We start from the raw sequence: 57671 nt of genomic DNA, 5'->3' as shown, positions 1-57671 counted from the left end.
GCACGAGGAAGGCGTCGGAGCGCTCGTCCATGATGGCCTTGCGCTCACGCATGCCGGTGGTGACGATCAGCTCGTCCGAGTCGGTGTCGGCGATCTCGATGTCGACCAGGACCTGCGGGATCACGCCGATGGTCCGGCCGCCGGAGGCGCGGGTGGCCGTGGTGACGGCGCCCATGCACGAGACGGTCGCGCCGCCACTCACCAGCGTGTGCCCACGCTGGGCGAGCTCGGCGCCGACCTCTGTGGCGAGTTCGAGGTATTTCTCGTCAATTTTCAGACTTGAGGCGCAAAAGACGCAGATATTCACGCATGTGAGCCTATTGGGGCTCGGCGAGCTGGGCGGCTGCGGCCTCCCGCTCCTCCTGGAGCTGCTTGGACCGCGCGAGGTCCGCGTCCGCGATGATGCGCACGGCCTCGTCCACATCGTCGGTCACGGTGATGAGGTCGAGATCCTGCTCGGCGATCTTGCCGGTGCCGAGCAGCGCGTTCTTGATCCAGTCGAGCATCCCGCCCCAGAACTCCGAGCCCATCAGCACGACGGGGAAGGACGTGACCTTCTGCGTCTGCACCAGGGTGAGCGCCTCGAACAGTTCGTCGAGCGTGCCGAACCCGCCGGGCAGCGCGATGAACCCGCACGAGTATTTGACGAACATCGTCTTGCGCACGAAGAAGTAGCGGAACTCGATGCCGAGGTCCACGTAGTCGTTCATCTTCTGCTCGAAGGGCAGCTCGATGCCGAGCCCCACCGACACGGCGCCGTCGACGTCCGAGGCCCCCCGGTTGGCCGCCTCCATGATCCCGGGGCCGCCACCGGTGATCACCGCGTAGCCGGCGCGGGCCAGCGCCCGGCCGAGCTCGCGGCCCATGCCGTAGTCCGGGGAGTCTTCGCGGGTGCGCGCCGAGCCGAAGACGGTGACCGCCCGGGGCAGCTCGGCCAGCTGCCCGAACCCCTCCACGAACTCCGCCTGGATGCGCAGCACCCGCCACGGGTCCATGTGCACCCAGTCGGCGGGGCCCTGGCGGTCGAGCAGCCGCTGATCATGGGTGGTGCTGGGTGCGAGCCTGCCGCGGACCACAGCCTGTCCCTGACGGCGTTCCGGACGTTTCTGTTTCATGCCGGTCACGCTAGCCCAACGCCCCCCGGACCCGCGCACAACGAGAGCTGACCATCCGCCAAACGGTCTGCGCGGCAAATGCCCTGGTAGATGGCCCGAAGAAGCCGAGTAAAAAATCTTGTAAGAAGCAGGAACCAGATTTCGACTCGCCTGCGTCTAACTGCCGAGGGTGCTGCTCGGGACTGAAAGTGGCTTTCCCCGCCAAATGGCCGGCGAGGAAAGCCACTTTCACTTTGTCAGCCAGTCCAGCAGGGCCCGCTCGCTCTGCACGATCTTCGTGAGCGACACGTACTCTCCCTGCTGATGCGCCAGGTTCGGGTCACCGGGACCGTAGTTCACGGCCGGCACCCCCAGTGTGGAGAAGCGCGCGACATCCGTCCAGCCCAGCTTGGCCCGCGGCGTGCCACCGACCGCGGCGGTGAAGGCCGCCGCCACCGGATGGGTGAGGCCGGGCCGCGCGGCCGGGGCGCCGTCGGTGAACTCGACCTCGAACCCGTCGAACACCTCGCGTACGTGCTCCTGCGCCTCCTCGATCGACAGGTCGGGCGCGAACCGGTAGTTGACCGTGACCACGCACTCGTCCGGGATGACGTTCCCGGCCACGCCGCCGCGCACGCCGACCGCGTTGAGCCCCTCGTGGTAGGCGAGGCCGTCGACCACCGGCTGCCGGGCCTCGTAGGCGTTGAGCCTGGCAAGGACCGGCTCGATGCCGTGGATGGCGTTGACCCCGAACCACGACCTGGCACTGTGCGCGCGCTTGCCGGCCACCGTGATCTCGGCCCGCAGGGTGCCCTGGCAGCCACCCTCGATCACGCCGTCGGTGGGCTCCATGAGCACCGCGAAGTCGGCCGCCAGCCAGTCGGGGTGCTCGCGCGCCACCCTGGTCAGCCCGTTGCGCTCGGCCTCGATCTCCTCGCAGTCGTAGAAGACGTAGGTGACGTCGCGGTTCGGGGCGGGCACGGTCGCGGCCAGCTTGAGCGCGACCGCCACCCCCGCCTTCATGTCGGTGGTGCCGCAGCCGTAGAGCAGGTCGCCCTCGACGCGGCTGGGCAGGTTGGCGGCGACCGGCACCGTGTCGAGGTGCCCGGCGATCAGCACCCGCTCGCCGCGCCCCAGCTCCGTACGCGCGACGAGCGTCTCGCCGGATCTGTCGACCTTGAGGTACGGCAACGCCCCCAGCGCCTGCTCGACCAGGTCGGCCAGCGCCTTCTCGTTCCCGCTCACCGACTCGATGTCCACGATGGCGGCGGTCAGCGTCCGCACGTCCTGTGTCAGGTCCAGCATCAGGTGTTCACTCCGTGTTCGCGCAGCACCTCGTTGAGCGCTGCCTTGTCATGGCGCTGCCCCGGCTCCAGACGCTTGATCACCAGCACGCAGGGCAGCCCGAACGTGCCGCCGGGGAACTCCTTCTGGCGGGTGCCGCCGACGGCGACGCACCAGTCGGGGACGCGGCCGCGGGCCAGCTCCTCGCCGGTCAGCACGTCGATCACCGGGATGGAGGCCGACAGGATCGTGCCCGCCCCGACGACGGCGCCGCGCCCCACCCGGGCGCCTTCCACGAGCATCGCACGGCTGCCGATGAGCGCGTCGTCCTCCACCACCACCGGCACGGCGTTGGGCGGCTCCAGCACGCCGCCGATGCCCACGCCGCCCGACAGATGGACGTTCCGCCCGATCTGGGCGCAGGAGCCGACCGTGGCCCAGGTGTCGACCATGGTCCCTTCGTCGACGTACGCGCCGACGTTCGTGAACGACGGCATCAACACCACGCCAGGCGCCAGGTAGGAGCCCCAGCGCGCGATCGCTCCCGGAACCACTCGCACCCCGTCGAAGGTGGTCTTGAGCGGATGCCGGTCGTGGTGCTGGAAGTCGCCCACCTGCGACCTGGCCATGCCGAGCACCTGGAAGCTGAGCAGGATCGCCCGCTTGGCCCGCTCGTCCACCACCACCTCGCCGTCCGACAACCGGGCGGCCCGCGCCTGCCCCCTGTCGAGCAGGTCGATCGCGCTCACCACCACCTTGCGCGCGTCGAGGTCACGGGGGGACAACTCCCCGCGCCGCTCCCACAGCTCATCCACCGCGGAGTCGATCGGTGACAGACTGCTCACGTGCCTCATGGCCACGGAGCTTATCTGGCCGGGTAGGTTTTTCAGCGTGCGCCTGCGCTTCTCTCGCGGAGTCATCACCATCGTGGTCATAGTTCTTCTCCTCGCGGTGGCAATCTCCGTAGGTCTCTACCAATTGCTGAAAAAGACGCAGCCGCTGGCCGTCCCCGAGGCCAACTGCAGCGTCAAGACCCCCGAAGGAGAGCTGGCTCTCGACATCGAGCAGGCCCAGATATCAGCCACCATCGCGGCCGTCGCGGAGCGCCGCAAGCTGCCCGAACGGGCGGTGGTGATCGCCTACGGGACCGCATTGCAGGAGTCGAAGCTGTCCAATCTCGCCTACGGCGACCGCGACTCCGTCGGCGTGTTCCAGCAGCGCCCGTCGCAGGGGTGGGGCAAGCGCAAGCAGCTCCTCGACCCCGTCTACGCGACCAACAGGTTCTTCGCCGCACTGGTCAAGGTGAAGAACTACCGGAAGATCCCGCTGGCGGACGCCGCCCAGGCCGTCCAGCGCTCGGCGGGCGGCTACGCCTACGCCCAGCACGAGTCGGACGCCAAGCTGCTGGCGTCGGCGTTCACCGGGCGGGTCCCGAAGTCCGTGCACTGCTGGTACCCGCCGCCCAAGGCGAGCACGCCCGCGCCCCAGGCCAAGACCGCCGAGGCGCGGCGCCAGCTCACGCGGGCGCTCGGCAACCCGGCCATCTCGACGCGGAAGCGCGGCTGGCTGGTCGCCGCCTGGTCGGTCGCCTACGCGCAGAAGTACGGCCTGAAGCGCGTCGGGTTCAACGGCGCCACCTGGACCAACGAGTGGCGGGTGGAGGGCTGGCAGTCGGGCGGCAAAGCGTCCGACAGCGCAGTGGACATCTCCTGAGCGGGGCTAAGGCGTGGCCCGGCTGACGATGCTGATCGAGCCGGGTGGCAATGGCCTCGCGTAGCTGGCCGTCCACCTGCTGCCCTGGACCCGCTCGAAGGAGAGCAGCCGCCCGTCGGAGGCGCGGTAGTCGGCGAAGTCGAGCAGGCCCCGCTCGGGGTAGCCGGTGTTGCCTTCCGACCGGAAGGCGGCCGTGCCCCGCTCCAGCGGGTGGAACTCGACGCCCTCCATGATCAGCATGCTCTTGGCCGGGATCATGCCCTCGGTGGGCACCTCGGTCCAGACGAGCACCTCCAGGTGCGACGGCTCGCCCTCGGCCGTGCCCTGGAGCACCTCCACCGACAGCCACTGCGTGCGGCGGGAGCCGTCGCGCAGCCGGTATTCGGTCCACTGCGTGCCCTGCCACGAGACGTACATGGCGCCGAGCACCCGCGCGGGCGATCCGTGCACCTCTATCCGGTCACCAACCTTGATGGTGCGGGGATCGGCGTAGTCGGATCCGGCGTACCCAGGCATGCTCACCGGTGCCGGCAGTGGGGCCTCGACGGACGCGACTTCGACCGGCGGCGCGGTCGTGCGGCCCTTCCGGTCCTGGCGCATGGTCGCCAGGAAGGCACCCAGCAGCAGGAGGACGGTGGCGACGCTCAGCCCGAGTACGACCACGGAGGTCATGCTCATCGATCAGCTCGCTCCACTCGCGGTCTGCCTCAGCAAACGCCGTTATCAACTTATGCGTGCCCTGCTTCGCGGGGGATCCTACTGGAGGCGGCGCACCGCCGCACTGATGCGTTCATCAGTGGCGGTCACGGCGATACGGATATACCGCCCACCAGCCGATCCGTAGAATTCCCCGGGGGCCACCAAAATACCGATTTCGGAGAGTTTACTGACCTGTTCCCAGGAACTTGTCCCATCTGTCGCCCAGAAATACAGGCCCGCGGTCGAGTGCTCGATGCGCCAGCCCGCCTTCTCCAGCACCGGCCGCAGCTCGGCACGCCGCGCGGCATAGCGTTCGCGCTGCTCGTCGGCGTGCGCGTCGTCGCCCAGCGCGGCCGTCATCGCGGCCTGTACGGGAGCCGGCATGAGCATCCCCGCGTGCTTGCGGATCTCCAGGAGCCGCTTGACCAGAGCCTGATCGCCGGTCACGAACCCGGCACGGTAACCGGCCAGGTTGGAACGCTTGGACAGCGAGTGGACCGCGAGCAGCCCTTCGTGGGAGCCCCCGCAGACGTCGGGATGCAGGATGGAGACGGGTCGCTCCTCCCAGCCCAGTTCGATGTAGCACTCGTCGGAGGCGACGACCGTGCCGCGCTCGCGCGCCCAGGCCACCACCTTGCGCAGGTGCTCGACGGGCAGCACCCGGCCCGTGGGATTGCCCGGCGAGTTGACCCAGACGAGGTCCACCTGCTGGGGCCCCAGCGCGAGCAGGCCGTCGGAGGCCGTCGCCGCCGCGCCGGCCAGCCGGGCGCCCACGTCGTAGGTGGGATAGGCCAGCTCGGGGAAGACGACCGTCTTGGCACCCAGGTAGGTGGGCAGCCAGGCGACGAACTCCTTCGAACCGATCAGCGGCAGCACGTCACGCGGATCGACGGTGACCTCGTGCCTGCGGCGCAGCCAGCCGGCCGCGGCCTCGCGCAGCGCCTTCGTCCCGTGGGTGAGCGGGTAGCCGGGGCTGTTGGCGGCCTCGACGAGCGCGCTCTGGACGAGTGACGGCACCGGGTCGACGGGCGTGCCGACCGAGAGGTCGACGATGCCGTCGGGGTGTGCCATCGCACGCGCCTTGTACGGCTCCAGCCGGTCCCAGGGGAAGTCGGGCAGGTTGTTCACGGTTCTCCCGAGGTATCGGTTCTCTAGGTAGCGGTCGGGCGCGCCGTACACCCGGCAGCGGGGCACGCCGATCGGGCGCCCCCACTGCGGGATGCGACCTAGTGTTCCTCGGCCTGGGGCGGCAGCGCGGCGATGAGGGGGTGATCCTTATCGATCTTGCCCACCTTCGAGGCGCCACCTGGCGAGCCCAGGTCCTCGAAGAAGTCGACGTTCGCCTTGTAGTAGTCCTTCCACTGCTCCGGAAGGTCGTCCTCATAGAAAATCGCTTCGACGGGGCACACTGGCTCGCACGCGCCGCAGTCCACGCACTCGTCGGGGTGGATGTAAAGCATGCGCTCGCCCTCGTAGATGCAATCAACGGGGCACTCCTCGATGCACGCCTTGTCCAGGACGTCCACGCAAGGCTGCGCGATGACGTAGGTCACCTCGAGCTCCTTCTTCTCCGCACCATGGCATGACTCTCTGACCGCGGTCTGCTAGCCCTAGTATTGCCGTGCTTGCCAACTGGCCGAAACGGAGGGTGGCAAACTCGTGGCGGCTCGCCTGGTTATCGCGATCACAACCGCGGACATCGGCGCCCGGATCACCACCCGCAGACGAGACCCGGAGGGCTTCCGGGACGCCGTCGGGATCCTCGAATCCTGGGCGGACGGCGTGCTGCGGGTCCGCAAGAGGGACGGCACCCTGGTGGAGATCGCCGAAGAGATGCTGGTGGCGGCCAAGGTCGTTCCGGCCGCGCCTCCTCGACCTGGACGGAAGTAACGGTAAGTATTCGTTCTGTGACCGTACGTACCTGCGCCGCCGCAGCCGTCCTTCTCGCCAGCGCCGGATGCGGCGCGTCGCCGCCTCCGGCCGCCAAGCCGCTTTCGCCGGTGAACGTCAAGGCGACCTCCATGAAACAGGGCTTCACGACCCTGGACCACCTCGTCGAGTCCGCCAAGGGGGAAGGCGAGCTCACCGTGATCGCGCTCCCCCGGGACTGGGTGAACTACGGCGAGATCATCGACACCTTCACCGACAAGTACGACATCAAGGTCAACGAGCTCGAACCCGGCGCCAGCAGCCGCCGCGAGATCGACACGGCCGCCCAGCTCAAACCCGACGTGTTCGACCTCACCCTCGACGTGGCGGTGGCCCAGGCGGGCAAGTTCGCGCCGTACAAGGTGCAGGGCTGGCAGGACCTGCCCGATCACATCAAGGACCCCACCGGCGCCTGGTACGGCGCCTACGGCGGCTACATGTCGATCGGGTACGACCCGCGCAAGGTCCCCGCCCCCGCCTCCTTCGCCGATCTGGCCGCCAAACCCGGCTACCTGGTCGCGCTCGACGGCGATCCGCTGCACTCGGCGGCGGCCTTCGGCGGCGTCATGGCCGCCTCGCTGGTGTCGGGCACACCACAGCCGAAGCGCGGTGTCGAGTTGTTCGCCAAACTCAAGCAGGCGGGCCGGCTCACCGATCCCGCCAAGGCCAACACGATCGTGGACTGGGACCACCTCAACGCCGCCCGTGGCGCCCGCGACGGGGAGGCGTGGAAGGTGACGATCCCGCGCGACGCGCCGCTCGGCGACTACCACGTACAGGCGATCAGCAAGGACGCGCCGCATCCGGCTGCGGCCCGCCTCTGGGAGGAGTTCCTGTTCTCCGACGAGGGCCAGAACCTGCTGCAGAAGGGCTGGGCCCGCCCCGCCCGCGAGGAGGCGATGCTGATGCGGGGCACCCTCGACAAGGAGCAGGCCGCCAAGCTCCCGGTTGCGCCAGGACCGCCGGTATTGCTCACGATTCCGCAGACAGACGCAGCAAAGTCCTATCTGAAGAAGCGATGGACGCAAAGTGTCCGATGAGACCATTGTGACTTGATATGTCGCGGAGACATTCAGCCTCTAAAGTGAACAGACAGCACGGCCGCTGGGGGCCCGATGTCTGACGAATGAGAGCTGATCGTCTTGCGATACGACACACCGAGCTTGGAACGGTGGAGCAGTCGCGCCTACGACGGCAGTTTCGGCTACGTCTCGACGCAGGGCGCGCCTCTGGTGGACCTGCTCGATCCGCGGCCGGGAGAGCGCGTGCTCGACCTCGGCTGCGGCACCGGAGTGCTGACCGCCCAGATCGCCTCGCGGGGCGCCGACGTCCTCGGGATCGACGGCTCATCCGCGATGATCGAGAAGGCCCTCGCCCAGTATCCGGGCGTCGACTTCATCGTGGGCGACGGGCACGACTTCAGCGTGGCGCTGGCCTATGACGCCGTCTTCTCCAACGCCGCGCTGCACTGGATGAGCCGCGACCCCGTCTCCGTCATCGCCAACGTGCACGAGGCGCTCGCGCCCGGTGGCCGGTTCGTGGCCGAGATGGGCGGCGCGGGCAACTGCGCGGAGCTCACCGCCGCCATGCTGACCGCCTGGCGGGAGTACGGCCTGCGCGAGCCCGAGCTGCCCTGGTACTTCCCCACCCCGGCCGAGTACGCCCGGCGACTGGAGCAGGAGGGCTTCGTGGTCCGGCTGCTCGAATACTTCGACCGGCCGACCCCCCTCGCCGAGTGCCCCCAGGGGGCCGCCGACTGGGTACGCATGTTCGCGTCCTCGGTGGTCGAAGGATTGCCGCCGGACATCGTCAAGCCGCTGCTCCAGCGGGTCAACGAGCTCGCCGCGCCCGCTCTGCGCAGGGAGACCGGGTGGATGGCCGACTATGTCCGTCTACGCTTTGCCGCTGTCCGGCGCTGATCCGTAGGGGATGATGCGTAGGGGAGTTTTGCCGGACTATGGTCTGTTCCGTGGGGGCGGATAAGGCTGCACCGCTGACGAAGTTGAGGAGCCTTGCGACGATACGGCGGCGTGAGGGGCTGGTGAACGGAACGGGATGAATTTCTGCCTGAGCGACCTCGTACCACCGTTGAGGTGGAGCGACGCGTCCACGATCACGCTGCTCACCGGGCAGCCGGAGCTTCCGGACGCCTGGTGGCGCAGCCTGCCCATGCCGCGCGTGCTCGCGGCCATCGGCCCCGAGTCGCTCGGGGAGCTGCTCACGGAGATCGCGCTTGAGCACTGGCCGGCCGCCGCCGTGGGCGACGTGCTGCCGGCGCTGCACGTGCTCGACCCGGACGAGGCCGACGAGCCGCAAGTGGCGATCGCGCTCGACCGGGCCGGGTCGTGGACGGGGCTGCTGGCGCTGACCGGCCGGGAGCTGGTGGACCAGCCGTTCATCCAGGCGCGTCCGGTGCTCAACACGCTGTTCTCCGCGGTCCTGGTACGGCTCGCGCCCCAGCTCCACCAACGCCCGGCCCCGTTCGCCGAGCAGCCCCTGTTCGCCGCGGAAGCGCCGTTCGCCGCAGAGGCGCCATTCGCCGCCGAGGCCCCGGTTGCCGAGCAGGCCCCGGTCGCCGCCGAGGCCCAGGCCGCCGAGCAGGCTCCGTTCGCCGGGCAGGGCTCGCCGGTGGAGGCGTCGGCGGCCGGGGAGGCTCCGCCCGCCGAGGACGTGCCGGAGCCTGAGGAGGCGGCGGAGGAGGTTGCCGAGGCCGAGGAGGCCGCGGCGGCCGAGGAGCCGGTGCTGGACGCCGACGCCGAGCCGGTCGTCGAGGAGGCCGCCGAGCCGGAGTCCGAGCCCGTCCTGGACGCCGCCGACGAGCCCGCGCCGGAGCCCGCCGCCGAAGAGGCCGCCGCCTTCGAAGCCGAGGGCGCGGAGTCGGACGCGGCGCCCGAACCGGAGGCCATCGAAGCTGAGGCCGTCGAAGCTGAGCCTGTCGCCGAGGACGCGAAGCCCAGATACGACACACCGGCGGACTTCGAGGCAGCCGAATCCGAAAGCCAGGAGTCCGGGGCCGAGCCGGGGCAGCAGCCGGAGCCGGAGCCGGACGAGCGTGGTGGCCATGAGCTGCCGGAGCTCATCGAGGCCGCGTTCGCCGGTCTGGACGACAAGAGCTGGGCCGTCGCCCAGAACCGGGTCTTCACCGACCAGCCGTCCGCCGTGGACCAGCTCGCCAAGCTGTTCGCCGTGCCGGCCGCCGAGATCTCCGCCACCGAGACCGAGTTCCGGGCCCGCCTCGGCCAGTGGCTGGCCAGCGAGGAGGCCGCCCCGTACCGGGCGCATCTCGACGAACTCCGCCGGACGATAGGCCCGGCCGCCCCCAAGGAGCGGCTGATCGGCGCGGCCGACTGGCACGCCCTGGAGATCCGCGCGCTGGAGGTCCCCGCCTGGCAGTTCGTGCTGGCCACGCTGCCGTCGGAGGCACAGGCCGCGGCGCAGCCCGCCCCGGAGCCGGTCGTGGAGGCCGTCGAGCGGCCCGCGTCCGCGTTCGCCCAGGTGCCGCCGATCCCGTCGCCGCCGCCCGGGACGCCGCAGTTCCAGGCGTTCGCCCCGGCCGTCGTGGCGGGCGAGGGCAACGGGGCGTCGGGCGAGCCCCCCAAGCCGTACCAGCCGCTGAAGGACGTCTCACAGACCAGGCGCTGCTTCCGCCAGCCGGACGGCCGGTGGTGGCTGCGGATCGACGTGACGGCCGAGCAGCTCACCGGAGGCGAGTGCGCGCTGCCCACGGGGTTCGCCACGTACCTGGGCCTGTCGCCCGGGGAGAGCAGAACCGTGCGGAGCGCGGCCGGCGAGCTGACCATGACCTGGCACGGCCGGCCGGTGCTCGAATCCGTCGAACGGCTGCTGGCGGACGTCGGCGCCAAGGAGGGCGGGCACCTGTTCCTCACGCTGTCGGACGAGGGCGTGTTGCGGGCCAGGCACCTGCCGGTGGCCGCGCAGGGGGCCGAGAAGATCACCAAGGCGCTCCGCCTGGTCGGCTACACCGCCCCCGGCGGGACCCGCGACCAGGCCGCCAGGGTGATCGCCACCAGGATCGGGATGACCGGACCTGTCGGACTGCCCGACCTGCTCACCAGGCTCCGCGAACGCGGGGACCGCGATCTGCTGCAACTCCTGGACTGAGCCGTGCCGCGGCTCGCGATCGCCCCTGACTTCCCCAGGGACCTCAGCGCACTGGCACAGCCGGTGCGCAGGGACGCCGTGGTCGCGCTCCGCCGCCTGCTGCTGAACGTCTCCGGCGCGCCGCACCCCGAGCGGGTCAGAGGCGCCAGGGACAACCGCGTCGCGACGCTCCGCCTCACTCCGGGCCACCGGGGCGTGGTGGTGCGTCAGCGGGACGTGTACTGGCTGCGTACCGTGCTCCCCGATCCCGAGGCGTGGTCGTACGCGCAGCGGTACCGGTACGGCATCAACCCGGTGATCGGCGTCATCGAGGAGTGGGACGCCGAGGCCCTCGAACGGGTCGAGCCCGCGTTACGCCGATCGGCGGGCGCCACGGGGCTGTTCGACCCGGTGTGCGACGGCGATCTGCTCGCGCTGGGCATCGACGTGCGCGCCCTGCCGCTGGTGCGGCTCATCACCAACGAGGCCGACGTGGAGGCGCTCGAACCCCTGCTCCCCCCGACCCAGCACATGCCGCTCGCGGTGCTGGCCCGGGGCGGCTCGCTGTCCGAGGCCTGGCGAGAAGTGGACGCGTGCCGCGCCACCGACGAGGCCATCGACCGGATCGACGTGGACGACCTCCACGCGGCGCTGCGGCGCAGCCCGGACCGGGCGGTGTTCGCCGCCGACAAGGTGGAGCTGGAACGGGTGCTGGCGGCGCCGGAATGGTGCGCGTTCCCGCGTCCGGAACAGCACCGGCTGGCCCACGCCACGCGCTACGAGCACCCGGTGCTGCTGATCGGCGGGGCGGGCACCGGCAAGACGATCATCGCGCTGCACCGGGCGGCTCATCTGGCCGCGCACGGGAGCGGCCCGGTGCTGCTGGTGACGTACTCGCAGGGGCTGGGCGACGACCTGTCCGCCCGGCTCGACCAGCTGATCGACGACGGGGTGACGCGCAAGCGGGTCGACGTGGACAACGCCGAGCGGCTGGCCATGCGCATCGTGACCGATGCGGAGGGCCGGCGCCCCGCGCTGGTGGGCCCCGGCGCGCGCACCCTGGCCGAGCTGACCGACGAGGCGCTCCGGCTGCTGTCGAGGAGCACGGGCGACCTGCTCGACGACATCGAGCCGGGGCGCAAGCCGTACCGGCACGTCGTGGTGGACGAGGCGCAGGACATCAGCTCGGCGCAGTGGCGGCTGCTGCGCGCGGTGGCGCCGCGGGCGCACGACGACATGTTCATCGTCGGCGACCCGCACCAGCGGATCACCGACACGCGCGTGACGCTCAGCTCGGTGGGCATCCCGGCCCTGCAGCACACGCTCAAGGTGTCCTACCGGCTGCCGCAGGAGGTGCTGTCGTTCGCGGTCCGGCTGCGCGGCGGCGGGCCCATCGACGGACTGGTCAAGGGCATGTCCCCGCTGTACGGGTTGCGCGCGACGCACAACGGCGAGCGGCCGATCGTCAGGATGTACGACTCATTGGAGGCGGAGCTGGCCGGGCTGGTGGCCACGATCGCCGCCTGGCTGGACGACGGTGTCCCGGCCGGCGAGATCGCCGTCGGCGCGCGTACCACGAAACTGGTCCGTGAGGCACGAAAGGCGCTCGGGCGGGCAGATGTACGGGTGACGGCATTCCAGAATCTGAAAGGGCTGGAGTTCGAGCGGGTCGCGCTCATCGGCGTGGCGGAGGGCGTGGTACCCCAACCGCCGCCCGACGATCCGGGCGCTCGGGCGAGAGCTCTCCAGCGGGAGCGGAGCATGCTGTTCGTGGCTTGCACGCGGGCCCGATCCATGCTCTATATCTCCCATTCCGGAAGAGGTAGCCCCTTTCTGTCGCTCTGATCACATAGTCTGAACTGCGGATATCTTCCCTTTGCCGGTTGGACCCCAATGAACCTCAGCCTGAGCGACCTAGCGCCACCGCTGCGCTGGACTTCTCCTGTGCAGATCGCGCCGATCTTGGAGGAGTCCCAGCTGCCCGAGGCGTGGTGGCAGGCGATCCCTCTTGACCGCGCATGCGCCGTGATCACCACGCAGACCGTGGCCGGCCATCTCGCCGATCTCGCCGTGACCTGCTGGGGTCACCTGCTGGTCGGCGACATCCTGCCGCTGCTGCGCTTCTCCGACCCGGCCGAAGCCGAGCGGACCCCGGAGATGCTCGGCAAGGACGTGGTGCAGAAGCTGTTCGGCGGCGTGTTCGAGCGGCTGCTCGAACCTCCGTCCGAAACGCTCCCCGCGCCCGCCGCGCGACCGGACAAGCCATTGCCCGAATTGATCGACGGCCTGTTCGCGGCGCTGGACGAGCGGCAGCGGGCGATCGCCCGTGACCGGCTCTACGCCTCGCAGCGGGCCACGCTCGACGAACTGGCGCAGCGCTTCTCGGTCACGCGGGAGCGGATCCGGCAGATCGAGCGCGATCTGCGCGACCATGTGGAAGCCTGGCTGGGCGGTCCGGAGGCGGTCGCGCTCGTCGCGCACGTCACCTGGCTGCGCGGCCGGTTGGGCTCGGCCGTACCCGCCGACGATCTGGCCGCGGCGGTGCCGTGGCACCGCGGCGAGCTGCGGACGCTGGGCATCCCCGCCTGGCGGTTCGTACGCACGCTGCTGACCGGCTACGAGCAGGCCGACGACTGGCTGATCGCGGGCGGCGCGGAGGAGCTGAGGGAGAAGACGCGCCAGCTGTTCACCGACGGGCCGCGGCCGCTCGCCGAGGCTGTCGGCATGGTCACGCAGCTCGGCATCCGCGAGGACGTGGCCGAGCGGTGGATCCTGGCCGTGCCGCAGTTGCGCGTGCTGGACCAGCACGTGGTGCCGTGGCCGCGCAGCATCAACGAGAAGGCGGAGGCGGTCCTGGCGGTGGCCGAGCGGCCGTTGACGCCGGAGGAGATCCAGGAGCGCATCGGCGAGGACTACAGCCTGGTCGGCATCCGCAACCAGCTGACCGCCGACGAGCGGTTCCGCCGCGTGGACCGGAACAAGTACGGGCTGACCAGATGGGGCGGCGACGAGTACCTGGGGATCAGGGAGATGATCGCCAGGGAGATCGAACGGGCCGGCGGCGAGGCGTCGGTCAGCACGATCGTCACGAGCCTCACCTCCCGCTACGACGTCAGCGAGAGCTCGGTGCGCGCCTACTCGGGCGGTCCCGGGTTCGAGCGGACGCAGCGGGGCTGGATCCGGGTGGCGGGCACCTCGCCGACCGGGGAGGCCGAGCCGTACCAGCCGCGCAAGGACGTGTCGGAGACCCGGCGCAGCTTCCGCAGCCGCGACGGCCGGTGGTGGCACCGCGTCGACGTCAACGCCGAGCACCTGCGCGGGTCGGGGTCGCCGCTGCCGACGGGCTTCGCGGCCTACCTGGGGATGGCGCCCGGCGGGCAGCTCACGGCCTCGACGCCGTCCGGAGACGTGGTGGTCAGCTGGCACAACCAGCCGACGATGGGGTCGATCAGGAACGTGCTGGCCGACTTCAAGGCCGGCGAGGGCGACCACGTCTTCCTCACCGTGTCCGACGGGGGCGAGCTGCTGACCCGCTACCTGCCCGCGGCCGCGCCGGGGATGCCGCCGCTGAACCGGGCGCTGTACCTGATCGGGTACACCGCGCCGGTCACTTCGGAGATCGAGGGGCTGCGGTTGATCGGGGCGCGCATCGGGCTGCCGGACACGGCGATCCGCGAAGAGGTGCTGGCGCGGCTGCGGGAGCGCGGCGACCGGGACATCATCGGCTTCCTGGGCGGCTGACCGTTTCCTTTTTCGGGCTTCCCGGAGTCCGGGGGCTAGGCTCGGGGGATGTTGCGGATCTACGACACGCGCGCCAGGCAGGTCGAGGAGATCGCCCCCGCCCGCGCGATGCGCATGTACTCCTGCGGGCCGACGGTCTATCGTCACGCGCACGTCGGCAACCTGCGCTCACAGCTCCTGTCCGACCTGATCCGGCGGGTGCTGGAGCGGCAGCGGGTCCGCATGGTGGTCTGCCAGAACATCACCGACGTGGGCCACCTGGCCGACGACACGGATTCCGGCGAGTCCGGCGAGTCCGGCGAGGACAAGGTGCTCATGGGGGCGCGGGCCGAGGGGCGCTCGGCGCGGGACCTGGCCCGCTACTACGAGGACTCCTTCAAGCGGGACACCGCCGCCCTGAACCTGCGCCCGCCGGAGCACATGCCCCGCGCGAGCGAGTCGATCGAGCTGATGATCGAGCTGATCGCCAAGCTGATCGAGCGGGGACACGCGTACGCGCTGCCGGACGGGGCGGTCTACTTCGACGCCCCCTCTTTCCCAACTTATGGCGAAGTTTCCGGCAACAGGCTCGATGCCCTTCGCCCCGACACCATCGACCCCCGCAAGCGCTTCCACGCCGACTGGGCCCTCTGGAAGCCCTCCGACGGCGAACTGTCCTGGGACGCCCCCTGGGGCCGCGGCTTCCCCGGCTGGCACATCGAGTGCTCGGCCATGTCGCTGCACCACCTCGGCGACCGCATCGACCTCCACACCGCCGGCATCGACCTGCGCTTCCCCCACCACGAGGACGAACGAGCCCAGTCCGACGCGGCGGTCGGCCACGAGGTGGTGCGCCACTGGGTGCATGGGGAGCACCTGCTGTTCGACGGGCGGAAGATGGCCAAGTCCACGGGGAACGTGGTCCTGCTGTCGGACGTGACCGAGGCGGGCCTCGATCCGCTGGCCGTACGGCTGGCGTTCCTGGAACATCGCTACCGGCAGCAGCTCAACCTCACCTGGGACACCCTGCGCGCCGCCGACAGGACCGTACGGCGGTGGCGGGCCCGGGTGGCGGAGTGGTCGGAGTCGCCCAGCGCGCCGATGGCGGCCGAGCACGTACGGCGGGTGGAGTCGGCCTTCGACGACGACCTCGACACGCCGGCCGCGCTACGGGTGCTGCGCGAACTGGAGCGGGACGAGTCGGTGGCGCCGGGGGCGAAGTTCGAGTCGTTCCTGCATCTGGATCAGGTGCTGGGACTGGACCTGGCCATCGAGATCGGGCGGCCTCGGGAGACGGTGCTGCCGCCGGGGGCGGCGGAGTTGCTGTCCGAGCGGGAGCGGGCTCGCGAGGCCGGGGACTGGGCGGAGTCGGATCGGCTGCGCGATTCACTCGCCACCATGGGGGTCCGGGTGTCCGACTCGCCTTTCGGGCAGGTCTGGGAGTAAACGCTTTCTTTTCCCCGTCGGCGACCGTCTCCTGGCGTGCTGGAATGCCGTGGGCGGCGGGGTTTCGGGTGAGGTCGGTGGGACGGGAGTAGTGATCGTTGCTGTCAGACTTGAGGGGCTGCGCGAGAGAAGGAGGTATTTGTGAGGTTGCGGCCCTATGCCTGGCTGCCTTGGCCGTTTCGGTGGGTGGCTCGGATACTGACCGTGGTCCTCGTGCTCGCGCTGGTGCTGGCCGGTGTACTCGTCTACACCGTCCGGCGGTCGTTTCCCCAGGTGGACGGATCCATCCGCCTGCCCGGTTTAGCCGGGAATGTAGAGATTTATCGCGATAAAGCGGGAATCCCGCAGATTTACGCTGACAGCTCCGAAGACCTGTTCATGGCGCAGGGGTTCGTGCACGCGCAGGACCGGTTCTGGGAAATGGACTTCCGGCGGCATGTGACCTCCGGGCGGCTGTCGGAGCTGTTCGGCAAGGCGACGCTCGAGAACGACAAGGCCATCAGGACCATGGGCTGGCGCAAGGTGGCCGAGCAGGAGCTGCCCGAGCTGAGCGACCGTACCCGCCGCTACCTCGACGCGTACGCCAAGGGCGTGAACGCCTGGCTCCAGGCCAACCCCAACGCCTCCGACCGGAGCCTCGAATACTCGGTGCTCAAGGTGCAGAACGGCGCTTACCAGCCCGAGCCGTGGACCGCGGTCGACTCCGTGGCCTGGCTCAAGGCCATGGCGTGGGACCTGCGTTCCAACATGGAAGACGAGATCGACCGCGCCCTGGCGCTCACCAAGCTGCCGCGCGAGCGGGTCGAGCAGCTGTACCCGGAGTACCCGTACGACAGCCACGCGCCGATCGTCACCCAGGGCACGATCGCCGGCAACCGCTTCGACGAACGAGCCCGGCTGGGCGCACGCGGCACCACGAACCGCGGGACCACGAACCACGGCACCACGACCCGCGGCCAGAGCGTGACCGGCGCGCTCACCCAGGCCGCGAAGACGCTCGACGCGGTGCCCGGCACGATGAGCGCCGCGGACCGCGACGGCATCGGGTCGAACTCATGGGTGGTCTCGGGCGAGCACACGGCCAGCGGCAAGCCGCTGCTGGCGAACGACCCGCACCTGTCGGCGCAGATGCCGTCCGTCTGGTACCAGGTCGGGCTGCACTGCCGGAAGATCACCGAATCCTGCTCCTATGACGTGACGGGGTTCAGCTTCTCCGGCCTGCCCGGGGTGATCATCGGCCACACGGACAAGATCGCCTGGGGCTTCACCAACCTGGGGCCCGACGTGGCCGACCTGTTCCTGGAGCGGGTGAAGGGCGACACGTACCTGTACAAGGGCGAGTCGGTGAAGCTGGAGACCCGGCAGGAGAAGATCAAGGTGGCCGGCAGCGACACGGTCACCCTGAACGTCAGGAGCACCCGGCACGGCCCGCTCATCAACGAGGTGATCGGCGACGTCAAGCCGAGCGACGGCGCCAACGCGGTGGCCCTTCAGTGGACCGCCCTGACGCCCGGCAACACCGTCGACGCGATCTTCGCGATGAACGCGGCCACCGACTGGCCGGAGTTCCGCGCCGCGGCCTCGCTCTTCGACGTGCCCGCGCAGAACCTGGTGTACGCCGACACCGAGGGCCACATCGGCTACCAGGCGCCCGGCCGGATCCCCGTACGCGAGAAGGGCGACGGCACGTGGCCGGTGCCCGGCTGGACGGGCGAGTACGACTGGCGCACCGCCCCCATCCCCTACGACCAGTTGCCCTCCGTGGAGGATCCCCCCGACGGCTACATCGTGACGGCGAACAACGCCGTCATCGACCCCAAGCGCTACCGGCCGCTCCTGACCAAGGACTGGGCGTACGGCTACCGTTCCCAGCGCATCCTCGACCGGATCAAGGAGGAGATCGCGAAGGGCAAGGTCGACGCCGCGACCATGTCCAAGATCCAGCAGGACACCTACAACGGCCTGACCAAGGACGTGGTCCCGGCGCTGATGCGAGTGCCGCTGGCCGGGCCCGCCGTACAGGCCAGGAAACTGTTGCAGGACTGGGACGGCTCGCAGGGCGTCAACTCGACACCCGCGGCGTACTTCAACGCGGTCTGGCGGCACCTGCTCAAGCTGACGTTCGACGACGACCTGCCCGCCGGGGCCCGGCCGAGCGGCGGCGACCGGTGGTACGAGGTGATCAAGCGCCTGCTTGACGCCCCCGACGACCCGTTCTGGGACGACACCACCACCAAGGACCGTACCGAGACCCGCGACGACATCATCCAGCAGGCGCTGGGCGCGGCCTACCAGGAGGTGGCCGACCGGCTCGGCACCGACCTGACGGCCTGGCGCTGGGGCGATCTGCACCAGCTCACGCTCACCAACGGCTCGCTGGGCACCTCGGGCATCGCGCCCATCGAGGCCCTTTTCAACCGGGGGCCGTTCGAGGTGCCGGGCAGCAAGGACGCGCCGAACGCCACCGGGTGGAACGTGCAGCGCGACTACACGGTCACGTCGGTGCCGTCCATGCGGATGGTGGTCGATCTGGGGGATCTGGACAAGTCAGGGTGGATCAACCTGACGGGGGCTTCGGGGCACGCGTTCCACGACAACTACTGGGACCAGGCGCCGGTGTGGGCGAAGGGGGAGCTGCTGCCGATGTACTCGAAGCCGTCGACCGTCCAGAAGGCCGCCGTCCACACCCTGCGCCTCACGCCCTGACCTGCTTGACTACGACCACGGGCGTACGTGGATTCAAGACCGTGGGCTGACGCCGAGGACCCCTTCCCCGCGTCAGCATGGCGGCATGACTCGCCTCTGGTACTTGATCGGACTGCTCCTGGTCGTGTCCGGGCTCGTCCATCTGGGCGTGCTCGTGGTCGACGGCGGCCCGTGGGACGGCCCTGTGTCGTGGCGCAAGCCGTTCACGTTCGGGGTCTCGTTCGGGCTGAGCGTGCTCTCGCTCACCTGGGTGTCGCAGTTCGTCCGGCTACGCCGTCGCGACGTGCTGCTGGGCATCTTCGCCGTAGCGTCGGTCGTGGAGGTCGCGCTCATCACCGTGCAGGCGTGGCGCGGCGTGCCCTCGCACTTCAACATGTCCACCGACGTGGATTCACTCATTGCCAGGACACTGGCCGCCGGCGGCTTCGCGCTGATCGCCGTCGTGGTCCTCATGACGATCTCCGCCTTCCGCCGCGACCCCGCGGCTCCGGACAGCATGCGGCTGGCCGTTCAGGCCGGGTTCGGCACGTTCCTGGCCGCGATGGCCTTCGGGGGCATCATGATCGCCCGTGGGGTGATCGAGGTCATGACCGGCTCCCAGCAGCTCGCCTACACGGTGGCCGGTTCGCTCAAGCCCGCCCACGCCATCCTCATGCACGGTGTGCTGCTCCTGCCCGCCCTGGCCTGGCTCCTGTCCCGCACCCAGCCGTCCGAGCAGATCCGCCTGCGTGTCGTACGGCTGGCGATCTGGACCTACATCACCGTCTCCGCGGTCGTCTCGGGCCTGGCCCTCTTCGGCTTAACCGTCGTCAGCCCGTCCACCGCCTCGGTGCTCTGCGCGGGCGCGATCTCCGGCCTGGCCATCGGCGCCCTGACCCTGGGCACGCTCCTCCCCCGCACCCCGCAGCTATGAAAGAAAGGAACGGGACTCCCCGATCGCGAGGTCCCACAGGCCCTCCCGGGGCAGCCCCTGGGCACGCCAGGCCGCTCGTGCGCTCTCGATCGGTGCGAGCAGCGGCTCCCCCGACAGCACGAACGTGCCCCAGTGCATGGTGGCCATCCGTGGCGCCCCCACGTCCAGGCAGCCCCGCACCGCCTCCTCCGGGTTGACGTGCGCGGCCTTCATGAACCAGTGCGGCTCGTACGCCCCCACCGGCATGAGGGCCAGATCTAACCCGCCGAACCGCTCCCCGATCTGCGCCAGCCGGTCCCCATAGCCGGTGTCACCCGCGAAGTAGACCGACCCGTCGATCACCCATCCGCCCCAGAGCGTCTTGCAGGTGTCCCAGACCGTGCGCCGGCTCCAGTGGTGGGCGGGCACGAAGTCGAACGTGACGTCCCCGACCGACGTGGACCCCCACCAGTCCAGCTCCGTCACCCGGGTGAAGCCGCGCCGGCCGAACCACGGCTTCAGCCGGGCGGGCACCAGGATCGGCGTGTCCCTGGGCAGCTTGCGCATGGTGGGCGCGTCCAGGTGGTCGTAGTGGTTGTGGCTGATCACCACGGCGTCGATCCTCGGCAGGTCGCTCCAGGCGACACCCGGAGGCGTCAGCCGCTGCCGTACACCGGGGATCCTGCGCGACCACACCGGATCGGTCAGGATCGTCATTCCGTTGATCTGCAGCACGAATGTGGAGTGCCCCACCCAGGTGACCATGGTCTCGCCGGTGGCGGCCCGAGGGAGACCGCCGTTGCGCAGCACCGGGATCTGGTCGGCGTCGCCGATGTCCGGACGGAACGCGCCGTGCCAGGTGACGCTCAGCAGCTCGCGAAACTCGGGAAGGGGCGCGGTGAGGCGGTCTTTGAAGCTGTCCGGCCAGCGGGGGACATCGATCGTCTGCGTCATGCGCGCCCTCTGCCCTGTGTAGCGGATCAGTCACCCGGACCGATCGCCACCTGCGCCCCTTCTCCACCACAGGGGTGCGTGCGGGTACCCGCCGTCGTCCAGCCCGGCCAGCCGCTCGAAGACGTTGTACGAGGCCTGATGCCCGCAGACCAGTACGGAGACGAGCATGGCCACCAGATACAGCGGCAGCATCGGCAGACCCGCGCAGCAGGCCCACTGGGTGGCATGCCGGCCCTCGTGCAGGATGAGCTGGTCGTCGAGCGAGTCGCGCCTGGTCAGCACGACGTTCCCGACGGTGAAGGCCCCGGCGATGGGGAAGCGATAGCGGTAGCCGAACGCCAGGACGAGGCCGTTGGGCCCGTGCTGCCTGGAGGCACCGCCCACGACGGAGATCAGCAGACCGAGCGGGGTGGTGAGATTGATGTAGTTCACCACCCGCCGGAACCGGTAGCGCTTGTTCATGCGTCTCAGCGTCTTCGGCTCTCTGTGTTTACCTGAGTAAAGCGGACATCAGCGTAGTCTCGTCGCTTGCCGGCCGAGGCCGGGTAGCGATCTGGTGGAAGCCGATGCCGCGTCCGTCCGGCGAGCCGGGCGGACCGTGGTGGAGAACCGCGTTGTCGGGGCCTGACTCCGCATTCCTGGAGGGAGTGCGGCTCTTGGGCCACCGCCCCGCCGGACGCTGTCCCATCGGTGCGGACACCGACGGGGGCGGGGACCGGACGCCACTCAGGCACCCGGCCATTACCTAACATTACCATCTGATTACCTTCAGTCGCAGCCGATCAGCTCAGAGAAACGCGCCATAGTTCTTCGGACAACCACCGGTTCAGACCCTTGACCAATCTTGACAAGACGGAATAATGATCCGGGTCCTGAAATCTCCCCAAGAGCAGGATTATGAGATTCACCATCGTGGGTGCGCTGGTCGGCACCATGGCCTTGGCCGGAGTCGGCGGAGTCGCGATCACCCAGACATCAGCGTCAGATCCCCTCAACTCAACTGGCCCTCCTCTCCGCGTCGAAGTGGCGTTACCCGCCACCACCCCGACGACGACTCCCACTCCTAAAGTCGGGAAGTACACCGCGAAGACGAAGGTCGTCAAGAAGAAGGGCGTCTCGTATCTGGATGTATCCATCAAGTACGACGGTGCGGCCCGGTTCAGCGTGAAGCAGAAGGTCTGCAAGTCCAAGTCGTGCAAGACGACGGCCGCAGACCTCCCCGTGACCACCGGCGCCGGCCAGAGCAGCAAGAAGATCGGTAAAGGCAGCTACAAGGTCAAGGGCAAACCCAGCATCAAGGTCAAGGTCCTGCCCTGGCCCACACGCACCGTGACAGCCTCCCCGGCGGCGACGGCCACAGCCACGGCGACGGTCACCGCCGACTCCAGCAATTCGGCGACCGATACGGCGACCGCGACAGTGACCCAAACGGCCACGGCGACCACCACGGTCACCCAGGCGGCAACGGTCACGGTCACCCAAACCGCCCCGGCGGCGACGGTCACCGCCACGGTCACCTTCACCTGCCAACCGAGCACCGGAGCGCCGGAGCCGGTGGCTCCCACCGCGGACCCATCAACCTCACCGACCACGTCGACCACGGAAACTCTAGAGCCCACCCCGACCCCGACACCGACGGCAACCGTGACGGACACCCTCGTTCAGACGCCGGCGGACACAGTGGCACCGACCGAATCCTCCGTGGCGGCGGTCCCCACCTGCCCAGCACCGTCTGCGACGCCGCCGGAGACCGCCACGGTGACAGGAACACCGACACCGACGGTCACGACCCCGACTGCCGAGGCGCAGTAACCGCGACCCCGCCGACCCGGCTCCCCCTCCGGCGCCGGGTCGGCGGCCCACACCGCGCTCCATCGGCACCGGCCTGCGAATGACCACGGCCGGGGTCAAGAACGCGCACGTCACGGCGCTCAGCCGGCTCCGCCGGAGGAGCGTGTCCCTGGACAGAGCCCGGCCATGTATGGCGGGTGGGGTTCACCGGGCTGGCCGTACAAGATGCTCATAAAGTCTTGTAGCCGCCCTGATGGTAAAGAAGCGGACGGCCATCGACCACCCCGCCCAGGGCCGTCACTCCACCCACCACGATCGAGTGGTCACCGCCCTCATGGACAGCGGTCGTACGCGCCTCCAGGGTCGCCAGGGCGTCGGTGAACAGCGCAACGCCCGACTCGCCCCGATCGTGGGCCCACCGATCCAGCTGCCCGTCGAGCTCCCGCCCCCGATGCGCGAAGAACCGCGACGCGTCCTCCATGGACGCCGGCAGCACCGACACCCCCCACACCCCCGCCTCCAGCACGGCGTCGTGGAACCGGGCCACCTTCTCCGCGCAGAACAGCACGAGCAGCGGATCCAGTGAGACGGACGTGAACGAGTTCACGGTCATCGCGTGATCGATCCCGTCGAGCCTGGTCGTGACGATCGCGACTCCGGTGGCGAACCGGCCGACCACCTCGCGGTAGGTATCCCGCCCGACATGCCGCTCTGTGGAACCATGGTGCACGATCGCTACTTTATGCCGCTACGTCGGGTTCCTTGGCTGCTGCCCGTGCAGCAACCACGAGCCGCTGTTCGACGAGGGCGTCAGGAAGAAGGCCACGATCACCGCCGCCATGCTCCCGTAGAGGTAGATGTACCCGGCGGGAGTGCCGGAGATCACCAGGTCGCCCTGCGAGAGCTTGAGCGAGAACGGCATCGACACCAGCAGCCAGCCGAGCGCCGTCACCGACACCCCGAGGCGCGCACCCATGAGCTTGCCCGCCCCTACGCAGACGACGAAGAGCGCGAGCAACCAGCCGATCGCCGAGCTCGGGATCATCCCGACGAACGGGACAGGGCCGACGTGCCACGCCGCCTGCGTGAACCCGCCCACGATGCCCATGACCAGCCCCAGCACGAACAGCATGCCGTAGGCGGCTCCACCCAGCGCCGACTCGGCCTGGCTGCGTTGCTCCATGAAGCACGAGGTTAGTGGATGCCCGCGAAGAGATCATTCTCGCGGTGGTGCGGGGCTCCTATGCCGCCCGACTCGATCGGCGCGCCGGGCATCGCGTGGCCGGGCGTTCCGATCGTCAGGATGTAGTGTTCGACGCCCAGCGCTTCCTGGCCGATGTTGTTCGACAGCGCGAACCAGGGGTCGTCGACGCTGATCTGCGTGGCGTGCGCGCGCATGGCGTCCAGCTTGTTGCCGACCCACGGCCGCGCGTCGATCTCCGTGGTGATCACGTCGTCGGGGCTGCCGAACGGCATGTCGTCGACGTCCTCGACGAGAAAGTCGACGTCGGCCGCGCGCAGCGCCTCGGCCGCGCGGCGCATCACCGATTTGGCGACGGCCGTGTGGTAGAACTTCGTGATCCGCCACGGCTCTCCCTCGCCGAAGCGCGGGTCGGAGGCGAGCTCGTACGCCCGCCGCGAAACGCGGTGTGCCTGGATGTGGTCGGGATGCCCGTAAAAGCCGTTGTCGTCGTACGTGACGAGGACCTGGGGCCGTACCTCGCGGATGACCTTGACCAGCTCACCCGCCGCCTCGTCGAGGTCGGCCTGCCAGAACGCGGTGGGCCGGTCGTTGGAGGCGACGCCCATCATGCCCGAATCGCGCCAACGGCCCGGCACGCCGAGGAATCGGTGGTCCTCGACGCCGAGCGCCTCGCAGGCCGCCGCGAGTTCGGCGATGCGATGTCGGCCCAGTGTGTCGTCGCGGTCGGCGGCCAGGTGCGCGAGCTCCTGGGGGATGACCTCCCCCTCCTCGCCGAGCGTGCAGGTCACGAGCGTGACGTGCGCGCCCTCCGCCGCGTACTTGGCCATCGTCGCGCCGGTGCCGATCGACTCGTCGTCAGGGTGGGCATGCACGAGCAGCAGCCGTCGGTCAGTCATGAGTTCGAGCGTACTGGCAGGATTAGGGCATGAGTGAGAGCTTCCCTCGCCTGTCGGCCAGGACCCGCAGGTTCACCCTCGGAGTGCCCAGGGGCTTCACGATCTCCCCCGACGGCGGCAAGGTCGTTTTTTTGCGCACGAAGTCCGGCACCGACCCGGTGACGTGCCTGTGGGAGCTCGACACCGAGACGCACGTCGAGCGCCTCGTGGTCGACCCGCGCACGCTCGACGCCGACGACGGCGACCTCCCGCCCGAGGAACGCGCCCGGCGCGAGCGCAGCCGCGAGCAGGCGGGCGGCGTGGTCGGCTACACCGCCGACTCCACCGTGTCCAGGGCCGCCTTCGCGCTGTCCGGCAGCCTGTACGTCACCGACCTGCCCGGCGGCGACACGCGGCGGCTGGAGACGCCGGGCGCGGTCATCGACCCCCGCATCTCCCCCGACGGGCAGCACGTCGCCTACGTCAGCGCGGGCGCCCTGCGGGTGCAGGACCTCGTGACGGGTGCCGACCGCGCCCTCGCGGAGCCCGAGTCGGAGACCGTCACGTACGGGCTGGCCGAGTTCATCGCCGCCGAGGAGATGGATCGGATGCGCGGCCACTGGTGGTCGCCGTCGAGCGATGCGCTCCTGGTCGAACGTGCCGACGAGGCGCCGGTCCACACCTGGCACATCGCCGACCCGGCCAACCCGGACCGGCCCCCGGTGGCTCAGCGTTATCCGGCCGCCGGCACGCCCAACGCGGTGACGGAGCTGTTCGTGCTCGGCCTCGACGGGTCGCGGGTGGCGGTGCCGTACGAGGACGAATACCTCACGACGGCCGCCTGGAGCTCCCACGCGCTGTCGATCGTCACCATGTCGCGTGATCAGAAGCGGCTGCGCCTGTTCACGGTCGACCCGGGGACCGGCGTGTCCACGCTGGTCCGCGAGGACACCGATCCGGCGTGGGTCGACATCGTCACCGGTGTGCCCGCCCACCTCGACGACGGCTCGCTGGTCTGGGTGGCCGCCGCCGACGGCGGCAACCGGCTGTTCGTGGGCGACCGCGCCGTGACCCCGCCCACCCTGCAGGTACGCGCGGTGCTCGACGTCGACCATGACAGCGTGCTGTTCAGCGCGAGCGGCGACCCCACCGAGATCCAGCTGTGGACCTGGGACGGCCACTCGCTGCTGCCCGTGTCGACCCGTTCCGGCGTGTTCTCTGGGCGGATGTCCGGCGGCGTCGGCGTACTGACCGAGCAGAGCCTCGACGCCGAGGGCGTGTCCACCACTGTCGTACGGCGTGACGGCATGGCGATCCCGATCCCGTCGATGGCCGAACCCCCCGGCCTCGACCTCCGTGTCTCGCTCGGCCGTTCCGGCCGCCGCGAGCTCTCCACCGCCGTGGTGCTGCCTTCCTGGCACGAGCAAGGCTCCCGGAAGCTCCCGGTCCTGATGGACCCGTACGGCGGGCCGCACGCGCAGCGGGTGCTCAACCGTCGCGGCGGCTACCTGGAGAGCCAGTGGTTCGCCGAGCAGGGCTTCGCCGTCATCGTGGCCGACGGCCGCGGCACCCCCGGCAGGGGCCCCGCCTTCGAACGCGCCGTGCGGAACGACCTGGCCACCCCCGCCCTGGAGGACCAGATCGACGCCCTGCAGGGGGTGGCCGAGCAGTATCCCGACGACCTCGACCTGACGAAGGTGGCCATCAGGGGCTGGTCGTTCGGCGGCTTCCTGGCGGCGCTGGCCGTACTGCGCAGGCCCGACGTGTTCCACGCCGCGGTGGCGGGGGCGCCCGTGACGGACTGGCGGTTGTACGACACGTGTTACACCGAGCGGTACCTGGGGCATCCGGACGAGCAGCCCGATGTGTACGACAACTCCTCGCTCTTCGGTGACGCGGCCAAGCTGGAGCGGCCGTTGCTGCTGATCCATGGGCTCGCCGACGACAACGTCGTGGCCGCGCACACGCTGCGCCTGTCGTCCGCGCTCCTGGCGGCCGGGCGCCAGCACAGTGTGCTCCCGTTGTCCGGCGTCACCCATATGACGCCGCAGGAGGTGGTGGCGGAGAACCTGCTGCTGCTGCAGGTCGAGTTCTTGAAGCGGTCCCTGGGCGCGTGACACGGCTTCACCCACCGCGACGGCGGCTCCTTGGATCCTCGGGCGAGTGACACGACGTTCACCCACCGACCGGGAGCCGCCTGGACCCTCAGGCGGGCGGCGCGACCTTCGCCCACCGACCCAGAACCACCCGGACATCCAGGCGGGCGACGCGACCTTAGCCCACACATCAGGACAAACCGTGAGCTGACTCCCCGCGCGGTGGATGTCATCAGCCCGTGGCATGACATGCCACGGGCTGATCTGCCTCCCCGCAGACCAGCCCGTGGTCCGATGTGGCCGAACCCCCCTTCGCGGGATCGTCGTGCCCATGTTCAAACCCGTCGTCCTCTCCCTCGCCCTCACACTCCTCACCTCCGGCCTCCAAACGCAGCAGGCGGCGCCTGCCCTCGCCGCGCGGCAATCGCCCACCCTCACCTGGGCCGCCTGTCCAAACGACAAGGTCGGGATGACGTGTGCCGACCTCCAGGTCCCCGCCGACTGGCAGAAACCCGACGGCCGCAAGATCACCCTCAAACTGGGCCGGCTGAAGGCCACCGGCACGTCCTCCGAAGGATCGGTCCTGATCGCCTACGGCGGCCCGGGCGGCCCGGGCATCGCCTTGACCCAGACCTACGCGGACCTCTGGGCCAAGCTCCGCGAACGGATGGACATCGTCACCTGGGACACCCGCGGCTACGGCGAGCAGTTCGGCGGCCTCAGCACCGGTCTGGCCTGCACCTGGACCCGCGTCCCACTGCCGGACTTCCCTGAAGACGACGCCGACTTCGGGCGACTGTCCGACACCAACCGCGGCTACGCCGAAGCCTGCCGCAACAAGGACCCCGAGCTGTTCGCCAACATGAGCTCGGCCGACAACGCCAGAGACATGGAGGCCATCAGGAAGGCCCTGGGCGAGGCCAAGCTCAACTTCTACGGCGCCTCCTACGCCGGGATCTACGCACAGGACTACGCCCGGCTCTTCCCCGGCCAGGTGCGCACCATGGTGCTCGACGGCACGATCAGCCACAGCGGCGCCGACTGGACCGCCGACATGGCCGACATGGCCAAAGACAACGAGACGTCCTTCACCCGCTTCTCCACCTGGTGCGCCGGTGCCGGCAAATGCCAGGAAGTGCCCGCCCAGTGGCGCGGCCTGGTGGCCAAGGCCGACCGCTCCCCGATCCCCGCCAAGTCGGCCGGCATCGCCTACACGGGCCGCGACCTGCAATCCCTCGCCCTAGGGTTCGCCCAGCAGGGCCCCGACGGCTACCCCAAACTGGCGACCGCCATCCGCAAGGCCGTGCAGGGTGACGCCTCCGGCTTCGTCCCCGCCCGCGGCTCCCGCTACCCCGACCAGTCAACGGGCGTCACCGAATGCACCGACTGGCCGCGCCCAGCCAGCCGCGCCGAGCTCAACAAGACGATCGCCCGACTCCGCAAGATCGCCCCCAACGCGGGCACGGCCAACACACTGACGACGGGCACGCTCGGCTGCATCGGCTGGCCGGTATCCGTGACCAACCCGCCCGCACCCCTCCCCAAGGGCCTGCCGCCGATGCTCGGCGCGGGTGCCTGGCGCGAGTCGGACGCGGTCGCCCGCATCCTCACCCAGGTCCCAGGCAGCGCCACCATCCACCACGACGGGCCGGGACACACGCTCTACGCCTTCAACGAATGCGCCCGCACCCACATCATCCGCTACTTCACGGACCGCACCCTGCCATCTGAATCGACAAAGTGCTGACCTCTGGAAACCCTCTCCACCCACGGTCGCAGTGCCGGCCGCCTCACCTACGGGTCAGGAGCGAGTGACAACCGGAGCAGCGCACCAACCGCTCCACAAGGCCGCGTACGAGCCACTCTCACTCGCTCCTCCCCCGCCCGTAGTCACTGAGCGAGTGGCAACAGGGACCCACGCCAGCTACTCCACAGGGCCGTGTACGAACCACCCACCGGGTCAGGAGCGAGTGACAACCGGAGCACCATGCCAACTACTCCACAAGGCCGCGTACGAGCCGCCCTCGGCGACCAGTTCGTCGTGCGACCCCAGCTCGCTGATCCGCCCATCCTCCACCACCGCGACCCGGTCCGCGTCGTGCGCCGTGTAGAGGCGGTGGGCGATGGCGATCACTGTGCGCCCGTCGAGCACCGCCGCCAGCGACCGCTCCAGGTGCCGGGCCGCGCGAGGGTCGATGAGCGAGGTGGCCTCGTCCAGCACCAGCGTGTGCGGGTCCGCCAGCACCAGGCGGGCCAGCGCCAGCTGCTGGGCCTGGGCGGGAGAAATGGCCAGCCCGCCGGACCCGACGAACGTGTCGAGCCCGTCGGGCAGGGCGAGCACCCAGTCGAGCGAATCGACCGCGGCGAGCGCCGTGCGCACGGCGGTGTCGTCGGCGTCCGGGCGGGCGATCAACAGGTTGTCGCGGAGGGTGCCCTTGAAGATGTGGTGCTCTTGGGTGACCAGCGCGACGTGACCGCGCAGGTCGTCGATGGGCAGCTCGACCAGGGGCACGCCGCCCACCGACACCGAGCCGGTGCGCGGGCCGTGGATGCCGGCCAGCAGCCTGCCCAGCGTCGACTTGCCCGCGCCGGAGGGGCCGACCATGGCCAGCCGCTCCCCCGGCCGGACGGTCAGCGACACGCCGTGCAGCACGTCGCGGCCCTCGCGATAGGCGTAGCGGACGTCGTCGGCCTCCAGCAGTTCGCCCGCGGGCTGCGCGGTGGAGGCCGTCCGGTCGTCGGGCACGTTCGCCACGCCGAGCAGCCGGGCCATGGCGGCGCCGCCCACCTGCAACTCGTCGATCCACATGAGAAACCGGTCGAGCGGGTCGATGAGCTGCTGCGCGTACAGGGTGGCGGCGGTGACCTGGGCCAGCGAGACCCAGCCGTTGGTGTAGAACAGGCCGCCGACCAGCAACGTCGAGACGACCGGGATCACATAGCCGAGCTCGACCATGGGAAACCAGACCGTGCGCAGCCCCAGCGTGTAGCGTTCGGCGGCCCACGAGCCGCCGATGTCACGCGCGGTCCGCGCCTCGCGCCGCCGCTGGAGGCCGAGCGCCTCCACGGCTCTGGCGCCCTCGACGGTCTCGGCCAACCCCTCGGTCATCTCCGCGTAGGCGGCGTTCTCGCGCAGGTAACCGTCGCGGGCCCGGTTGAGATACCAGCGGGTGGAGATCCAGAGCAGCGGCGCCGCGATCAGCATCGGCAGCATGAGCAGCGGGCTGACCAGCACCACCGCGCCCAAAGTGATCGCGAAGGTGACGATCGCGATCAGCGTCTCGGGCACGGCGTGCCGGACGGTCCGGGAGAGGGAGTCGACGTCTCGGGAGGTCCTGGTGATCAGGTCGCCCGAGCCGGCCCGCTCGACCGTCGACAGCGGCAGGCCGAGCACCCGGTCGACGAAGTCCTCGCGCAGTTCGGCGAGGACCTTCTCGCCGAGCTTGGCCGAGGCGAGCACCGCGTAACGCACCAGCGCGCCCTGCCCGAACAGGAAGACTCCGATGCCGGCAGCAACGAGCAGCACATTGACGTGGCCACCGTCCTGGACGTTCTGCACCAGTTTGCCGAGCTGCCAGGGCACGGCCAGCCCGACGATCGCCGCGAGCCCGTGCAGGGCCAGGGCGATGGCGAGCCGGCGCGGATACTTGAGCGTCAGCCGCCTGGCGTACGCGCGCACCTGTTTCTGGTCGGCGACCGGCAGGATCTCGCGGGCCATCGTCAGTCCTCCCCTCTCGTCACGGTCGCGGTGTATTCCGGCGAGGTCGCCAGCAGGTCGCGGTGCGTGCCTTCGGCGAGCACCCTGCCGTTCTCGACGTAGATCACGTGATCGGTGCGGTCGAGCACCAGCGGACTGGTCGTGCAGACCAGGGTGGTCCTGCCGGCGCGGGCCTTGGCCAGCCGCTCGCCGATGCGGGCCTCGCTGTGCGCGTCGACGGCGCTGGTCGGCTCGACCAGGATGAGCACCTCTGGATCGGCGAGCAGCGCCCTGACCAGCCGCAGGCGTTGCTGCTGCCCGCCGGAGAACTCCCGGCCCGCCTCGGCCACCAAGGCGTCCAGCCCCTCGGGCAGGGCTTCGATGATGTCCTCGGCGCAGGCGACGTACAGCGCCTGCTGAACCTGCTCGTGAGAGGAGCCGCCACGGACGTCGAGCTCGTCGCGGAGCCTGCCGGCGAACAGGCGGGCGGCGTTGTCGGCGACCAGGATGCGCCTACGGACCTCGGCCATCGGCAGCGCCGCCAGCTCGGCCCCGCCGAAGGTCACGTCGCCGTCGGAGTAACGGCCCAGCCGGTCGGCGATGGCGATGGCGTCCTCCGGCGCACTGGCCGCGATCGCGGTCAGGACGCCCGGCTGTACGGTGACGCCGCTGTAGGAGTCGCGCAGCACGCCGCCCTCGCTGGTGCCGGTGCCCCCCGACACCTCGGGCTCGATGGACAGGATGCGCACTACGCGGCGGGCCGCGACGTGACCCTTGGTCAGCTTGTCGGCGACCTCGGTGAGCGTGCGCATCGGGCCGATCAGGAAGACCGCGTAGCCGTAGAAGGCGACGAGCTGTCCCGTGGTGATGTCGCCGCCGATCGCGAACGACGCGCCGATCCCGGTGACGACCGCGATGAGCACTCCGGGCAGCAGGATCTGCGCGCCTTCGAGCAGCGACTCGACCTTCGACACATTGACGCCCGCGTGCCGTACCCGCTGGGACTCTTCGCGGTAGCGGGCGGCGAACACCTGCTCGCCGCCGATGCCGCGCAGCACCCGCAGGCCCGCCACGATGTCGGCCGACCGGGTGGACAGCTCGCCAGTCAGATCGCGCTGGACCTTCTGCCGCTTGTGCAGCGGCCTGAGCAGGGGCCCGACCGCGACGGCCATCAGCGGCACACCGAACATCACCAGCAGGCCCAGCGGCAGCGAGGTGGAGATGAGGATCACGGTGACCGCGATGATCGCCACGACGGAGCCGGTGCCGCGCAGCAGAACGTCCATCGAGTTGCCGATGTGGGCGATGTCGGAGTTGCCCACGCTGACGACCTCACCGGTCGACACCCGCTTGGGCAGCGTGGCGCCGAGCCGGGCGGCCTGCCTGGTGGTGACCTGTACGGTGCGGTAGGCGGCGGCCAGCCAGTTGTAGACCGCCATCCGGTGCCGCATGATCCCGGTGAACGCCTGCATCAGGCCGAGCCCGAACATGATCGCCGACCAGACCAACAGCGCCTGGGTGTCCTTGGCCGTGACGGCGTCGATGCCGTTGCCGAGCACGGCGGGGACCAGCGCCTGCACCAGCCACCAGACGGTGGCGAAGCCGATGCCCGTCAGCAGTGACGGCGTCTGCATGCGCGCGTTCCACCACAGGTACCGGAGCGGACTGCGGATGTCGGGCATGCCGGGATCGGCTTCAGGAAGGGAGCGCATAGCCCAACAAGGTTGACAAGGCACCTGCTGACCCGGCAAACCATTTTCCGACTGTGAACCCCGCCAACGCCCGCCGACCAGGCCCACCGAGTCCCGGTCATCCTTGACACACCCAGACTCCACGCGTACGACCTGACCACGGTGAACCCATGTCCAGCCCGAGCTCGCCGGATCATCCTCCAGAAGCTCAGGAGCCGACACCCCCTCCACCGCAATCGCAGCATTCCGCCGCATCACCCGCCTTCGCCCCGCCCCGCCCGTCGCCCTCCGGCCGCGATCCCCGGTTCCTGTTCCCGGTGGGATCACCTGGCCCCACTTCGGGCAGGATCGCCCGCCCCGGATCGCCCGCCTCCACTTCGGACGGATCGCCCGCCCGACCCGCCACGGATCGCCCTCCCCGGTACACCACAGATCGCCTGCCACCACCTCGGTCGGGACCGGCGATTCCGCCTCGGGCGGGATGGCCATCTCGTCTCCTCCCGGGCTCGATCGACCCTCTTATCCCGAGGTCGACCAGCCCCTCCATTCGGGATCGGAGCGTTCCGGGGAGGTGATCCACTACCCGATCACTCGTTCGGACGGATCCTCCCCAAATGCCGCAGCCCGAGACACGCCGAAGCGCTTTACAGGGCGCATGTTCGTATCGGGATGACACTTCGTAGTGCTTTCGCCGTTCAGCCGCCCGGTGCCTGCGGTTTCCGCGCCGTTCTACGGCGGGCCCGGTCTTACACCGTGTATCGAGCGTGGCTCAGGTGATTCCGAGGATCTCTGCGGTGCGCCAGAATCGGTCCCTGTGAAGCACGGGTACACCAACAGCACGGTCGGCGACGACACATGGGTCGTAAAGTGTTACGAGGGGCCTGACGCGGCGATCCGCCTCAGGACCGAGAGCAGGTTCCTGCGCCGGTTGCGCGGGCGGCTGCCTGTGCCCGCCATACACAAGGTGACCCCCACGAGCGTGACCACCCGCTACGTACGCGGCGCGCACGGCCAGGACCTGCTTGACGAAGGCCGGGTGATCGAGGTTTTCGCCGAGTGCGGGCGGACGCTCGCCCGCATCCACCGGCTGGGGATCGTGCACGGCGACTACGGGCCGCAGAACCTGCTGTTCGACCCGGCCACGTTCGAGACGGCGGCGATCCTCGACTGGGAATGGGCGCACCCGGGCGAGCCGATCGAGGACCTCGCGTGGTGCGAGTGGATCGTGCGCATGCACCACCCGGAACACGTACCGCGTCTGCCGTCCTTCTTCGACGCGTACGGCGGGCCGGTGCCGTCCTGGCCGGACCGCCAAGCGGCCATGCTGGCCCGCTGCCGTGCCCTGCTCGACTTCACCGGCCGCTGGGAGCCGGGCGGCGACGGCGAGAAGCTGTGGCGTGAGCGCCTCGACATCACCGCCTCCTGGAGCGCCTGACCCGAGTCTGGATGTCAGGGCAGCAGCTGCAGGCGCCAGTCGTTGCAGCGCATCGGATGACCGGCCGGGTATTCGAAGTCGACTTCCCCGACGAACGTGAACCCGGCCTTGCGGCAGATCGCATTGGACGCCGGATGCCCCACGGACGGGTAGGCGTGCAGGTGCCTGTTCCTGCCCTCCGCCCGAGCCTTGGTCGCCACCGCGATGGCGGCGGCCGTCGCGATGCCCCGCCCCTGAAACTCCGGCAACACCCCCCAGCCCGTCTCATACACGGTCTCGCCCTGCCATTCCCGCTCCCAGTAGCCGATCGAGCCGGCCGACTCCAGCTCAGGCTCGACGACCACGCTGAACATGGCACCCAGGCCCGGAGAGTCCAGCTTGAGATAGCGCTCGTGCCGCGCGACCACCTGGTCCTCGGTTTCGGGACCGCCCAGGTGCTCGGTCATCTCGGGGTCGTTGAGGCGGCGCAGTAGCTCGAGGTCACCCTGCGACCAGGGCTCAAGCCGGACAAAAGGTATCTCCATCTCGCGGATAGTACTCAACGAGGCTGACAATCACGGTGCTGCTCGTTGCGCGCGCACCTTGCCACGCTCGGACCTACCTTGCCAGCGACCACGCAGCGTTCGGATTCACCCTGCATCGGGAGGAGGGGGTGTAACAACAACGGCTCTGTCGGAGATTCACCTAGACGCACCCGGCCGCCCCCGCCCCCAGGCCGCGAGACCTGGAAACCCGTCATCGCACCCTTCGACAACGGGAATCCCGTGACTACCTCTCGGCGGGGCTTTTGGTGTGCATGGCGAGGAGCGAACAGTGCGGCAGTTGTCACGAATTCTGCGGATCGTGGTGGCCGCGGCGGGGACGGTCGCAGTCGGAGTGGCGGTCAACCAGATCCTGAACGGCGGAACGTGGAACTGGTGGGCGCTGGGCGCCTCAGCGGGGCTCGCGATAACAGCGGAAGGGATGAACCGGTGGCTGGCTCACCGGGAGGCGGCGGGGAGCGGTTCGGCTCCGTCATCGACGATGCAGCCCGGTTCTCGGGTGGCCTGGTCGGTCAACGTAGCGGGGAATGTGTCAGGGATCATCGTGTCTGGCGACAACGCCACGATCACTCAGACGCATCAGACGGTGCTACCACCCCCCACCCCAATCGCCGCCATCGATGCCCCCGCCGGGTTGGGGAACCTGCCGCTGGCCGCAGGCGAGTTTGTCGGCCGTGAGGAAATCCTCGCCCAGCTGGATTCGGCGGTGGGTGGGGACGAGCCGGTGGTGGTGGCCGCGGTGCAGGGACTGGGCGGGATCGGCAAGTCCACTCTGGCCGCACGATATGCCGCCCTGCACCATGACAGGTTTCATCCGGTGTGGTGGATCACCGCAGACAGCCCCGCCGCGCTGGAGGCCGGGCTCGCCGCCCTGATCACCGCGCTGGATCCTCGGGACGCTGAAGGCGTGGATCTGGAGGCCCGGGCCGAACGCGCGACCGTGTGGCTGGCCACCCACTCGGGATGGCTGCTGATCCTGGACAACGTCACCCGCCCGCAGGACATCGCTCCGCTGCTAGGGCGGGTGAGGTCCGGACGGGTAGTGGTGACCAGCCGGCTCCGTCAAGGCTGGCAACGGATCGGCGCCCGGGTCCTGCATCTGGACGTCCTGTCCGAAGACGAAGCCGTCGATCTGTTGACCAGGCTCGCCCAACCCGAGAATCCCGACCACGACGTCTGGCCGGGTGCCCTCGACCTCGTGCGGGAACTGGGTTTCCTGCCGCTGGCGATCGACCAGGTCGGCGCCTACCTCCACCAGACCGCCCTGACCCCAGCCGCCTACCTCACTCTGCTACGCGCCCAGCCAGAAGTCTTCTTCGACCAAGCCGCCGAAGGCACCGACAGCGACCGGACTATCACCCGGATCTGGCGGATCACCCTCAACCAGCTCACTGACTCCTCCCCGCTCCCTGGCGATCTGCTGCGGATCCTGGCATGGATGGCGCCCGAGGCCATCCCCCGTACCCTCCTCGACGCCCTCACCAGTCCACGCCCCGGCACTCCTCGCCACCGGTGGTGGCAGCGCACGCACCACGGCTGGGGGACACGGCCTCTCACCGATCAGGCCGGGCTCACGCATGCCCTTGGCCTGCTGGCCGCTTACAACATGATCACCCTCAGTAGCAAGACGATCAGCGTGCACCGACTCGTCCAAGCCGTCGCCCGCACCCCCGACACCTCCACCTCCCGCAGTATCGCCGACCTCCACCGCCAGCCCGACCAGATCGCCACCGCACGCGACACCGCCACCGAACTCCTCCGGCTCGCCCTACCCTTCGATCTCGAATACCCCGACGCCTGGCCCACCGCCCAAAAACTCTTACCCCACGTCACCGCCCTCACTGACCACGCAACCCCCATCACCGACACCATCACGATCAACCCGCTTCTCTACCGCGTCGGTAACTTCCTGCGCGGACAGGGCGCACTCCAGCAGGCCATCACCTACCTGCAACGCTCTGTAACCCTCTCAGAGCGTCTCCACGGCCCCGATCATCCCAACACCCTGGCCTCCCGCAACGACCTCGCCCACACCTACCAGTGGGCGGGGGATTTGGACCGCGCCATCCCCCTGCTCAATGCAACGCTCGCCGACTGTGAGCGGGTGCTGGGCCCAGACCATCACAACACCCTGCAGACTCGTAGCAACCTCGCCAACGCCTACCGGGAGGTGGGTGATTTCGACCGGGCCATCCCCCTGCTGGAGACGACTCTCGCCCACCAGGAGCGGCTGCTGGGCGCCAACCATCCCGACACCCTGAACTCCCGCAACAACCTCGCCATCGGCTACAAGGCTGCGGGGGATCGGGAGCGCGCCACCTCCCTGATGGCGGCGACGCTCGCCGACAGCGAGCGGGCGCTGGGCACAGACAACCCCCACACTCTGTCCTTCCGCAACAACCTAGCCCTCGACCACCTGGAGGCGGGTGATCTCGACCGCGCCATCCCCCTGCTGGAGACGACTCTCGTCGCCCGGGAGTGGCTGCTGGGCACCAACCACCCCGACACCCTGAACTCCCGCAACAACCTCGCCCGCGCCTACCAGGAGGCGGGTGATCTCGATCGCGCCATCCCCCTGTACGAAGCCACGCTCGCCGCCTCCGAGCGAACACTGGGCGCAGACCACAGCTTCACCACTGCGGTGCGTGCGAGGCTGACAGCTGTTCGGCCGAACTGAGAACCAGGCGTTCAGCTTCGCTGTTGAGCAATGGCTGAAAGGAACACCCGAAACACGAGGCCGCACGGCCGACGGCACCAAGCAACATCGAGTACGTCTCCGGCAGACATGAGACCATGCCCGTCATCTAGGAAAGAACTCGACCTCAATGGCTTCTACCGTCGATCCCGTTATCGCGACGCATCGGGAGAAGCATGAGTACCGAGATCCGCCCATTTAAGATCGACATCGTCCAGGCAGAGCTGGATGACCTGAACGAGCGACTGGATCTCATCCGGTGGCCCCAGCAGTTGCCCGGCGAAGGATGGAGCCGTGGTGTTCCCACCGCGTCCCTACGAGAACTTGCCGGCTACTGGCGCAACGAGTACGACTGGCGCCGACACGAGGCGCGGCTGAACGAGTTTCCGCAGTTCATGACCGAGATCGACGGTCAGGACATCCATTTCCTCCACATACGCTCGGCCGACCCCGCCGCTCTGCCACTCATCCTCACGCATGGCTGGCCGAACTCGTTCGTGGAGTTCGCCGAGCTCATCGACCGCCTCACCGATCCCCGTAACGGCCAGACCTTCCACGTCGTCGTGCCCTCTGTGCCAGGCTTCGGATTCTCCGCGCCGCCGCGCGGGACCGGCTGGACCGCGACACGCGTGGCGCGGATCTGGGCAGAGCTGATGGGCCGCCTAGGTTACGAGCGGTATGGCACGCAAGGCGGGGATTTCGGAGCGTATGTCGCTCCAGAGGTGGCCAAGGTTGCCCCGGACCATGTCGTCGGCGTCTATGTCATCGCCGGTCTTGGCTTCCCCACCGAGAAGGATCTTCCGGAGATGACGGAGGAGGAGCAGGCCGCCTTCGCCCTTCTGATGGAACAGGACTGGGTGAACGGGGTCGACCACCATGCGCTGCTGCGTACGGCCCCGCAGACCTTCGCCTACGGGTGGAACGACTCCCCGCTCGCGGCACTGGCCTGGATGACCCAGAAGTTCCACGAGTTCAACGCCTCCGGCCGGCCCCTGGAGCAGGCGATCGACCGGGACCTGTTCCTGACCAACGTGAGCCTGTACTGGTTCACCGGGACGTTCGGAACGTCGGCCTGGCCGTACTACGACAGCAGCGGTTTCGGCTGGCCGGAAGGGCAGACTGTCGCGCCGACCGGCGTTTACAGCGGACCGCCCGGCATCCGCCGGTTTGCGGAACGCCACAACACCATCATCCACTGGCCGACGGACAACCCTGCCGGTCACCATTTCATCGCCATGGACCAACCAGATCACTTTGCCGCTGACATCCGTACCTTCTTCGCGAAACTCCGCTGACCGTCGGTGACCGGGCGCCTCGTCCTCCCTGGACGAGGCGGCCTGACGCGCTTGCAACGTAAGTCGGAACAGGTCCGCAGTCGATCCTGGCCCAGTTCACAGGGTTGCGCCGGAACGGACCGATTCGGACTCACCCTGTCAGCTGACCGTCCGGTCAGTGCGGAATTCTCTGGTGCCAGCGGGGTCGCCGTACTGTCAGGATCGAAGTATGTCCCGCGATCTTCGGCACACCTTCGACAGTGCGGCCAGTTCCTATCAGGACGCACGCCCCGACTACCCGGTCGAGCTGTACGCCGACCTGCTCGCCATCACGGCGATCACGCCACCCGCGCACCTGCTCGAAATCGGATGCGGTCCGGGGAAAGCCACGCTGCCATTGGCACGGATGGGCTTCCGGATCACCGCGATCGAACTCGGCGCCGCCCTGGCGGCGGAGGCCCGGCACCGCCTCGCCGCATTCGCCGACGCTTCGGTGATCACGTCGTCATTCGAAGACTGGGAGCCGCCGACTGGGGCCCGCTTCGATCTCGCCTACGCGGCCACGGCGTGGAAATGGGTGGACCCGGCGGTCAAGTACGCGAAAGCCGCCAAGCTCCTCACGCCGGGCGGCCACCTGGCCGTGTGGGACGCCGACCACGCGATGCCGGCCGACTTCGACCCGTTCTTCACCGAGATCCAGCAGGTGTACGAGGAGATCGGCGAAGGCCATGACGGCCCGTGGCCAGGGCCGACGCCTGAGGAGCTGCCCAACCCCGTCGCCGCCGAGTTCGATGCCTCTGGGCATTTCACGGTGGTCGGGACGAGGCTCTACGTATGGGCTCAGCGCTATACGGCGGACGAATACATCGCCCTGCTCGACACGTTCTCCGGCCACATCGCCATGGAACCGGCCAAGAACGAACACCTCTACCAGGAGATACGCCGCCGCCTCGCCGAACGCCCGGACGGACGACTCACCCGCCACTGGTCGGTCGTCCTCACCGTCGGCCGACGCCTTTGACTTGGAGAGCGTTCTGCAGGTCTAGGCAGTACGACAATGCGCCGGATCTTGTCGTTCTCTCCTCAGAAACCGCACATTCTCCTGCTTGGCTCAGGTCATGACGACTATCGCGTACCTTGACCAACTCGCCGCCAGCGCGCCGGGCCGCGCGTACAAGCGGGATCTGCTGGCCATGATGGACCTGCGGCCCGGCCAGACCGCGCTCGACATCGGTTGCGGGCCCGGCACCGACCTGGCCGACCTCTCCGACGGGGTCGCCTCTTCCGGTACGGTGATCGGCCTTGATCATGATCCGGCCATGGTGGAACAGGCCCGGGTACGGCTCGCCGGCCGTACCAACGTCGAGATCCGCGTCGGCGACGCCCAAGCGATGCCACTCGCCAACGGCAGCGTCGACCGGGCTCGCACGGACCGGATGCTGCAGCATGTGCCGGATCCGGGGAGAGTGGTGGCGGAGTTCCGGCGCGTGGCCCGACCGGGCGCCGTCATCGCCATGGCCGAACCCGACTGGCACGGCCTGCTGATCGACTCACCGGCAGGTCAGGGCCTCGTTCGGTACATCACCACTGAGGTGATCCGGAACCCGGCCATCGGCCGCAGCCTCGTCCGCCTCGCCGAACAGGCCGGGCTGACGGTGCGGACCGCGGTGGTGTTCAGCCCGGTGATCCGGGACCTGGAGACGGCCGAACAGCTCTTCGGCCTCCGCCGGACCCTCTCCAGGGCTGTGGACGCGGGCTACCTGGATCCCGCCGACGTCGGCTCGGCACCGTTCGTGGTCAGTTGCACGCTGTTCATGGTGGTGGCCGACGCCCCTTGACGACGCCCGCCTTTGGCGTCCGACTCCACCAACACCCTCCCAACAACACCCCAGGGGCGGCACCCCTTCGGCGACTTCTGTCCACGACCAGACCGCTACCCGGCCTTTGCGATGAGCAGCCGGACCGGACAGGCAGGCCGAACCGAGCGGGCAGACCGGACGGGCTGGACGAGGGCCGCCGGACGAGCGCCGGACCGAACCGGAAGCGCGAGTGGCCGGACGGACGGGACGAGGGCTGCCGGATGGAGCCGGCAAGAACCGGTGGCCAGACTGTGCAGGGGCCGGACGGGGCCCGAACTCCCGGGCTGAGCGGCCGACCGACCCGGGCCAGTGGCCGATCCCGGCAAGTCGTACACGCAGGAGGTCGGGTGAGGTCTGCTGGACCCACCGCGCACCGCCCCGATCGGTCGCGTACGTCGCGATCAGCGGCGGGTCGACAGGGGCAGTGTCCAGGCGAAGAGCGGCACCGCGACGGCCGCGGTGGCCACGTGCATCACCATTAGCGCGACCACGCCGAGTGCGGTGGTGTTCGGTTGCATGGCGGTGAAGAACATCGCGATGTCGGGCAGCAGCGAGACGGCCACGACGATTGGCACCAGCAGGCGCAGCACGGTAGCGGGCTGGCGCGACCACCGCCGTACCGCAGCCCAGCCGGCGGCGCCGGCCAGCACGCCGACCACGGTCAGGGAGATGTAGCTGGATGCCTGGAGCGGTGGGAAGCCGTCGGATGCGCCGGCCGCCAGGGCCAGTACCGCGATGACGGCATTCACGACGAGGGCCGCGAGGACGGCCGCGGCCAGGCCTCCGGCGATCCGGCCGGCGCTGGCAGAGGGGACGGCATCGGTTTCGGCGGCATGCGACATGGGGGCTCCTTCGCTCGATGTGCTTGAGCCTTCAAGAACATCACTAAAGGTAGCCACGTTGTATTTGAAGCGTCAAGGACCGTGTCGGCCGAAGGGCGTGCTCACGCCAGGTCGTCCCGGCCACACCTGATCTTCTTGAGGATCGCGGAGCAGATCTCCTCGAGCTGGCCGAGTTGCTCCGGGGTGAGCACCTCGAAGACCATCGACCGCACCGCCTCCACGTGACCGGGGGCGCTGGCGGCGAGTTTGTCGTACCCCGCGTCAGTGAGCACCGCGACGTATCCGCGGCCGTCATCTGCCGTGCGCTCCCTGCGAACCCATCCCTGCCGTTCGAGCCTGGCGACCACGTGCGACAGCCGCGACTGCGAACCGTTGACGAGGGCCGCCAGCTCACTCATGCGCATCGCCCGCTGTGGCTTCTCCGACAGGGCGACCATGACCCCGTAGCCGAAGTGGGTCAGGTCGCAGTCGCGCTGCAATTGACCGTCGAGCTCCCCGGGCAGGCAGGTGAGTACTCCCACAAAACGTCGCCATACCTGCTGCTCGCGCTGGGTCAACCACTGGACGTCCGTCATCCGACCACAATACGCACTGCTTGAAGTTACAAGCAGTGGTGGGTGTGCGAGTGGCCCCCGGATGTGGCGGCAGCGTTCCAGCGCGAGCCCGGCCAGCGGACGATCACTCTTCAGTGATCGCAGCGATCGTCACTGTGAGCAAGCTCACTCACTGACCAGATGATGAATTCGGTCAGTTCGTCTTACGGTGGAGGCATGGACATCAGAAACAGCAGCAATCGCCGGGCGCTGGTGGTCGGGCTCGGCATCAGCGGGATCGCGACCGCCCTGCGGCTCCGGCAGATCGGGTGGACCCCGGTCATCATCGAAAGAGCCCCGGCGCGCCGCACCGGCGGATACTTCATCGCGCTGTTCGGCGGCGGCCGGCCCGCCGCGCAACGCCTGGGCATCCTCGACAATCTGAACGACCGCATGCCCGGTGGCGCCAGCTACGAAATCGACCGCGCGGGCAACCGGCGCGCCGGCCTCGGTTACAAGGACCTGCCGGGCAGCCCCTGGATGATGCTGCGCGGCGACGTCGAACAAGCCGCCTTCGCCGCGCTTCCCGACGATGTCGAGATCCGCTACTCGACCGTGCCGGTCCGCATCGAGCAGGACGCCGACGGCGTGGACGTCACGCTGACCAACACCGCGGACGACACCTCCCTCACCGAGCGGTTCGACCTGGTGGTCGGCGCGGACGGGCTGCGCTCCACCGTGCGGTCGCTGGCGTTCGGGCCGCACGAGGATTACCTGCGCCGGCTGAACTACATGGCGGTCGCCTTCCAGCTTCCCGGCCCGCTCAGCGACCTCCATCAAGACGACGGGGCCGTCCTGATGGAGCCCAACCGGTCAATGTGGATCTTCCCGTTCGCCGGCAGCCCGCCGACCGTGCTGCTGAGCTACCACACTGACGACGTGGACGCCGAGTTCACCCAGCCGCCCGCCCAGAGGGTGCGCGCGGCGTTCGGCCCCGAGCCGACCGGCCGCGCGCTGGGCGAGGCGCTGGAGGCGCTGGAGACCGCCGACGACCTGCTGTTCGACTCCGTCGAACAGGTGCACATGGACCGCTGGCACCGCGGCCGCATCGTGCTCGTCGGCGACTCGGCGTGGTGCGTCACCCTGTATGCGGGCATGGGGGTCTCGACGGGGATATCCGGGGCGGACCTGCTCGGCACCATGCTGCAGCGCCACCCCGAGGACGTGGCACAGGCCTTGGCCGAGTGGGAACGCGCGCTGCGCCCCAATCTGGACGTCTTCCAGCGCAACGGGATCCAGCAACGCCAGTTCTTCGTTCCGGCCACCTCTTTCGAGCTCGCGCTCCGCAAGGCCATGACCGTGGGGACGCAGATCCCGGTGGTCTCCTCGCTGCTGCGGCAGCTGCAGACCAGGGACAAGGCGGGAAGGCTCAAGGACACCGACATCGCCCTGGTATGAGGCTCGGCCCGCTCCCGCGGGTCCAGCCCGGCACAGGCAAGCCCATCGGCACGGCAAAGGAAACGACCATGACAACATCGACGGGACACGACTCCGCCACGGCCTCCCGGATTCTCGCCGCGGCCAGGGACCTGGTGCTCAAACGCGGGGTCAAAGGGTTGACCGTCGCCGAGATCGCGGAACGGGCGCACGTCGGCAAGGGCACGGCGTACCTGTACTGGCCCACCAAGGAAGATCTCCTGTTCGGGCTGTTCGCCCGGGACTTCCTGACCGTCCTGGACCACGAGATCGACGCGACGACCGCCGATGCGGACCTGTGCCGCCCGCACCGGCTCTGCCCGCAACTCCTGCAGCGCGCCCTGGACAACCCGTTCATGCGCGCCATGCAGACCGGCGACGCCGACCTGCTGGGCGCCCTGGCCCAACATCCACGCAGCATGGAACTGCTCGACCTGGTGGGCCCCGCCGCGCTGATGTACACGGTGCTGCCGGTCTGGCGCCGACACCGCCTGGTGCGAACCGACTGGCCGCTCGATGAGCAGGCCTACGCACTCCAGGCTCTCATGACCGGCTTTCTCGCCGCCACAACCCGCCCGCAGGTTCTGCCCGGCGTCACCGTCGAGGCCCCCGAGGCGGTCATGGCCGCCGCGGTGACGGCCCTGCTCGGCCCCGAACAAGCCAGCCCCGACGAGGTCCGCGCAGCCGCCACGGAAGGCCTGCGGCTGCTGCGCGAGCGACGCCAGGCCGTGCTCGCCCTGATCACCCCCAACCAGGAAACCACGTAAGAAACCACGCACGTTCAGCAACCGGGCCATGACCGGTGCTACTAAGAGACGACGGAGGCAAAGGGATGACTCGAACGACCGAGACGACCCAGACGGTGATCGACCGCTACATCACGCTCTTCGACCGCACGGCACACGACCCCGCAGCTGTGGAGGAGTATCGGTCGATCTTCGCGACGGACGCGACCGTGCAGCTCGCCGAAGAGATGGAGCCGGTGACCGGCCTGCCCGCGATCATGGAGGTCTACCGGGGGATGGCCGCGGCCATGGCCGACAGCAAGCACCTCTGGGACACCACGGTGCTCGACGACGGCAGGATCGAGTGCCACTGGGTCAACATCACGCGATCGGCCGACGGGCGCCTGCTGGCCATGAGCGGCATCGAGTACGCGACCGTCAACGCCGACGGGCTGATGACGAACCTGACCAACCGAATGGTGACCCCGGAAAGCATGACCTGACCGGTCCGGGCAGCCCTCCTCGGCGCCGAGGTGCCTGCTGAAACTGTTTGCCAAGCGGGAGCCGAAGCAGCCCCGCGCCCACACGGACGCCTGCACCAGGCGCACCACATCCGCATCGGCGAACCGAGTCCAAGCCGATCACGCTGTTTATGACTCGTTGTCCTGTCTGAAAGATCATCGTGTAGCAGCTTCGCGTCTACACGCTCCGCGCCCCGGAAGCATTGGCCACCTACGAGGCCATCTGGTCCAAACACATTCGCAGCCTCGCCAAGCACGGCGTCACCACCCACGGCGTCTGGACGGCTCCGAAGGCTAAGACACCCCAGCTCATCCCCGCCCGCGAGTCGCCCCAGCGCTGACCGCGAATTTCTGTTCCGCGCGAGCGCCAAGCGTGCGCACTCGGCAAAGCCCCGGGCACACCGAATCACTGCGCTCCGAGCGCGACCCGCACGATCTCCGAAAGGACGTGCAATGTCCGGCAACATCAAGAGCAAACCCATTCCGCGCAGCATTCTCATCTTCGGCGCGACCGGCCACATCGGCGGGCCGCTGGCACGCTTTCTGCACCGTGAGGTGCCGCAGATCCAGCTGCGCCTGGCAAGCAGCAAGCCGGAACGCCTCGATGACCTTCGCCGCGACTTCCCGCACGCCGAAGCGGTCTACGCCGACTACTTCGACCTCTCCTCGCTCGAGTCCGCCGTACAAGGGATGGAGGGGGTCTTCGTCATCACCACCAACGGAACGGACGAACGGCCCGCCATGACGAACCTGGTGGACGCCCTCAAGAAAGCCGACACCTCGACCCACGTCCTGCGCGTTCTGGGCCTGCAGCCGGAGGCCAGCCGACGGCGCATCCCGCAGTCGATCCGCGACGCGGGTTTCCTGCTCCCCACTCAACATCCCATCGCGAAACAGATCCTCGACGACAGCGACCTGCCGGTGACCTATCTCAACATCGGCGCCACGTTCATGGACAATCTCTTCCGGATGAAGGAAGGCCTGCGCCGCGAGCGCAAGCTCATCTGGCACGACCGCCTCATCCCCTTCATCGACCCGCGCGACATCGCCGAAGTCGCGGGACGCTTGTTCCTCTCCGACAACCATCGGCACATCGGCCAGTTCCACACACTGAACAACGGTCACGACCTCATGCGCCACAGCGAAGCCGCCCAGCTGATGACCGAGGTCTTCGGCGAGAAGATCACCCATGACGGCAGCAAGGAAGGCTTTCTCAACGAATACTCCCGGTTGTTCGGCCCGTTCGCCACGGGCGTCTGGGAGTTCTTCGAATACGAGAGGGAGAACGAAGTCGTCTGGGCCCGCAACGATTTCGTCGAACGGACCCTTGGGCGTAAACCGCTCACCTTGCGCGAATGGCTGCAGGAACACGCGCAACTCCTGCTGGCATAAGGCCTGCCAGGCTATCCCTCGCCTCGATCCCGGCGCCCAGACGCCGAGCCGGGGCGGCGATCAACCCCCTGTGTGCTCCGTTACCGCCCTGGTTGACCGTGGCCTCATGACACGGGGCCCACCCGCCTACGAGAGAGACCAACCATGCCATCTCCCGATAAGGTCCGAAAGACGCCCCCTTCCCGGTCGACTACCGGAAAGCACCGACGGAACACCATCCTTCTCGTCTCCGGACTGCTGCTCACCACGTTCATTGCCTTCATCTCGCATGAATGGGGTGCGACATGGCACTCGATCCTCGGGATCGGCGCGTTCGGAGTCGTCGCCTGGCACGTGTGCACGCAGCGCCGCTGGGTGAGATCCGCGGCGGCACGCCGCATGGCGCATCCCGAGCGCAAGCTCGTGATCTTCAATCCCTTGCTGGCCCTCACCTTCGGCGCCGTCATGATCTCGGGCATCCCGGTATGGCTGGCCGGTGCCGGCGGCGTCGTCGAGCGGGTCCACACCATCTCCGGGATGGCCTTCCTCCCCCTGGTGATCATCCACCTGATTCTCAATCGCCACCGCGTCGCCGCCGGGTTGAGCCGTCGCCGGGCTGCCATCTGATCCCTCCGTATCGGCGGTGTCACTCGCACGGCGACACCTAAGGTGCCGGGCCGTCGCCCCTTACCGCAGCGGCCGCAGCCGGAAGGAACGCGGTCGTCAGGCGAAGACAGGTCAGTCCTTGCCGAGGCTCGTGTGCAGGCCGGCCGACCTGGGCGTCTGTTGCGGCATACCGCCAGGTTGCTTCACGGAAGGGGCATTTCCTGAGGTCAACCGTCTCCGTCCGTTCCGCCTGGGCTGGTTGGTGACCCGTTGCACCGGCGGAATCGGCAGGGCCCCGGCAACGGGCGCTCCGGCGTGACCGGACGTGCCCTAGCCATGAGCCGGTACGAGATGCTCGCGCCGCACCCGCACGAGGGAGTGCCGCTGGCACGACTGGCCGCTGCCCAGGACGAGGGTGGCGTCTGCTATCGGACGCTGCATCGGTGGCTGGTCGACTACCGGCAAGGCGGTCTGGACGCCTTGCCGCGGCCGGGCCGCCACGACAAAGGGCTGCGCCGCTTCCCCGACGAACTCGTGGCCTTCATCGAAGGGCTGGCCCTACGCAAGCCTCGCCTGAGTGCGGCCGCCATCCACCGGCAAGCCGAAAGCATCGCCAAGGCCACGGCTGGCCGTGGCCCGCCTATCGGACCGTGGCCCGCATCGTCACCGATCTGGACCCCGCTCTGGTCACCCTCGGCCTTGAGGGCACCAAGAAATACCGGGAAACCTATGACCTGGTCTACCGGCGCGAAGCCAAGGCTCCGAACGAGATCTGGCAGGCCGACCACACCGAGCTGGACATCTGGGTGCTCGACGACAAAGGCCGACCGGCCCGGCCGTGGCTGACCGCCATCGAGGACGACCACTCCCGCGATCTGCCGCAAATGCGAACCAGACTGGCACGTGTGCGGCATCCTGTCGGTGTTCCACCTCGACCACGGCTCCGACTTCACCTCGGCGCATCTGGAAGGCCACCTCGACGGTACCCGCCCCGTCAGCTCCGACGGCGATGCCTCGGCCGGGCAGATCCTGGCCCCACCTCAACCTCGGCGACGCCGACGACTACGCCACCACGAAGCACTCGCTGCCATCACCCGCATCACCAGTGGCAACTTCCGCCTCGCACAGCCACCCAGAAATCGCGCACCACCACACAACATCACGCACAGGCCCGTTGCCCGGCCCCGAGTCCTCGGGGCCGGGCAACGGCCTTCACAACGCCCACCAGTCCATCAAGCAGCTGCCGAGCCAGCACGACAAGAGCGCGGCAGAAACAGCGACATTGACTGCGGCACGTCACACCCAGGGTCAGGCAATCACCCGGCCGAGTTGGCCTTGAGGTAGTCGCTGTTCATCTGGGCGATCGTGTCCAGCGGAATCCCCTTGGGGCAGACAGCGGTGCACTCACCCGTGTTCGTACACCCGCCGAACCCCTCAGCGTCCATCTGGTCCACCATCGCCTTGGCCCGCGTCAGCCGTTCCGGCTGGCCCTGGGGAAGGAGCGACAGGTGGGTGATCTTCGCGGCCGTGAAGAGGGATGCCGAGCCGTTGGGGCAGGCCGCCACGCAGGCGCCGCAGCCGATGCAGGTGGCGGCGTCGAAGGCGTCGTCGGCGTCCTCCTTGCGGACCGGGATGCTGTGGGCGTCGGGGGCCGAACCCGCCGGGACCGAGACGAAGCCGCCGGCCTGGATGATGCGGTCGAACGCCGACCGGTCCACCACCAGGTCCTTCACCACCGGGAACGGCGCCGCGCGCCACGGTTCGATGGTGATGGTGGCGCCGTCTTCGAAGTGGCGCATGTGGAGCTGGCAGGTGGTGGTGGCGCGCTGCTCGCCGTGGGCGACGCCGTTGATGACCATGCCGCACATGCCGCAGATGCCCTCGCGGCAGTCGTGGTCGAAGGCCACCGGGTCGTCGCCCGAGAGGATGAGGCGCTCGTTGAGCACGTCGAGCATCTCCAGGAACGACATATCCGGCGAGACCTCTTCAACCCGATAAGTCACCATCTTTCCGGGAGCTGAGGGGCCGCTCTGGCGCCAGACGCGAAGGGTCAGGTTCACTTGTAGCTCCGCTGGGTCATCTTGACGTACTCGTACTCGAGCGATTCCTTGTGCAGCACCGGTCCGTCCCCGGAGAACTCCCAGGCCGACACGTGGGCGAAGTGCTCGTCATCGCGCAGGGCCTCGCCCTCGGCGTCCTGCGACTCGGCGCGGAAGTGGCCGCCGCACGACTCGGTACGGATCAGCGCGTCGAGGCACATGAGCTCGGCCAGGTCGAAGAAGTCCGCGACCCGCCCGGCCTTCTCCAGGACCTGGTTCAGCTCCTCGGCGGTCCCCGACACCTTCACGTCACGCCAGAACTCCTCGCGCAGCTCCGGAATGCGCTCCAGCGCCTTGCGCAGCGACTCCTCGGTGCGCTCCATGCCGCAGTAGTCCCACATGATCTTGCCCAGCTCCCGGTGGAAGGAGTCGGGGGTGCGCGTGCCGTTCACCGCGAGCAGCCGGTCGATCCTGGTCCGCACCTTGATCTCGGCCTCGGCCACGGCCTCGTCGGAGACCTCCTCGAACGGCCCGGCCGCCAGGTAGTCGCCGAGCGTCGTGGGCAGCACGAAGTAGCCGTCGGCCAGGCCCTGCATCAGCGCGGAGGCGCCCAGGCGGTTGGCGCCGTGGTCGGAGAAGTTGGCCTCGCCGATCACGAACAGGCCGGGGATCGTGGACTGCAGGTCGTAGTCGACCCACAGGCCGCCCATCGTGTAGTGGACGGCCGGGTAGATGCGCATCGGCGTCTCATAGGGGTTCTCGCCCGTGATGCGCTCGTACATCTCGAAGAGGTTGCCGTACTTCTTCTCCACGGCCTCCCGCCCGAGGCGGCTGATCGCGTCGGCGAAGTCCAGGTAGACGCCCAGCCCGCCGGGGCCGACGCCGCGCCCCTCGTCGCAGACGTTCTTGGCGGCGCGGGAGGCGATGTCCCGGGGGACGAGGTTCCCGAAAGCCGGATAAATCCGTTCCAGGTAGTAATCGCGGTCGGCTTCCGGGATGTCGCCAGGAGCCCGCGAATCCCCGCCGACGACAGGCACCCACACGCGGCCGTCGTTGCGCAGCGACTCCGACATCAGCGTCAGCTTCGACTGGTACTCGCCCGACACCGGGATGCAGGTCGGGTGGATCTGCGTGTAGCAGGGGTTGGCGAAGTACGCGCCGCGCTCGTGCGCCCGCCAGATCGCCGTGGTGTTGCACCCCTTGGCGTTCGTGGACAGGAAGAACACGTTCCCGTAGCCGCCGGAGGCCAGCACGACCGCGTCGGCCACGTGCCGCTCGATCTCACCCGTGATCATGTCGCGGACGATGATCCCGCGCGCCCGGCCGTCGGCGACGATCAGGTCGAGCATCTCGTGCCGGGTGAACATCTCCACGGTCCCGGCCGCGATCTGCCGCTCCAGGGCCTGGTAGGCGCCGAGCAGCAGCTGCTGGCCCGTCTGGCCGCGCGCGTAGAAGGTACGGGAGACCTGCGCGCCGCCGAAGGAGCGGGTGTCCAGCAGCCCGCCGTACTCACGGGCGAACGGGACGCCCTGGGCGACCGCCTGGTCGATGATGTTCACCGAGACCTGGGCGAGGCGGTAGACGTTCGACTCGCGGGCCCGGAAGTCCCCGCCCTTCACCGTGTCGTAGAAGAGGCGATAAATCGAGTCACCGTCGCCGCGATAGTTCTTCGCGGCGTTGATCCCGCCCTGCGCGGCGATGGAGTGCGCGCGGCGCGGCGTGTCCTGGTAGCAGAACGACTTGACGTTGTAGCCCAGCTCGCCCAGCGTCGCGGCGGCCGAACCGCCGGCCAGGCCGGTGCCGACCACGATCACGTTGAGCTTGCGCTTGTTGGCCGGGTTGACGAGCTTGGCGGCGAACTTCCGCTTCTCCCACCGCTCCTCGATGGGGCCCGAGGGAGCCTTGGCGTCCTGGATCTCGGGGCCTTCGGTGTACTTCACTTGATCACTCCGAACGTGACGGCGAGCGGCGGCGCGAGAAAACCGATGACCAGGACCGCGGACACCAGCGCCGCGACCGGGCGAAGGGCCTTGAACCGGGCGGCCCAGCCGAGCGTCTGGAACATGCTCCAGATGCCGTGCCGCAGGTGCAGGCCGACCATGACGACGGCCACGACGTAGAAGAGCGTGACCCACCAGCGCGACAGGTCGAACCCGGCGATCATCCGGTCGGCCGGCGCGGAGTCGAACCCCTTGGGGTTCACCACGCCGAAGGTCAGGTCGAGCAGGTGCCAGACCAGGAAGAGCAGGATCGTGACGCCGCCCCACCGCATGATGTGCGTGGTGTAGCCCTGGGCCTGCGACTTCTTGGCCACGTACTTCACCGGCCGGGCGTGGCGGGCCCGCCGCGCGAGCGAGATCGCCGCCCACATGTGCAGGCCCACCGACACGACGAGGCCGACTTCCAGGATCGTCAGCACCGTCCGGTACGGCGCGAGCGGCTCCAGCAGCGTGCGCAGCGCCTCGGCGTACTCGTTGAACGAGTCCTTGCCCAGGAAGATCTTGAGGTTGCCCAGCATGTGGAGGACCAGGAAGAGCACCATGGCGGCGCCCGTCACGGCCATGATGGCCTTCTTGCCGTTCGACGAGCGCAGGAACCCGCCGCGCTTTCCGGGCGTTGGCTTCTTCGGTGCGGGCTTCGAGTTCGAGACCGGCGCGGTAGCGGCGCCCCGCTCAATCGTGGCTGTCACGCCTTAAGACGCTAGATATCCAGCCATGATCCGTCCAAGTCATGACGGGCCTGGTTTCCATAGCCTTCAGCTATGATGCTTGGTTTGTACGGCCGACGTAAGGAAATCCTGTCAGCCGGTGCGAGGAAAATCACATGCAGTTGCAGCAACTCGCCTACTTCGTCGCGGTGGCGGAGACCAGGCACTTCACCCAGGCCGCCGAGCGGATGCGCGTCGCCCAGCCGTCACTCAGCAAGCAGATCAAGGCGTTGGAGAGCGACCTCGGCGCCCCGCTGTTCTCCAGGGCGCGTGGCAACGTCACGCTGACCCCGGCGGGAGAGGCGCTGCTGCCGCTCGCCCGCCGGATGCTGGCCGACGCCGGCACCGCCAGGCAGGAGGTGGCCGAGCTCGCCGGGCTGCGCAGGGGCCGCGTACGGCTCGGCGCCACGCCCTCACTCTGCGCCGGGCTGCTGGCCGACGCCCTGGCCCGCTTCCACCGCGCCTACCCGGGCATCGAGCTGCTGGTCGAGGAGGACGGCTCACGTGACCTGGTCAGGGCGCTGGCCCGCGGGCAGCTCGATCTTTCGCTCATCATCACGCCGCTGCAGGGCGACGATCCGTCCCTGGTGACCGAGGAGATCCTGCGCGAGAACCTGGTCGTGGTGACGCCGTCCCACCAGCCGGAGCGCAAGCCGTACCTGCGCATCGAGGATCTGCGCGGCCGGGCGATGGTGATGTTCCGGCGCGGCTACGACCTGCGCGAGGCCACGCTGGCGGCGTGCCGCCAGGCCGGGTTCGAGCCCAGGTTCGCGGTGGAGGGCGGGGAGATGGACGCCGTCCTGCGGTTCGTGGAGGCGGGGCTGGGGCTGGCCGTGGTGCCGTCCATGGTGCTCGACGGACGGCCGGGGCTGACCGGCACTCCGCTGGCACCGCCGGGGCTGAGCCGGACCATCGCGCTGGCCCACCGCAAGGACGTGGAGCCGACGAGGGCGGCGCAGGCGTTCCGGGCGACGCTGCTCTCCTTCATCGTCGAGGCCGGTCACGATCGCACGCTTCCGCAAGGGGTAGAGCTCATCGCAGAATGAACCGCAACAGGTCCAAACTTCTATGAAGAGGCGCGTGTGACGGCAACGCTCAACGAAACGCTGACGCTCCTCCTCATCGAGGACGACGACGGTGACGCGTTCCTGGTGGAGGAGCTCCTCAAGCAGGCCGAGGCCCCACCGCGGATCACCTGGGTACGCAGTCTGGAGGAGGGCAAGGCCAAGCTCACCTCCCGGATCCAGTGCGTACTCGTCGACCTCTCGCTCCCCGACGCCACCGGCCTGGAGGCGCTGGAGCAGGTGCTGGCGGCGGCACCGCACGCGGCCGTGCTGGTGCTCACCGGGCTGCGCGACGCGCACGTGGGGGTCGCCGCAGTCAAGGCCGGCGCGCAGGACTACCTGGTCAAGCAGGACGTCGACGCGCGGCTGCTGGCCAGGGCCATCCGCTACGCGATGGAACGCAAGCGGGCCGATCTGGCGCAGCTCCAGTTGGTCGCGGCCGAGCTGACCGCCAAGGAGAACGCCCGGCTGGAGAGCGGCCTGCTGCCCGTCGCCCTGCTGCACACCGACGCGCTGGAACACACCACCCGTTACCTGCCGGGCAGCCAGGGGGCGCTGCTGGCCGGCGACTTCCTCGACACCGTGCAGACGCCCGACGGTTCGGTGCACATCGTGATCGGCGACGTCTGCGGGCACGGCCCCGCCGAGGCCGCGCTCGGCGTGGCGCTCCGCATCGCCTGGCGCACGCTGGTGCTCGCCGGGCAGACCGGCGACCGGCTGCTGCGCACGCTCGACGCCGTGCTGCGCGCGGAGCGCCAGGCCCCGGAGATCTTCACCACGCTCTGCATGGCGACGATCACGCCCGACCTGCGCGACGCCAGGATGCGGGTCGTCGGCCATCCACCGCCGGTCCTGGTCCGCGACGGGGTCGTCAGCGTGGTCGACGGCGCGCCCTCGGGTCCGCCGCTCGGCATCTTCTCCGATGCCGAATGGACCATTCTCGACGTGCCCCTGGGCGACGAATGGTCCATGATGCTCTACACCGACGGCCTGATCGAAGCCGCGGTGGGCGAGCAGAAGGAGCTCCTCGGCGTGGACGGACTGGTCGACCTCGTACGCGAGCACGGCTCGATCGACCTCGACCGGCTCATCAGGCACGTGGGCACGCTCAGCGACGACCTCGCCGCGATACTCGTCAGCAGGAGGTCGGAGTGAGGATCCATCCGCTGCCCCCGCCGAAGCCGGCGACGGGCCTCGGCAAGTTGCCGGTGGCCCGCTGGTTCGTCGCGATCGGCGTGGTGACCGCCGTGGCGTTCGTGATGGGGTCCGTGCTGATCATGATGCTGGTCGCCGACGTACGGGCGCAGCGCCCGCTGCCCAGGGTCGCCGCCCAGCTCGACCGGCTGAACGTGGCGCTGATCGTGCTGCTGGTCGTGCTGACCGTGGCGGGGCTCGGGCTGGTGTTCATCGTCCGCTTCGCCGTACTGAAGCCCATCGCCCAGCTGACCGACCAGGTGCGCAAGGTCGCGGCGGGCGACTTCGACCACGAGCTGAGCGTGGAGCGGCCGGCGGAGCTGGCCGAGCTGTCGAGCCACGTCGACTCCATGCGCAGGCGTGTCGTGACGGCCTGGCGCCGGGCCGAGGACCAGGCCGACGAGCTGCGCAGGTCCAACGGGGAGCTGGAGCAGTTCGCCTACGTCGCCAGTCACGACCTGCAGGAGCCGCTCCGCAAGGTGGCCAGCTTCACGCAGATGCTGGAGCAGAGGTACGGAGACCGGCTCGACGACCGGGCCAAGGAGTACATCCGCTACGCGGTCGACGGCGCCAAGCGCATGCAGTTGCTCATCAACGACCTGCTCGACTTCTCCAGGGTCGGCCGGGTCACCGGCGAACGGGTGACCACCGACACGGGCGCCGCGCTCTCCACGGCCCTGGACAACCTCTCGGCCGCGATCGAGGACACCGGGACGGTCGTCACCAGGGACGACATGCCCAAGGTCGTCGGCAACCGGGGCCAGCTCACCCAGCTCTTCCAGAACCTGATCGAGAACGCCGTCAAGTTCCGCTCGGATCTGCCGCCGCGCGTGCACATCGGTGTCAAGCGGGCAGGCGAGATGTGGGAGTTCAGCTGCGCGGACAACGGGATCGGGGTGGAGGCCAAGTACGCGGACCGCATCTTCCTGATATTTCAGCGTTTGCATGCGAGAGACGTGTATCCAGGGACTGGCATCGGGCTCGCGCTGTGCCGCAAGATCGTCGAGTATCACGGTGGCCAGCTCTGGCTCGACAACGAGGCCGGCGAGGCCGACGAGCAGGGCGCGACGTTCCGCTGGACCCTGCCCGCGGCTGGAGATGAAGATGACGACTGACTGGCGGCCGATCGAGGTGCTCCTCGTCGAGGACGATCAGGGTGACATCCTCCTCACCAGGGAGGCGTTCGACTTCAACAAGGTCCGCAACCGCCTGCACGTGGTCAACGACGGTGAGCAGGCGATGGCCTTCCTGCGCCGGGAGAACGACTACCACGACGCCCCGAGGCCCGACCTCATGCTGCTCGACCTGAACCTGCCGCGGATGGGCGGCCTGGAGGTGCTCAGCGAGGTCAAGGCCGATGCCGAGCTGCGGACGATCCCGGTGGTGATCCTGACGACCTCGGAGGCGGAGGAGGACATCCTGCACAGCTACCGGCTGCACGCCAACGCTTACGTCTCCAAGCCGGTGGATTTTGAGCAATTTATCCGGGTTGTCCGCCAAATAGATGATTTTTTCGTGACTGTGGTTAAGCTGCCGAGCAAAGGGCAGCCCACGTGACAGGGGGACGTGACAGGAATCACAGGTAGTCCTCGAAAAAGTGAGTGACCCTCCTCACAAATCCCGAGGCGGTCGTCGTAACGTATCCCCCACCAAATGCGCGCCGCGAGCGGAGGCCACGCCCCGCCGTGTACGCGCCAACCGAACGACCCGGATTCCCTGTGAGCAGGGTCCGCGGGAGGTGGAGAGGTCCGCGATGACCCAGACGACGCCCGATGCTCCTGTCAGAAGGCAGCGTGCGCAGATCAGGGTGCGCACGTTGCGCACCGACAGATGGTGGCTGGCCCCGCTGCTGACGTTCCTGGCGCTCAGCGCCTTCCTCGTCTACGGCGTGTGGGCGATCATCGACGGCAGCTACTATTTCGACCCGTACATCGCCCCGTTCTCGTCGCCCTGCCTCACCACCTCGTGTGCTGAGGGAGCGCGGCTGTTCGGCTGGGCGCCGATCGGCGACTGGTACACGCTGCCGCCCGGCCTGCTGATCCTCGGCCTGCCCGGTGGATTCCGGCTGACGTGCTACTACTACCGCAAGTCCTACTATCGGTCGTTCTGGCTGTCGCCGCCCGCGTGCGCCGTACAGGAGCCGCACGGCAAGTACAGCGGTGAGACGCGCTTCCCGCTGATCATGCAGAACATCCACCGGTACTTCTTCTACGCGGCCATCGTCATCGGCGCGATCCTGAGCTACGACGCGATCCTCGCGGTCATCCACAAGCCGCTGGGCCTGGGCTCCTGGGTCCTGATCGCCAACGCCGTCCTGATCGTCGCCTACACGCTGTCGTGCCACTCCTGCCGGCACATCACCGCGGGCCGGCTCAACCACTTCTCCCGGCACCCGCTTCGCTACCGGGCCTGGACCTTCGTCTCCAAGCTCAACGCCAAGCACCAGCCCCTCGCGTGGGCCTCGATGTTCTCCGTCATGGGCGCCGACCTGTACGTCCGCCTCGTCGCCAAGGGCATCATCGCCTTCCCGTACGCGTAAGGCCTCTTCTGTTAGGACATTCTGTGGAAATCGAGCGTCACGAATACGACGTCGTCGTCATCGGCGCGGGCGGCGCCGGACTGCGGGCCGCGATCGAGGCCCGCCAGCAGGGCAAGCGGACGGCGATCGTCTGCAAGTCGCTGTTCGGCAAGGCCCACACGGTCATGGCCGAGGGCGGCGCGGCCGCCGCGATGGGCAACGTCAACCCGGACGACAACTGGATGGTGCACTTCCGTGACACCATGCGGGGCGGCAAGTTCCTGAACAACTGGCGGATGGCCGAACTCCACGCCAAGGAGGCCCCCGACCGGGTCTGGGAGCTGGAGGCGTGGGGCGCGCTGTTCGACCGCACCAAGGACGGCAAGATCAGCCAGCGTAACTTCGGCGGGCACGAGTACCCCCGGCTGGCCCACGTCGGTGACCGTACCGGCCTAGAGCTGATCCGCACGCTGCAGCAGCGCGTCGTCGCGCTGCAGCAGGAGGACTTCGAGACACACGGCGACCACGAGGCCTACATCAAGGTCTTCGCGGAATGTACGGTCACCCGCCTGCTCAAGGACGGCGACCGTATCTCGGGTGGCTTCGGCTACTGGCGCGAGTCCGGAAATTTCGTGGTCTTTGATGCGCCCGCGGTCGTGCTGGCGACCGGCGGCATCGGCAAGTCCTACGTGGTGACCTCCAACTCCTGGGAGTACACCGGTGACGGCCACGCCCTGGCCCTGCTGGCCGGCGCGAACCTGATCAACATGGAGTTCATCCAGTTCCACCCCACCGGGATGGTCTGGCCGCCGTCCGTGCGCGGCATCCTCGTCACCGAGTCGGTCCGCGGCGACGGTGGCGTGCTGCGTAACTCCGACGGCGAGCGCTTCATGTTCAAGTACATCCCTGAGGTGTTCAAGGACAAGTACGCCACCACCGAGGAGGAGGGCGACCGCTGGTACACCGACCAGGCCAACAACCGCCGTCCCCCGGAGCTGCTGCCGCGTGACGAGGTGGCCCGCGCGATCAACGCCGAGGTGAAGGCGGGCCGCGGCTCGCCCCAGGGTGGCGTCTTCCTCGACGTGTCCACCCGACTCCCGGCCGAGGAGATCAAGCGGCGGCTGCCGTCGATGCACCACCAGTTCAAGGAGCTGGCGGACGTCGACATCACCGCCGAGCCCATGCAGGTGGGCCCGACCTGCCACTACATCATGGGCGGCGTCGAGGTCGACGCCGACACCGGTGCGGCGGCCGTGCCTGGGCTCTTCGCCGCGGGCGAGGTCTCGGGCGGCATGCACGGCTCCAACCGCCTGGGCGGCAACTCGCTGTCCGACCTGCTGGTCTTCGGCCGCCGGGCGGGTGCCGGCGCGGCCGCGTACATCGACGCCCTGCCGACCAGGCCCAAGGTGGTCCAGGAGCTCGTGGAGGAGGCGCACGCCGAGGCCCTGGCGCCGCTGGGCCGCTCCGGGGAGAACCCCTACGAGGTCCACCACGAGCTCCAGCGGACGATGAACGACCTGGTCGGCATCATCCGCAAGGCCGAAGAGGTGTCCGAGGCCCTGGAGGTCGTGGAGAAGCTCAAGGAGCGCGTACGCCTGGTCGGCGCGGCCGGCTCGCGCATCTACAACCCCGGCTGGCACCTCGCGATCGACCTGCGCAACATGGTCCTCGTCTCGGAGTGCGTGGCGCGGGCCGCGCTGCTGCGCGAGGAGAGCCGTGGCGGGCACACCCGTGACGACTTCCCCGGCATGAACCCAGTCTGGCGCCGCAAGCTGCTCGTCTGCTCGACGGAGGACGGCTCGTCCGTCTCGGTCGAGGAGAAGGTCCAGCCTTCGATGGCCGATCACCTGATCAAGCTGTTCGACCGGGACGAGCTGACGAAATACCTCACCGACGAAGAGATGACCGAGTTCGACGGGATCGCAAAGTCATGAGCTACAAGGCAAAGTTCAAGGTGTGGCGCGGTGAGGGCGGTGAGGGCAAGCTCGAGGACTTCACCGTCGAGGTGAACGAGGGCGAGGTCGTCCTCGACATCATCCACCGCCTGCAGGCCACGCAGGCGCCCGACCTGGCGGTCCGCTGGAACTGCAAGGCCGGCAAGTGCGGGTCCTGCTCGATGGAGATCAACGGGAAGCCGCGGCTGGGCTGTATGACGCGGATGTCCACCTTCACCGAGGACGAGACGATCACCGTCACCCCGATGCGGACTTTCCCCGTCATCAAGGACCTCGTCACCGACGTCTCGTTCAATTACGAAAAAGCGCGAGAAATCCCGTCGTTCACTCCGCCGGAGGGTGTCCGGCCGGGCGAGTACCGGATGAAGCAGGTCGACGTCGAGCGGTCCCAGGAGTTCCGCAAGTGCATCGAATGCTTCATGT

General features: G+C 68.9%; 50 protein-coding genes and 1 pseudogene (1 of these 51 running past the window's edge). 31 read left to right on the top strand and 20 right to left on the bottom strand.

What is annotated here, in order from left to right:
* From KME78_RS55505 to KME78_RS55490, 4 genes are all read right to left on the bottom strand, one after another.
* Nucleotides 1-307 carry the 5' portion of an LOG family protein gene (locus KME78_RS55505; protein ID WP_219538137.1) on the bottom strand. Its footprint begins 278 nt before the window's first position, so only the first 307 of its 585 coding nucleotides appear in the window; it begins with the start codon at nucleotides 305-307; its stop codon lies off the left edge, out of view.
* 10 nt (nucleotides 308-317) lie between these two features.
* A complete protein-coding gene (locus KME78_RS55500) occupies nucleotides 318-1115 on the bottom strand; it encodes an LOG family protein (RefSeq protein WP_219538136.1) in 798 nt (265 codons plus the stop codon).
* Between the two features lie 228 nt (nucleotides 1116-1343).
* Entirely contained in the window at nucleotides 1344-2399 is a 1056-nt protein-coding gene (dapE, locus tag KME78_RS55495) for a succinyl-diaminopimelate desuccinylase (RefSeq protein WP_219538135.1), read from the bottom strand.
* Nucleotides 2399-3232 carry a 2,3,4,5-tetrahydropyridine-2,6-dicarboxylate N-succinyltransferase gene (locus KME78_RS55490; protein WP_219538134.1) on the bottom strand — a complete coding sequence of 278 codons (834 nt, stop codon included), beginning with the start codon at nucleotides 3230-3232 and terminating at the stop codon, nucleotides 2399-2401. The genes dapE and KME78_RS55490 overlap by 1 nt, the downstream gene beginning before the upstream one ends.
* A gap of 97 nt (nucleotides 3233-3329) precedes the next feature.
* Between KME78_RS55490 and KME78_RS55485 the strand changes: the two genes are divergently transcribed.
* A complete protein-coding gene (locus KME78_RS55485) occupies nucleotides 3330-4091 on the top strand; it encodes a hypothetical protein (RefSeq protein WP_308127508.1) in 762 nt (253 codons plus the stop codon).
* A 6-nt stretch (nucleotides 4092-4097) separates the two neighbouring features.
* Here KME78_RS55485 and KME78_RS55480 read toward each other — a convergent pair whose 3' ends face one another.
* The 3 genes from KME78_RS55480 to fdxA form a co-directional block, all read right to left on the bottom strand.
* Nucleotides 4098-4769 (bottom strand): DUF4178 domain-containing protein, encoded by a 672-nt coding sequence (locus KME78_RS55480; protein WP_246654574.1) that lies wholly within the window; start codon nucleotides 4767-4769, stop codon nucleotides 4098-4100.
* Nucleotides 4770-4847: 78 nt separating this feature from the next.
* On the bottom strand, nucleotides 4848-5918 hold the full coding sequence (gene dapC, locus KME78_RS55475; RefSeq protein WP_219538133.1) for a succinyldiaminopimelate transaminase: 1071 nt from the start codon (nucleotides 5916-5918) through the stop codon (nucleotides 4848-4850).
* Between the two features lie 98 nt (nucleotides 5919-6016).
* Nucleotides 6017-6343: a ferredoxin gene (gene fdxA / locus KME78_RS55470; protein WP_214639743.1), complete on the bottom strand. Its 327-nt coding sequence runs from the start codon at nucleotides 6341-6343 to the stop codon at nucleotides 6017-6019.
* A 106-nt stretch (nucleotides 6344-6449) separates the two neighbouring features.
* Between fdxA and KME78_RS55465 the strand changes: the two genes are divergently transcribed.
* The 9 genes from KME78_RS55465 (at nucleotide 6450) to KME78_RS55425 (ending at nucleotide 19605) form a co-directional block, all read left to right on the top strand.
* Entirely contained in the window at nucleotides 6450-6680 is a 231-nt protein-coding gene (locus KME78_RS55465; RefSeq protein WP_219538132.1) for a putative acetyltransferase, read from the top strand.
* A 17-nt stretch (nucleotides 6681-6697) separates the two neighbouring features.
* Nucleotides 6698-7759: an ABC transporter substrate-binding protein gene (locus tag KME78_RS55460; protein ID WP_308127507.1), complete on the top strand. Its 1062-nt coding sequence runs from the start codon at nucleotides 6698-6700 to the stop codon at nucleotides 7757-7759.
* 102 nt (nucleotides 7760-7861) lie between these two features.
* Nucleotides 7862-8638 carry a class I SAM-dependent methyltransferase gene (locus KME78_RS55455; protein ID WP_219538131.1) on the top strand — a complete coding sequence of 259 codons (777 nt, stop codon included), beginning with the start codon at nucleotides 7862-7864 and terminating at the stop codon, nucleotides 8636-8638.
* 136 nt (nucleotides 8639-8774) lie between these two features.
* Nucleotides 8775-10841, top strand: coding sequence for a hypothetical protein (locus KME78_RS55450; protein WP_219538130.1), 2067 nt, complete (start codon nucleotides 8775-8777; stop codon nucleotides 10839-10841).
* Nucleotides 10842-10844: 3 nt separating this feature from the next.
* Entirely contained in the window at nucleotides 10845-12665 is a 1821-nt protein-coding gene (locus tag KME78_RS55445) for a UvrD-helicase domain-containing protein (RefSeq protein ID WP_219538129.1), read from the top strand.
* A gap of 48 nt (nucleotides 12666-12713) precedes the next feature.
* A complete protein-coding gene (locus tag KME78_RS55440; protein WP_219538128.1) occupies nucleotides 12714-14561 on the top strand; it encodes a sigma factor-like helix-turn-helix DNA-binding protein in 1848 nt (615 codons plus the stop codon).
* Between the two features lie 48 nt (nucleotides 14562-14609).
* Complete coding sequence (cysS, locus tag KME78_RS55435) at nucleotides 14610-15986, top strand: cysteine--tRNA ligase (protein WP_219538127.1); 1377 nt, start codon at nucleotides 14610-14612, stop codon at nucleotides 15984-15986.
* A gap of 141 nt (nucleotides 15987-16127) precedes the next feature.
* Nucleotides 16128-18692 (top strand): penicillin acylase family protein, encoded by a 2565-nt coding sequence (locus KME78_RS55430; RefSeq protein WP_219538126.1) that lies wholly within the window; start codon nucleotides 16128-16130, stop codon nucleotides 18690-18692.
* 85 nt (nucleotides 18693-18777) lie between these two features.
* Complete coding sequence (locus KME78_RS55425) at nucleotides 18778-19605, top strand: hypothetical protein (protein ID WP_219538125.1); 828 nt, start codon at nucleotides 18778-18780, stop codon at nucleotides 19603-19605.
* Here KME78_RS55425 and KME78_RS55420 read toward each other — a convergent pair.
* Nucleotides 19600-20538 carry an MBL fold metallo-hydrolase gene (locus KME78_RS55420; RefSeq protein WP_219538124.1) on the bottom strand — a complete coding sequence of 313 codons (939 nt, stop codon included), beginning with the start codon at nucleotides 20536-20538 and terminating at the stop codon, nucleotides 19600-19602. The genes KME78_RS55425 and KME78_RS55420 overlap by 6 nt on opposite strands.
* 30 nt (nucleotides 20539-20568) lie before the next feature.
* The gene (locus tag KME78_RS55415) at nucleotides 20569-21000 is read right to left on the bottom strand and encodes a hypothetical protein (protein ID WP_219538123.1); all 432 of its coding nucleotides are present in this window, start codon (nucleotides 20998-21000) and stop codon (nucleotides 20569-20571) included.
* Nucleotides 21001-21435: 435 nt separating this feature from the next.
* Here KME78_RS55415 and KME78_RS55410 point away from each other — a divergent pair, with 435 nt between their 5' ends.
* Nucleotides 21436-22350 carry a hypothetical protein gene (locus tag KME78_RS55410; RefSeq protein ID WP_219538122.1) on the top strand — a complete coding sequence of 305 codons (915 nt, stop codon included), beginning with the start codon at nucleotides 21436-21438 and terminating at the stop codon, nucleotides 22348-22350.
* Nucleotides 22351-22558: 208 nt separating this feature from the next.
* Here the strand turns inward: KME78_RS55410 and KME78_RS55405 are convergent, their stop codons facing one another.
* The 3 genes from KME78_RS55405 to mshB are packed head-to-tail and all read right to left on the bottom strand — an operon-like array spanning nucleotide 22559 to nucleotide 24429.
* The gene (locus KME78_RS55405) at nucleotides 22559-23059 is read right to left on the bottom strand and encodes a flavin reductase family protein (protein WP_219538121.1); all 501 of its coding nucleotides are present in this window, start codon (nucleotides 23057-23059) and stop codon (nucleotides 22559-22561) included.
* 18 nt (nucleotides 23060-23077) lie between these two features.
* Nucleotides 23078-23512: a DUF6113 family protein gene (locus tag KME78_RS55400; protein ID WP_219538120.1), complete on the bottom strand. Its 435-nt coding sequence runs from the start codon at nucleotides 23510-23512 to the stop codon at nucleotides 23078-23080.
* A gap of 11 nt (nucleotides 23513-23523) precedes the next feature.
* On the bottom strand, nucleotides 23524-24429 hold the full coding sequence (gene mshB, locus KME78_RS55395; protein WP_219538119.1) for an N-acetyl-1-D-myo-inositol-2-amino-2-deoxy-alpha-D-glucopyranoside deacetylase: 906 nt from the start codon (nucleotides 24427-24429) through the stop codon (nucleotides 23524-23526).
* A 29-nt stretch (nucleotides 24430-24458) separates the two neighbouring features.
* Here mshB and KME78_RS55390 point away from each other — a divergent pair, with 29 nt between their 5' ends.
* The gene (locus KME78_RS55390; RefSeq protein ID WP_219538118.1) at nucleotides 24459-26525 is read left to right on the top strand and encodes a S9 family peptidase; all 2067 of its coding nucleotides are present in this window, start codon (nucleotides 24459-24461) and stop codon (nucleotides 26523-26525) included.
* A 310-nt stretch (nucleotides 26526-26835) separates the two neighbouring features.
* Nucleotides 26836-28251 carry an alpha/beta fold hydrolase gene (locus KME78_RS55385; RefSeq protein ID WP_219538117.1) on the top strand — a complete coding sequence of 472 codons (1416 nt, stop codon included), beginning with the start codon at nucleotides 26836-26838 and terminating at the stop codon, nucleotides 28249-28251.
* A gap of 213 nt (nucleotides 28252-28464) precedes the next feature.
* On the opposite strand, the gene KME78_RS55380 is transcribed toward KME78_RS55385, so the two are convergent.
* Both KME78_RS55380 and KME78_RS55375 read right to left on the bottom strand, forming a co-directional pair.
* Nucleotides 28465-30222 carry an ABC transporter ATP-binding protein gene (locus tag KME78_RS55380; protein WP_219538116.1) on the bottom strand — a complete coding sequence of 586 codons (1758 nt, stop codon included), beginning with the start codon at nucleotides 30220-30222 and terminating at the stop codon, nucleotides 28465-28467.
* 2 nt (nucleotides 30223-30224) lie between these two features.
* Nucleotides 30225-31913, bottom strand: coding sequence for an ABC transporter ATP-binding protein (locus KME78_RS55375; RefSeq protein WP_246654573.1), 1689 nt, complete (start codon nucleotides 31911-31913; stop codon nucleotides 30225-30227).
* A 793-nt stretch (nucleotides 31914-32706) separates the two neighbouring features.
* Here KME78_RS55375 and KME78_RS55370 point away from each other — a divergent pair.
* On the top strand, nucleotides 32707-33327 hold the full coding sequence (locus KME78_RS55370) for a phosphotransferase (RefSeq protein ID WP_219538115.1): 621 nt from the start codon (nucleotides 32707-32709) through the stop codon (nucleotides 33325-33327).
* Between the two features lie 14 nt (nucleotides 33328-33341).
* On the opposite strand, the gene KME78_RS55365 is transcribed toward KME78_RS55370, so the two are convergent.
* Nucleotides 33342-33851 (bottom strand): GNAT family N-acetyltransferase, encoded by a 510-nt coding sequence (locus tag KME78_RS55365; protein ID WP_246654572.1) that lies wholly within the window; start codon nucleotides 33849-33851, stop codon nucleotides 33342-33344.
* A 298-nt stretch (nucleotides 33852-34149) separates the two neighbouring features.
* Here KME78_RS55365 and KME78_RS55360 point away from each other — a divergent pair, with 298 nt between their 5' ends.
* From KME78_RS55360 to KME78_RS55345, 4 genes are all read left to right on the top strand, one after another.
* On the top strand, nucleotides 34150-36546 hold the full coding sequence (locus tag KME78_RS55360; protein ID WP_219538114.1) for a tetratricopeptide repeat protein: 2397 nt from the start codon (nucleotides 34150-34152) through the stop codon (nucleotides 36544-36546).
* A gap of 194 nt (nucleotides 36547-36740) precedes the next feature.
* Nucleotides 36741-37859, top strand: coding sequence for an epoxide hydrolase family protein (locus KME78_RS55355; protein ID WP_219538113.1), 1119 nt, complete (start codon nucleotides 36741-36743; stop codon nucleotides 37857-37859).
* Between the two features lie 208 nt (nucleotides 37860-38067).
* The gene (locus tag KME78_RS55350) at nucleotides 38068-38859 is read left to right on the top strand and encodes a class I SAM-dependent methyltransferase (RefSeq protein WP_219538112.1); all 792 of its coding nucleotides are present in this window, start codon (nucleotides 38068-38070) and stop codon (nucleotides 38857-38859) included.
* A 97-nt stretch (nucleotides 38860-38956) separates the two neighbouring features.
* Nucleotides 38957-39676 (top strand): methyltransferase domain-containing protein, encoded by a 720-nt coding sequence (locus tag KME78_RS55345; protein WP_219538111.1) that lies wholly within the window; start codon nucleotides 38957-38959, stop codon nucleotides 39674-39676.
* 422 nt (nucleotides 39677-40098) lie between these two features.
* Here KME78_RS55345 and KME78_RS55340 read toward each other — a convergent pair whose 3' ends face one another.
* Together KME78_RS55340 and KME78_RS55335 are read right to left on the bottom strand one after the other, a co-directional pair.
* Nucleotides 40099-40539 carry a DUF6069 family protein gene (locus KME78_RS55340; RefSeq protein WP_219538110.1) on the bottom strand — a complete coding sequence of 147 codons (441 nt, stop codon included), beginning with the start codon at nucleotides 40537-40539 and terminating at the stop codon, nucleotides 40099-40101.
* Nucleotides 40540-40640: 101 nt separating this feature from the next.
* Complete coding sequence (locus KME78_RS55335) at nucleotides 40641-41114, bottom strand: MarR family winged helix-turn-helix transcriptional regulator (protein ID WP_219538109.1); 474 nt, start codon at nucleotides 41112-41114, stop codon at nucleotides 40641-40643.
* Nucleotides 41115-41309: 195 nt separating this feature from the next.
* On the opposite strand from KME78_RS55335, the gene KME78_RS55330 reads away from it, so the two are divergent.
* The 6 genes and pseudogenes from KME78_RS55330 to KME78_RS55305 all read left to right on the top strand — a co-directional run bounded on the left by KME78_RS55330 (nucleotide 41310) and on the right by KME78_RS55305 (nucleotide 45792).
* A complete protein-coding gene (locus KME78_RS55330; protein ID WP_246654571.1) occupies nucleotides 41310-42530 on the top strand; it encodes an FAD-dependent monooxygenase in 1221 nt (406 codons plus the stop codon).
* A gap of 68 nt (nucleotides 42531-42598) precedes the next feature.
* Entirely contained in the window at nucleotides 42599-43315 is a 717-nt protein-coding gene (locus KME78_RS55325; protein WP_219538108.1) for a TetR/AcrR family transcriptional regulator, read from the top strand.
* Nucleotides 43316-43380: 65 nt separating this feature from the next.
* The gene (locus KME78_RS55320; protein ID WP_219538107.1) at nucleotides 43381-43776 is read left to right on the top strand and encodes a nuclear transport factor 2 family protein; all 396 of its coding nucleotides are present in this window, start codon (nucleotides 43381-43383) and stop codon (nucleotides 43774-43776) included.
* Between the two features lie 197 nt (nucleotides 43777-43973).
* A pseudogene (locus KME78_RS68320) lies at nucleotides 43974-44135 on the top strand (hypothetical protein); the annotation flags it as partial.
* A gap of 112 nt (nucleotides 44136-44247) precedes the next feature.
* Nucleotides 44248-45186: an NAD(P)H-binding protein gene (locus KME78_RS55310; RefSeq protein ID WP_219538105.1), complete on the top strand. Its 939-nt coding sequence runs from the start codon at nucleotides 44248-44250 to the stop codon at nucleotides 45184-45186.
* Between the two features lie 378 nt (nucleotides 45187-45564).
* The gene (locus tag KME78_RS55305) at nucleotides 45565-45792 is read left to right on the top strand and encodes a DUF4405 domain-containing protein (protein ID WP_219538104.1); all 228 of its coding nucleotides are present in this window, start codon (nucleotides 45565-45567) and stop codon (nucleotides 45790-45792) included.
* A 1295-nt stretch (nucleotides 45793-47087) separates the two neighbouring features.
* On the opposite strand, the gene KME78_RS55300 is transcribed toward KME78_RS55305, so the two are convergent.
* The 3 genes from KME78_RS55300 to KME78_RS55290 are packed head-to-tail and all read right to left on the bottom strand — an operon-like array spanning nucleotide 47088 to nucleotide 50499.
* Nucleotides 47088-47831, bottom strand: coding sequence for a succinate dehydrogenase/fumarate reductase iron-sulfur subunit (locus tag KME78_RS55300; protein WP_219538103.1), 744 nt, complete (start codon nucleotides 47829-47831; stop codon nucleotides 47088-47090).
* Nucleotides 47828-49750, bottom strand: a complete 1923-nt coding sequence (locus KME78_RS55295; RefSeq protein ID WP_219538102.1) for a fumarate reductase/succinate dehydrogenase flavoprotein subunit — start codon at nucleotides 49748-49750, stop codon at nucleotides 47828-47830. The genes KME78_RS55300 and KME78_RS55295 overlap by 4 nt, the downstream gene beginning before the upstream one ends.
* Nucleotides 49747-50499, bottom strand: a complete 753-nt coding sequence (locus KME78_RS55290; RefSeq protein WP_219538101.1) for a succinate dehydrogenase cytochrome b subunit — start codon at nucleotides 50497-50499, stop codon at nucleotides 49747-49749. Before KME78_RS55290 ends, KME78_RS55295 begins: the two co-directional genes overlap by 4 nt.
* Nucleotides 50500-50633: 134 nt before the next feature.
* Between KME78_RS55290 and KME78_RS55285 the strand changes: the two genes are divergently transcribed.
* From KME78_RS55285 to KME78_RS55255, 7 genes are all read left to right on the top strand, one after another.
* Entirely contained in the window at nucleotides 50634-51563 is a 930-nt protein-coding gene (locus KME78_RS55285) for a LysR family transcriptional regulator (RefSeq protein WP_219538100.1), read from the top strand.
* 36 nt (nucleotides 51564-51599) lie between these two features.
* On the top strand, nucleotides 51600-52736 hold the full coding sequence (locus KME78_RS55280) for a PP2C family protein-serine/threonine phosphatase (RefSeq protein ID WP_219538099.1): 1137 nt from the start codon (nucleotides 51600-51602) through the stop codon (nucleotides 52734-52736).
* Entirely contained in the window at nucleotides 52733-53890 is a 1158-nt protein-coding gene (locus tag KME78_RS55275) for a sensor histidine kinase (protein ID WP_308127506.1), read from the top strand. Before KME78_RS55280 ends, KME78_RS55275 begins: the two co-directional genes overlap by 4 nt.
* Nucleotides 53880-54332, top strand: coding sequence for a response regulator (locus KME78_RS55270; RefSeq protein ID WP_219538098.1), 453 nt, complete (start codon nucleotides 53880-53882; stop codon nucleotides 54330-54332). Before KME78_RS55275 ends, KME78_RS55270 begins: the two co-directional genes overlap by 11 nt.
* Before the next feature lie 250 nt (nucleotides 54333-54582).
* Nucleotides 54583-55314, top strand: coding sequence for a succinate dehydrogenase subunit SdhC (gene sdhC / locus KME78_RS55265; RefSeq protein WP_308127512.1), 732 nt, complete (start codon nucleotides 54583-54585; stop codon nucleotides 55312-55314).
* Nucleotides 55315-55337: 23 nt separating this feature from the next.
* On the top strand, nucleotides 55338-57227 hold the full coding sequence (locus tag KME78_RS55260) for a fumarate reductase/succinate dehydrogenase flavoprotein subunit (RefSeq protein WP_219538096.1): 1890 nt from the start codon (nucleotides 55338-55340) through the stop codon (nucleotides 57225-57227).
* Nucleotides 57224-57671, top strand: a 448-nt coding sequence (locus tag KME78_RS55255) for a succinate dehydrogenase/fumarate reductase iron-sulfur subunit (protein WP_219538095.1), incomplete at its 3' end; no start/stop codon positions are given. The genes KME78_RS55260 and KME78_RS55255, both read left to right, overlap by 4 nt.

This window comes from Nonomuraea guangzhouensis, from assembly GCF_019396345.1.
Lineage (GTDB): Bacteria > Actinomycetota > Actinomycetes > Streptosporangiales > Streptosporangiaceae > Nonomuraea > Nonomuraea guangzhouensis.
This window is presented reverse-complemented; position numbering and strand designations above follow the sequence as displayed.

Coding starts and splice junctions, on each gene's coding strand:
- KME78_RS55450 (WP_219538130.1), top strand. CDS start 8,775: ATGAATTTCTGCCTGAGCGACCTCGTACCACCGTTGAGGTGGAGCGAC.
- KME78_RS55320 (WP_219538107.1), top strand. CDS start 43,381: ATGACTCGAACGACCGAGACGACCCAGACGGTGATCGACCGCTACATC.
- KME78_RS55410 (WP_219538122.1), top strand. CDS start 21,436: ATGAGATTCACCATCGTGGGTGCGCTGGTCGGCACCATGGCCTTGGCC.
- KME78_RS55270 (WP_219538098.1), top strand. CDS start 53,880: ATGACGACTGACTGGCGGCCGATCGAGGTGCTCCTCGTCGAGGACGAT.
- KME78_RS55480 (WP_246654574.1), bottom strand. CDS start 4,769: ATGAGCATGACCTCCGTGGTCGTACTCGGGCTGAGCGTCGCCACCGTC.
- KME78_RS55305 (WP_219538104.1), top strand. CDS start 45,565: ATGGCGCATCCCGAGCGCAAGCTCGTGATCTTCAATCCCTTGCTGGCC.
- KME78_RS55385 (WP_219538117.1), top strand. CDS start 26,836: ATGTTCAAACCCGTCGTCCTCTCCCTCGCCCTCACACTCCTCACCTCC.
- KME78_RS55440 (WP_219538128.1), top strand. CDS start 12,714: ATGAACCTCAGCCTGAGCGACCTAGCGCCACCGCTGCGCTGGACTTCT.
- KME78_RS55335 (WP_219538109.1), bottom strand. CDS start 41,114: ATGACGGACGTCCAGTGGTTGACCCAGCGCGAGCAGCAGGTATGGCGA.
- KME78_RS55375 (WP_246654573.1), bottom strand. CDS start 31,913: ATGCGCTCCCTTCCTGAAGCCGATCCCGGCATGCCCGACATCCGCAGT.
- KME78_RS55425 (WP_219538125.1), top strand. CDS start 18,778: ATGACTCGCCTCTGGTACTTGATCGGACTGCTCCTGGTCGTGTCCGGG.
- cysS (WP_219538127.1), top strand. CDS start 14,610: ATGTTGCGGATCTACGACACGCGCGCCAGGCAGGTCGAGGAGATCGCC.
- KME78_RS55330 (WP_246654571.1), top strand. CDS start 41,310: ATGGACATCAGAAACAGCAGCAATCGCCGGGCGCTGGTGGTCGGGCTC.
- KME78_RS55310 (WP_219538105.1), top strand. CDS start 44,248: ATGTCCGGCAACATCAAGAGCAAACCCATTCCGCGCAGCATTCTCATC.
- KME78_RS55285 (WP_219538100.1), top strand. CDS start 50,634: ATGCAGTTGCAGCAACTCGCCTACTTCGTCGCGGTGGCGGAGACCAGG.
- KME78_RS55340 (WP_219538110.1), bottom strand. CDS start 40,539: ATGTCGCATGCCGCCGAAACCGATGCCGTCCCCTCTGCCAGCGCCGGC.
- KME78_RS55390 (WP_219538118.1), top strand. CDS start 24,459: ATGAGTGAGAGCTTCCCTCGCCTGTCGGCCAGGACCCGCAGGTTCACC.
- KME78_RS55415 (WP_219538123.1), bottom strand. CDS start 21,000: ATGAACAAGCGCTACCGGTTCCGGCGGGTGGTGAACTACATCAATCTC.
- mshB (WP_219538119.1), bottom strand. CDS start 24,429: ATGACTGACCGACGGCTGCTGCTCGTGCATGCCCACCCTGACGACGAG.
- KME78_RS55380 (WP_219538116.1), bottom strand. CDS start 30,222: ATGGCCCGCGAGATCCTGCCGGTCGCCGACCAGAAACAGGTGCGCGCG.
- KME78_RS55420 (WP_219538124.1), bottom strand. CDS start 20,538: ATGACGCAGACGATCGATGTCCCCCGCTGGCCGGACAGCTTCAAAGAC.
- KME78_RS55365 (WP_246654572.1), bottom strand. CDS start 33,851: ATGGAGATACCTTTTGTCCGGCTTGAGCCCTGGTCGCAGGGTGACCTC.
- KME78_RS55325 (WP_219538108.1), top strand. CDS start 42,599: ATGACAACATCGACGGGACACGACTCCGCCACGGCCTCCCGGATTCTC.
- KME78_RS55400 (WP_219538120.1), bottom strand. CDS start 23,512: ATGGAGCAACGCAGCCAGGCCGAGTCGGCGCTGGGTGGAGCCGCCTAC.
- KME78_RS55500 (WP_219538136.1), bottom strand. CDS start 1,115: ATGAAACAGAAACGTCCGGAACGCCGTCAGGGACAGGCTGTGGTCCGC.
- KME78_RS55350 (WP_219538112.1), top strand. CDS start 38,068: ATGTCCCGCGATCTTCGGCACACCTTCGACAGTGCGGCCAGTTCCTAT.
- KME78_RS55490 (WP_219538134.1), bottom strand. CDS start 3,232: ATGAGGCACGTGAGCAGTCTGTCACCGATCGACTCCGCGGTGGATGAG.
- KME78_RS55345 (WP_219538111.1), top strand. CDS start 38,957: ATGACGACTATCGCGTACCTTGACCAACTCGCCGCCAGCGCGCCGGGC.
- dapE (WP_219538135.1), bottom strand. CDS start 2,399: ATGCTGGACCTGACACAGGACGTGCGGACGCTGACCGCCGCCATCGTG.
- KME78_RS55355 (WP_219538113.1), top strand. CDS start 36,741: ATGAGTACCGAGATCCGCCCATTTAAGATCGACATCGTCCAGGCAGAG.